Annotated in this window: 54 protein-coding genes and 3 tRNA genes (1 of these 57 running past the window's edge); 31 read left to right on the top strand and 26 right to left on the bottom strand. The window is 71.9% G+C overall.

Annotated elements, in window-relative coordinates:
• The first annotated feature begins 250 nt into the window (after nt 1-250).
• Entirely contained in the window at nt 251-895 is a 645-nt protein-coding gene (locus AB0D66_RS03290; RefSeq protein ID WP_362295888.1) for a LytR C-terminal domain-containing protein, read from the top strand.
• Nucleotides 896-950: 55 nt separating this feature from the next.
• Here AB0D66_RS03290 and upp read toward each other — a convergent pair whose 3' ends face one another.
• Complete coding sequence (gene upp, locus AB0D66_RS03285) at nt 951-1,586, bottom strand: uracil phosphoribosyltransferase (protein ID WP_069921170.1); 636 nt, start codon at nt 1,584-1,586, stop codon at nt 951-953.
• Between the two features lie 139 nt (nt 1,587-1,725).
• Here upp and AB0D66_RS03280 point away from each other — a divergent pair, with 139 nt between their 5' ends.
• The 10 genes from AB0D66_RS03280 to AB0D66_RS03235 all read left to right on the top strand — a co-directional run bounded on the left by AB0D66_RS03280 (nt 1,726) and on the right by AB0D66_RS03235 (nt 8,777).
• Nucleotides 1,726-2,679, top strand: coding sequence for a universal stress protein (locus tag AB0D66_RS03280; protein WP_362295828.1), 954 nt, complete (start codon nt 1,726-1,728; stop codon nt 2,677-2,679).
• A 93-nt stretch (nt 2,680-2,772) separates the two neighbouring features.
• Nucleotides 2,773-2,952, top strand: coding sequence for a hypothetical protein (locus AB0D66_RS03275; protein WP_362295825.1), 180 nt, complete (start codon nt 2,773-2,775; stop codon nt 2,950-2,952).
• 470 nt (nt 2,953-3,422) lie between these two features.
• Entirely contained in the window at nt 3,423-3,971 is a 549-nt protein-coding gene (locus AB0D66_RS03270; RefSeq protein WP_362295823.1) for a hypothetical protein, read from the top strand.
• A 77-nt stretch (nt 3,972-4,048) separates the two neighbouring features.
• Nucleotides 4,049-4,477, top strand: a complete 429-nt coding sequence (tadA, locus tag AB0D66_RS03265) for a tRNA adenosine(34) deaminase TadA (RefSeq protein ID WP_362295885.1) — start codon at nt 4,049-4,051, stop codon at nt 4,475-4,477.
• Nucleotides 4,478-4,534: 57 nt separating this feature from the next.
• Nucleotides 4,535-4,619, top strand: a tRNA-Ser gene (locus AB0D66_RS03260).
• 142 nt (nt 4,620-4,761) lie between these two features.
• Nucleotides 4,762-5,040 (top strand): hypothetical protein, encoded by a 279-nt coding sequence (locus AB0D66_RS03255; RefSeq protein WP_362295821.1) that lies wholly within the window; start codon nt 4,762-4,764, stop codon nt 5,038-5,040.
• 358 nt (nt 5,041-5,398) lie between these two features.
• Nucleotides 5,399-5,560, top strand: coding sequence for a hypothetical protein (locus AB0D66_RS03250; RefSeq protein ID WP_362295819.1), 162 nt, complete (start codon nt 5,399-5,401; stop codon nt 5,558-5,560).
• Between the two features lie 231 nt (nt 5,561-5,791).
• Nucleotides 5,792-6,850: an RNA polymerase sigma factor SigF gene (locus tag AB0D66_RS03245; RefSeq protein ID WP_362295817.1), complete on the top strand. Its 1,059-nt coding sequence runs from the start codon at nt 5,792-5,794 to the stop codon at nt 6,848-6,850.
• Between the two features lie 230 nt (nt 6,851-7,080).
• Complete coding sequence (locus AB0D66_RS03240; RefSeq protein WP_362295814.1) at nt 7,081-7,929, top strand: RNA polymerase sigma factor SigF; 849 nt, start codon at nt 7,081-7,083, stop codon at nt 7,927-7,929.
• A gap of 50 nt (nt 7,930-7,979) precedes the next feature.
• Nucleotides 7,980-8,777, top strand: coding sequence for a hypothetical protein (locus tag AB0D66_RS03235; RefSeq protein ID WP_362295811.1), 798 nt, complete (start codon nt 7,980-7,982; stop codon nt 8,775-8,777).
• A gap of 127 nt (nt 8,778-8,904) precedes the next feature.
• On the opposite strand, the gene AB0D66_RS03230 is transcribed toward AB0D66_RS03235, so the two are convergent.
• Nucleotides 8,905-9,138: a hypothetical protein gene (locus AB0D66_RS03230; RefSeq protein WP_362295808.1), complete on the bottom strand. Its 234-nt coding sequence runs from the start codon at nt 9,136-9,138 to the stop codon at nt 8,905-8,907.
• Between the two features lie 103 nt (nt 9,139-9,241).
• Between AB0D66_RS03230 and AB0D66_RS03225 the strand changes: the two genes are divergently transcribed.
• Nucleotides 9,242-9,697 carry a MarR family winged helix-turn-helix transcriptional regulator gene (locus AB0D66_RS03225; RefSeq protein ID WP_362295882.1) on the top strand — a complete coding sequence of 152 codons (456 nt, stop codon included), beginning with the start codon at nt 9,242-9,244 and terminating at the stop codon, nt 9,695-9,697.
• Nucleotides 9,698-9,824: 127 nt separating this feature from the next.
• Nucleotides 9,825-11,393 (top strand): MDR family MFS transporter, encoded by a 1,569-nt coding sequence (locus AB0D66_RS03220; RefSeq protein WP_362295878.1) that lies wholly within the window; start codon nt 9,825-9,827, stop codon nt 11,391-11,393.
• A 12-nt stretch (nt 11,394-11,405) separates the two neighbouring features.
• Here the strand turns inward: AB0D66_RS03220 and AB0D66_RS03215 are convergent, their stop codons facing one another.
• From AB0D66_RS03215 to AB0D66_RS03155, 13 genes are all read right to left on the bottom strand, one after another.
• Nucleotides 11,406-12,092 (bottom strand): TetR/AcrR family transcriptional regulator, encoded by a 687-nt coding sequence (locus AB0D66_RS03215; protein ID WP_362295805.1) that lies wholly within the window; start codon nt 12,090-12,092, stop codon nt 11,406-11,408.
• An 89-nt stretch (nt 12,093-12,181) separates the two neighbouring features.
• On the bottom strand, nt 12,182-14,350 hold the full coding sequence (locus AB0D66_RS03210; RefSeq protein ID WP_362295802.1) for a glycosyltransferase family 39 protein: 2,169 nt from the start codon (nt 14,348-14,350) through the stop codon (nt 12,182-12,184).
• Nucleotides 14,347-15,621: a bifunctional glycosyltransferase family 2/GtrA family protein gene (locus AB0D66_RS03205; RefSeq protein WP_362295798.1), complete on the bottom strand. Its 1,275-nt coding sequence runs from the start codon at nt 15,619-15,621 to the stop codon at nt 14,347-14,349. The genes AB0D66_RS03210 and AB0D66_RS03205 overlap by 4 nt, the downstream gene beginning before the upstream one ends.
• Before the next feature lie 25 nt (nt 15,622-15,646).
• Nucleotides 15,647-17,260 (bottom strand): HAMP domain-containing sensor histidine kinase, encoded by a 1,614-nt coding sequence (locus tag AB0D66_RS03200; RefSeq protein WP_362295876.1) that lies wholly within the window; start codon nt 17,258-17,260, stop codon nt 15,647-15,649.
• A gap of 77 nt (nt 17,261-17,337) precedes the next feature.
• Entirely contained in the window at nt 17,338-18,105 is a 768-nt protein-coding gene (locus AB0D66_RS03195; RefSeq protein WP_362295795.1) for a response regulator transcription factor, read from the bottom strand.
• 143 nt (nt 18,106-18,248) lie between these two features.
• Nucleotides 18,249-19,130: an amidohydrolase family protein gene (locus AB0D66_RS03190; RefSeq protein WP_362295792.1), complete on the bottom strand. Its 882-nt coding sequence runs from the start codon at nt 19,128-19,130 to the stop codon at nt 18,249-18,251.
• The gene (locus AB0D66_RS03185; RefSeq protein WP_362295789.1) at nt 19,114-19,452 is read right to left on the bottom strand and encodes an antibiotic biosynthesis monooxygenase; all 339 of its coding nucleotides are present in this window, start codon (nt 19,450-19,452) and stop codon (nt 19,114-19,116) included. The genes AB0D66_RS03190 and AB0D66_RS03185 overlap by 17 nt, the downstream gene beginning before the upstream one ends.
• A gap of 122 nt (nt 19,453-19,574) precedes the next feature.
• Nucleotides 19,575-20,483, bottom strand: coding sequence for a DUF2797 domain-containing protein (locus tag AB0D66_RS03180; RefSeq protein WP_362295786.1), 909 nt, complete (start codon nt 20,481-20,483; stop codon nt 19,575-19,577).
• Nucleotides 20,480-20,914 carry an Lrp/AsnC family transcriptional regulator gene (locus tag AB0D66_RS03175; protein ID WP_362295783.1) on the bottom strand — a complete coding sequence of 145 codons (435 nt, stop codon included), beginning with the start codon at nt 20,912-20,914 and terminating at the stop codon, nt 20,480-20,482. Before AB0D66_RS03175 ends, AB0D66_RS03180 begins: the two co-directional genes overlap by 4 nt.
• 144 nt (nt 20,915-21,058) lie before the next feature.
• On the bottom strand, nt 21,059-21,424 hold the full coding sequence (locus AB0D66_RS03170) for a PH domain-containing protein (protein ID WP_362295780.1): 366 nt from the start codon (nt 21,422-21,424) through the stop codon (nt 21,059-21,061).
• 486 nt (nt 21,425-21,910) lie between these two features.
• On the bottom strand, nt 21,911-22,831 hold the full coding sequence (locus tag AB0D66_RS03165; RefSeq protein WP_362295777.1) for a hypothetical protein: 921 nt from the start codon (nt 22,829-22,831) through the stop codon (nt 21,911-21,913).
• Between the two features lie 42 nt (nt 22,832-22,873).
• Entirely contained in the window at nt 22,874-23,446 is a 573-nt protein-coding gene (locus AB0D66_RS03160; protein ID WP_362295774.1) for a GNAT family N-acetyltransferase, read from the bottom strand.
• A complete protein-coding gene (locus AB0D66_RS03155; RefSeq protein ID WP_362295770.1) occupies nt 23,443-24,216 on the bottom strand; it encodes a GntR family transcriptional regulator in 774 nt (257 codons plus the stop codon). Before AB0D66_RS03155 ends, AB0D66_RS03160 begins: the two co-directional genes overlap by 4 nt.
• A gap of 627 nt (nt 24,217-24,843) precedes the next feature.
• Between AB0D66_RS03155 and AB0D66_RS03150 the strand changes: the two genes are divergently transcribed.
• From AB0D66_RS03150 to AB0D66_RS03090, 13 genes are all read left to right on the top strand, one after another.
• A complete protein-coding gene (locus AB0D66_RS03150) occupies nt 24,844-25,122 on the top strand; it encodes a DUF6284 family protein (protein WP_362295769.1) in 279 nt (92 codons plus the stop codon).
• Nucleotides 25,119-25,463: a hypothetical protein gene (locus AB0D66_RS03145; protein WP_362295767.1), complete on the top strand. Its 345-nt coding sequence runs from the start codon at nt 25,119-25,121 to the stop codon at nt 25,461-25,463. The genes AB0D66_RS03150 and AB0D66_RS03145 overlap by 4 nt, the downstream gene beginning before the upstream one ends.
• Entirely contained in the window at nt 25,460-26,458 is a 999-nt protein-coding gene (locus AB0D66_RS03140) for a DUF2637 domain-containing protein (RefSeq protein WP_362295765.1), read from the top strand. Before AB0D66_RS03145 ends, AB0D66_RS03140 begins: the two co-directional genes overlap by 4 nt.
• Entirely contained in the window at nt 26,455-26,811 is a 357-nt protein-coding gene (locus AB0D66_RS03135) for an RRQRL motif-containing zinc-binding protein (RefSeq protein ID WP_362295762.1), read from the top strand. Before AB0D66_RS03140 ends, AB0D66_RS03135 begins: the two co-directional genes overlap by 4 nt.
• 12 nt (nt 26,812-26,823) lie before the next feature.
• A complete protein-coding gene (locus AB0D66_RS03130; protein WP_362295759.1) occupies nt 26,824-27,348 on the top strand; it encodes a hypothetical protein in 525 nt (174 codons plus the stop codon).
• A complete protein-coding gene (traA, locus tag AB0D66_RS03125; RefSeq protein ID WP_362295756.1) occupies nt 27,348-27,977 on the top strand; it encodes a plasmid transfer protein TraA in 630 nt (209 codons plus the stop codon). Before AB0D66_RS03130 ends, traA begins: the two co-directional genes overlap by 1 nt.
• Before the next feature lie 28 nt (nt 27,978-28,005).
• Nucleotides 28,006-30,075: a plasmid transfer protein TraB gene (gene traB, locus AB0D66_RS03120; protein ID WP_362295753.1), complete on the top strand. Its 2,070-nt coding sequence runs from the start codon at nt 28,006-28,008 to the stop codon at nt 30,073-30,075.
• Between the two features lie 290 nt (nt 30,076-30,365).
• On the top strand, nt 30,366-30,740 hold the full coding sequence (locus tag AB0D66_RS03115; protein WP_362295873.1) for a hypothetical protein: 375 nt from the start codon (nt 30,366-30,368) through the stop codon (nt 30,738-30,740).
• A gap of 76 nt (nt 30,741-30,816) precedes the next feature.
• A complete protein-coding gene (locus tag AB0D66_RS03110) occupies nt 30,817-31,737 on the top strand; it encodes a bifunctional DNA primase/polymerase (protein ID WP_362295870.1) in 921 nt (306 codons plus the stop codon).
• On the top strand, nt 31,734-32,087 hold the full coding sequence (locus tag AB0D66_RS03105; protein ID WP_362295751.1) for a hypothetical protein: 354 nt from the start codon (nt 31,734-31,736) through the stop codon (nt 32,085-32,087). The genes AB0D66_RS03110 and AB0D66_RS03105 overlap by 4 nt, the downstream gene beginning before the upstream one ends.
• Complete coding sequence (locus tag AB0D66_RS03100) at nt 32,087-33,337, top strand: DUF3631 domain-containing protein (RefSeq protein WP_362295748.1); 1,251 nt, start codon at nt 32,087-32,089, stop codon at nt 33,335-33,337. Before AB0D66_RS03105 ends, AB0D66_RS03100 begins: the two co-directional genes overlap by 1 nt.
• A gap of 165 nt (nt 33,338-33,502) precedes the next feature.
• Nucleotides 33,503-33,700, top strand: a complete 198-nt coding sequence (locus AB0D66_RS03095; RefSeq protein ID WP_362295745.1) for a helix-turn-helix domain-containing protein — start codon at nt 33,503-33,505, stop codon at nt 33,698-33,700.
• Entirely contained in the window at nt 33,700-34,983 is a 1,284-nt protein-coding gene (locus AB0D66_RS03090; protein WP_362295742.1) for a tyrosine-type recombinase/integrase, read from the top strand. Before AB0D66_RS03095 ends, AB0D66_RS03090 begins: the two co-directional genes overlap by 1 nt.
• Before the next feature lie 80 nt (nt 34,984-35,063).
• Here AB0D66_RS03090 and AB0D66_RS03085 read toward each other — a convergent pair.
• Nucleotides 35,064-35,136, bottom strand: a tRNA-Arg gene (locus AB0D66_RS03085).
• A gap of 378 nt (nt 35,137-35,514) precedes the next feature.
• Nucleotides 35,515-35,605 (bottom strand) — tRNA-Ser (locus tag AB0D66_RS03080).
• 184 nt (nt 35,606-35,789) lie between these two features.
• On the opposite strand from AB0D66_RS03080, the gene AB0D66_RS03075 reads away from it, so the two are divergent.
• The 3 genes from AB0D66_RS03075 to AB0D66_RS03065 all read left to right on the top strand — a co-directional run bounded on the left by AB0D66_RS03075 (nt 35,790) and on the right by AB0D66_RS03065 (nt 40,214).
• A complete protein-coding gene (locus AB0D66_RS03075) occupies nt 35,790-36,221 on the top strand; it encodes an SSI family serine proteinase inhibitor (RefSeq protein WP_362295739.1) in 432 nt (143 codons plus the stop codon).
• 119 nt (nt 36,222-36,340) lie between these two features.
• A complete protein-coding gene (locus AB0D66_RS03070; RefSeq protein ID WP_362295736.1) occupies nt 36,341-39,625 on the top strand; it encodes a PAS domain-containing protein in 3,285 nt (1,094 codons plus the stop codon).
• A 13-nt stretch (nt 39,626-39,638) separates the two neighbouring features.
• Nucleotides 39,639-40,214: an antibiotic biosynthesis monooxygenase gene (locus AB0D66_RS03065; RefSeq protein ID WP_362295733.1), complete on the top strand. Its 576-nt coding sequence runs from the start codon at nt 39,639-39,641 to the stop codon at nt 40,212-40,214.
• 22 nt (nt 40,215-40,236) lie between these two features.
• Here the strand turns inward: AB0D66_RS03065 and AB0D66_RS03060 are convergent, their stop codons facing one another.
• From AB0D66_RS03060 to AB0D66_RS03020, 9 genes are all read right to left on the bottom strand, one after another.
• Complete coding sequence (locus tag AB0D66_RS03060; protein ID WP_362295730.1) at nt 40,237-41,886, bottom strand: long-chain fatty acid--CoA ligase; 1,650 nt, start codon at nt 41,884-41,886, stop codon at nt 40,237-40,239.
• 159 nt (nt 41,887-42,045) lie between these two features.
• On the bottom strand, nt 42,046-42,579 hold the full coding sequence (locus AB0D66_RS03055) for a SigE family RNA polymerase sigma factor (protein WP_362295728.1): 534 nt from the start codon (nt 42,577-42,579) through the stop codon (nt 42,046-42,048).
• Between the two features lie 133 nt (nt 42,580-42,712).
• Nucleotides 42,713-43,879 (bottom strand): lipid-transfer protein, encoded by a 1,167-nt coding sequence (locus AB0D66_RS03050; RefSeq protein ID WP_362295725.1) that lies wholly within the window; start codon nt 43,877-43,879, stop codon nt 42,713-42,715.
• A complete protein-coding gene (locus AB0D66_RS03045; protein WP_362295722.1) occupies nt 43,876-44,259 on the bottom strand; it encodes a MaoC family dehydratase in 384 nt (127 codons plus the stop codon). The genes AB0D66_RS03050 and AB0D66_RS03045 overlap by 4 nt, the downstream gene beginning before the upstream one ends.
• On the bottom strand, nt 44,256-45,287 hold the full coding sequence (locus AB0D66_RS03040; RefSeq protein WP_362295719.1) for an acyl-CoA dehydrogenase family protein: 1,032 nt from the start codon (nt 45,285-45,287) through the stop codon (nt 44,256-44,258). The genes AB0D66_RS03045 and AB0D66_RS03040 overlap by 4 nt, the downstream gene beginning before the upstream one ends.
• Nucleotides 45,287-46,225, bottom strand: coding sequence for a bifunctional MaoC family dehydratase N-terminal/OB-fold nucleic acid binding domain-containing protein (locus AB0D66_RS03035; RefSeq protein WP_362295717.1), 939 nt, complete (start codon nt 46,223-46,225; stop codon nt 45,287-45,289). Before AB0D66_RS03035 ends, AB0D66_RS03040 begins: the two co-directional genes overlap by 1 nt.
• Nucleotides 46,222-47,391, bottom strand: coding sequence for an acyl-CoA dehydrogenase family protein (locus AB0D66_RS03030; protein ID WP_362295714.1), 1,170 nt, complete (start codon nt 47,389-47,391; stop codon nt 46,222-46,224). Before AB0D66_RS03030 ends, AB0D66_RS03035 begins: the two co-directional genes overlap by 4 nt.
• Nucleotides 47,392-47,567: 176 nt before the next feature.
• Nucleotides 47,568-47,879, bottom strand: a complete 312-nt coding sequence (locus tag AB0D66_RS03025) for a hypothetical protein (protein ID WP_362295711.1) — start codon at nt 47,877-47,879, stop codon at nt 47,568-47,570.
• A gap of 587 nt (nt 47,880-48,466) precedes the next feature.
• Nucleotides 48,467-48,964, bottom strand: coding sequence for a DUF6344 domain-containing protein (locus AB0D66_RS03020; RefSeq protein ID WP_362295708.1), 498 nt, complete (start codon nt 48,962-48,964; stop codon nt 48,467-48,469).
• A gap of 429 nt (nt 48,965-49,393) precedes the next feature.
• On the opposite strand from AB0D66_RS03020, the gene AB0D66_RS03015 reads away from it, so the two are divergent.
• Entirely contained in the window at nt 49,394-50,266 is an 873-nt protein-coding gene (locus AB0D66_RS03015) for an AraC family transcriptional regulator (protein WP_362295706.1), read from the top strand.
• Between the two features lie 122 nt (nt 50,267-50,388).
• Nucleotides 50,389-50,492, top strand: partial view of a hypothetical protein gene (locus AB0D66_RS03010; protein WP_362295703.1) — the 5' portion only. Its footprint extends 19 nt past the window's final position; 104 of the gene's 123 nt are visible here — the first part of the coding sequence; the start codon lies at nt 50,389-50,391; the stop codon falls past the right edge of the window.

Genomic DNA, 50,492 nt, shown 5'->3' with positions numbered 1-50,492 from the left:
GCCCCGCCCGCATGGACCGCCCGGCGCGGCGCCGCGCCGGGCGGTCCATGCGGCCCGGGACCGCCCGGTGCGGGTCCGCCCGGCCCGTTCCCCCCGCGCCCACGGGCCGCGGGCCGCGGTGCCGGGTTTCGGCCTGCTTCGCGTGGATTGCGCCTTTCGGGTCACCATTGACCTATCAGCAGATCATTTAGTAGGCATCGCCACCGGGCGGCACTACGCTGCGCCCATGAGCATGCTCACTCCCCCCGGCATGGGCGGAAAGTACCGCGTCACGGGAGCCGCCTACCCCCGCATGAGCCGTAAGCGGAGCCCCCGTCGGATCGTCTTCGCCGTGCTCGGCTCGGTCCTCGCACTGGCCCTGCTCGGCTACGGGGCCTTGCAGCTCATCGACGTGTTCCAGGGCGACAGCCCGAAGCGGAACACGGCCGCGGGCGCCAAGGACTGTCCGACGAAGGCGGCCGACACCGCCGCCAAGCGCGGCCCCGAAGCCGCCGCGGCGGCCACCCCGAAACCCGCGGTCGTCCTGCCCAAGCCCGCCGACATCACCGTCAACGTCTACAACGCGACCCCGCGCGCGGGGCTCGCCAAGGCCGTCGGCGACGAACTGCGCAAACGCGGCTTCAACGTCGGCAACGTCGGCAACGCCCCCGCCGACTTCGACAAGAAGGTCCCCGGCACCGGGATACTGCTGGGCTCCCCCACCACCGACAAGGCCGCCTACAGCGTGCTGGGCACCCAGCTCGCCGGCACCACCCAGCAGACCGACGCCCGCGAGACCGCGGAGATCGACCTGATCCTGGGCGATGCCTTCAAGGACCTGAGCACGAAGGAGGACGCGGACAAGGCGCTGGCCCTGCTGGCCAACCCCGTGCCCGCGCCCGCCGCGAAGTGCTGACGCCCCGGCGCCGCGAGGCCCGGACGCGCTGACGCGCCGGGCCGGCGCCGGGTGGCTACTCCGCCGAGCCGTACATGCGGTCGCCCGCGTCGCCCAGGCCCGGAACGATGTAGCCGTGCTCGTTCAGCCGCTCGTCCACCGCGGCCGTCACCACGGTCACCGGCGTGCCCGCCAGCTCGCGCTCCATGATCTCGACGCCCTCGGGCGCGGCCAGCAGCACCACGGCCGTGACGTCGTCCGCGCCGCGCTTGATCAGTTCCCGGATCGCCGCGACGAGGGTGCCGCCGGTGGCCAGCATCGGGTCCACGACGTAGACCTGCCGCCCGGAGAGGTCCTCGGGCATGCGCGTCGCGTACGTGGAGGCCTCCAGGGTCTCCTCGTTGCGGACCATGCCCAGGAAGCCCACCTCGGCGGTCGGCAGGAGCCGCACCATGCCGTCGAGCATGCCGAGGCCGGCCCGCAGGATCGGCACGACCAGCGGGCGCGGGTGCGAGAGCTTCACGCCGGTGGTCGGGGCGACCGGGGTCTCGATGTCGGCCTGCTCGGTGCGCACGTCGCGGGTGGCCTCGTACGCGAGCAGGGTCACCAGCTCGTCGGCGAGCCGACGGAAGGTGGGGGAGTCGGTGCGCTTGTCGCGCAGGGTGGTGAGTTTGTGCGCCACCAAGGGGTGATCGACGACCTGCAAACGCACAACATCCTCCAAAACTCGGCCTGCGACCTGCAAAAACGGCCGCGAGACGCGACCTGCACCCAAAAGGCTACGCGCTGAGCGGGCCCCCGCGCGTCCGTCTGGGGATGCGACCCGCGCGGGAGCCCACCAGGCTGGACTGATGAGCCACGCACCGGTGATCGCCGCCGTCGACGGATCCGAGCACAGCCTCACGGCCCTGGAGTGGGCCAGGGCCGCGGCGCTGCGGCACGGTACGGGGCTCCTGATCGCCCATGTACTGCCCGACCACGCCCAGTTGTACGCGGGCCGCCGGGCCTCGCTGCACGACGCCTCACAGCCGGAGGAGTTCGCCGACCCGGTGAGCGACCGGATCCGGGCCCTGCTGGGCGGCGGCCCCGGCCTGCCGGAAGGGGTCACGTACGAGTCGCTGGAAGGCTCCGTCCCCGAGGCCCTGCGGGTGATCGGGGCCGAGGCCCTGATGCTCGTGATGGGCTCCCGCGGCCGCGGCGGCTTCGCCAGCCTGCTGCTCGGCTCGAACAGCCGCGCCGTCGCGACGACCGCGCCGTGCCCGGTGGTGGTGATCCCCCACGCCGAGCGGAAGGCGGCCGACGCCTCCGCGGAGGAGTCCGCCGGGAAGGTGGTGCTCGGCCTGCACGCCGCCGAGACCCCGGACGACGTACTGGCCTTCGCGTTCACGGAGGCGTCCGTGCGGGGGACCACCGTCCAGGTGGTGTCCGCGTACGCCATACCGCCCGCGCCGACCATGATGATCGACGCCCCGTTCGCGGTGATCCCGCCGGAGGGGCTCCCGGACGACGGGGACGCCGTACCGGCCGAGCGGGAGATGCTGCGGTCCCAGAGCGAGCGGCTGGCTCCCTTCCGCAGCCGCTACCCCGAGGTCCCGGTCGAGCAGGCGGCCGTGCCGGGGGACGCGGCGGGCCGGCTGGTCATCGCCTCGCGGTCGGCGGAGCTGGTCGTGGTGGGCCGCCACCATCCGCGGCGCAAGGCCATGGCACTGCTGATCGGCTCGGTGGCCAACGCGGTACTGCAGCACGCGCACGGCCCCGTGGCCGTGGTCCCGACGCTCCCCGCCGAGGCGTCCGACGCCGCCTGACCGTTCTGACCTGCGGTGGGGTGGCATCAAACGGCCCGACCGGGGGAAGGTGGGTGCAGGGGGGAACGACCGACCAGCCCGGGGTGGTGGCCGATGGCCGACACGCAGCCCAGTGACGAAGTGCCGGAGACCGCCGCGCAGCGCCGAGCACGCCGCGCGCAGTTCCTGCGCGACCTCATGGAAGCGCGGGCGCTGCGCGACCGCGTCCAGCCCCGGCGTGCCCGCGCCGCCCGCATGCGCCAGCAGATGCGCATGCGCACGTTCCGCTGGTGACCCCTTCCCTGCGCCGCCCCCCGCATCCCGCCGACCGGGGGCCGCGGCCGCCTGAAGCCGGCGATCCGCGGCACGGGCCGGTCCGGGGGTGGTGCCGGTGGCGGCGGTCACCGCGGCCGGCCGTCCCTCCGCCCGCCGGTACCGCCCACCCGTACCGCCTGTACCGCCCACCCGTCCCACCCGCCCGTACCGCCCGACACGGCCGGGGCGCGCCCGGCGCCGAGGGGCGCCGGCGCGGGGCCCGGCCGCGCCCCCGGACCCGTACGGCACCACCGCCCCACACCCCCCGCACGGGCCGCGCGGCGCACGGCACGGGACGACGCAAGCGCGGAAGACCTCTCGCAATGCCGCCGTTTCTGCCACGATGCCGATTGGGCGGGGCCGTACGGCGAGCACCACAGCCGTTCGACCCCATCCTCCGGCCGGGGGGACCTCCAACCGGCACGCCTAAGACCAGTGGGAGAGTCACGGTGTACTTCGCCGCACTGCTCGCGCGCACCGAAGACGGGTGGGAAGCGAGCGACATGGAACTCGACGACGTCGAGTCCCTCAGTGATCTGATCGATCTCGCCCGGTCCGCCGCTGTCGACGACGACACGGTGGTCGCCCTCATCGAGCAGGAGGACGCCTGGTTCGGCGTCGTCCGCGTGGACGGCGAGGAGGACCCGCGGTACTTCGTATCGAACGCCTCCGCGGCCGCCCGCAGCTCCTACGGCTCGATGCTGACCAAAGAGCTGCTGGGCAGCGACGAGGAGGACGACGAACTCGACGAGCTGGACCTGGACGGCACCGAGGACGGCGAGGAGGAGCCCCTCACCGCCTTCACCGACGAGACCGACGACGAGGACGAGCCGGGAGGGGCCGGCGCGGAGCCGGTGCCGGCCGGTCCGCTCGGCGACCCCCAGTTGCTGGACGACCTCGGCGTCACCCACAAACAACTGATGACCCTGGACGGGGACGCCCTCTCGGAGATCGCCGAGTCCCTCGGCGCCACCGAGGTCCTGGAGGCCGTTCGCTAGTGCTCCCTCCGCACCACACGCACGACACGCATGACGCGCACGACCCCGATCCCGTACGGGACCCGTGGCGGGACTCCATGCGCCTGGCGCTCCAGGAGGCCGCCCGGGCGGTGCCGGCCGGCGACGTGCCGGTCGGCGCCGTCGTGCTCGCGCCCGACGGCACGGTCATCGCCGCCGGGCACAACGAGCGCGAGGCGACCGGCGACCCCACGGCGCACGCCGAGGTGCTGGCACTGCGCCGGGCCGCGGCCGCTCTCGGGGAATGGCGGCTTCCGGGGTGCACCCTGGTGGTGACCCTGGAGCCGTGCGTGATGTGCGCGGGCGCGCTCGTCCAGTCGCGCGTCGCCCGGGTCGTCTACGGCGCGGACGACGAGAAGGCGGGCGCGGCCGGCTCGCTCTGGGACCTCGTGCGCGACCGCCGGCTCAACCACCGGCCCGAAGTGGTCCGCGGCGTCCTCGCCGAGGAGTGCGCGCAGCAGCTCACGGGCTTCTTCCGCGACCTGTGACCGGCACGGTGGATTCCGATTTCGGTGAATGAGGCTCCTTAGGCTAGGATCCATCTCGGTAGTGTGTCCGAGTGGCCGAAGGAGCTCGCCTCGAAAGCGAGTATGGGGCAACCCATCGGGGGTTCAAATCCCTCCACTACCGCTCCGTTCGAGAGCCCCGACCCGCAAGGGTCGGGGCTCTCGGCGTTCCGCCACACGGTTGTCGGGGGCCTCCGCCACCGGGTCCGCGCATCCCTACGGATGACGCCCGCGTGACCGCCCGCCCCCTCGGCCGTTGTCACGGCATGACCAAGACCCAGCGCATGCTCGCCGCCATCGCCCTCGCGGGGGCCGCCGCGGGACTCGCCGCGCCCGCCGCCTCCGCCGCGCCCGTGGCCCCCCTCACCCTCCCGGACCTCCCGTCGGCCGCCCCGGGCATGCAGCCCACCTCCGTCCAGGAGATCGGCGGGCAGGTCAGCGCGGGAGCCAACCAGCTCAACCGGCTGGCGCAGCTGCCGGACGACCTGGCACCCGTCATCGCCCCCGTACAGCCCCTGACCGACCTGGCCGGCGCCATCCAGTAGCCGGAAAACACGAAGAAGGCCCCGACCGGAGTCGGGACCTTCATCGCATGGGACGGGGGAAGTGGCATCGGGGGGACAAGCCACTTCCCCCGATGAGGACGGAACCTGCCAGTCCGGGCCGCAGTCAGGGGGGAAGCTTGCGGCTCGGACCCCGCAGTGAGGTCCTGTCCCTCACCCACCGGTTTCCTGCCAGAACCGGTGGGCTCACATCAATCCTGCGCCTCCCGCAACCGCGGACACACCGGCAAAGGGCCCGGAGTGTCGGGTCATTGGTCCTTAAAGGGCGGGTGAGTGTCCAAACCCGACCGGTTAGACTCACCCGACTTTGCAGGACCGGTTGGGGAGGCCGTCACCGCTCATGGACACCAAGAAGCTCATCACGGCTGCCCTCACCATCTTCGTGCTCTTCGTGATCATCACCCAGCCCAAGCGTGCGGCCGAGATGGTGGGAATAGGTTTCCAGGGCATATCGGATGCGGCTTCCGGTATCGGCGAGTTCATGACCGAACTGGTGCGCTGAGCCCGTACGCTGAAACGGCTTCCGGATTTCCCGGCCCCCCACTCCGACGGGTGGGGGGCTTTTTGCATCCCCACCACTGGGCGCAATGCCCCAGTATGCCCAACTTGCCCTCAACACGGAGATATACGGTGCTTGCACACAGTGCACATCTCTTGTGATGCTATGACCGCTTTTGACGGATGAGTTGACTGAAGGGGTGGCGTGACCGTGCCGGCCAGTACTGCGCCTCAGGTGCCACCCCAGCAGGACCCGCAGCAGGACTCCCCGGTACCGCCCCGGCAGGAGTCGCGCCAGGGGCCCCGCCAGGAGCCGCGCCACGCCCCCTCCGCCGAGGAGCCCTCGGCCCCGACCGCACCCCAGGCTCCGACCGCGCCCCCGGGCCGACCCGCGCCCCCGGCCCAGTCCGCACCGCCCACCGCGCCCCCGGCCCAGCCCGCATCGCCGACCGAACCCCCGGCCCAGCCCGCATCGCCGGCCGAACCCCCGGCCCAGCCCGCGGCCCCGACCGCGCCCCCGAGGCCGCCGAGCCGGGGCGCGGACACCCGGGCCCTGACCCAGGTCCTCTTCGGGCAGCTGAAGGGGCTCCAGCCGGGCACCAGCGAGCACAACCGGGTCCGAGGGGCCCTGATCGAGGCCAACCTCCCGCTCGTCCGCTACGCGGCCGCCCGCTTCCGCAGCCGCAACGAGCCGATGGAGGACGTGGTCCAGGTCGGCACCATCGGCCTGATCAACGCCATCGACCGGTTCGACCCGGACCGCGGCGTGCAGTTCCCCACCTTCGCGATGCCGACCGTCGTGGGCGAGATCAAGCGCTACTTCCGGGACAACGTGCGCACCGTCCACGTACCCCGCCGCCTCCACGAGCTGTGGGTGCAGGTGAACGCCGCCACCGAGGACCTGACCACCCTCCACGGCCGCACCCCGACCACCGCCGAGATCGCCGAACGGCTGCGCATCACCGAGGACGAGGTGCTCTCCTGCATCGAGGCCGGGCGGAGTTATCACGCAACTTCGCTCGAGGCCGCCCAGGAAGGCGACGGCATGCCCGGCCTCCTCGACAGGCTCGGATACGAGGACCCGGAGCTGGCCGGGGTCGAACACCGCGACCTCGTCCGACACCTGCTCGTACAGCTGCCCGAGCGTGAGCAAAGGATCCTGCTCCTGCGGTACTACAACAATCTGACGCAATCGCAGATCAGCGCGGAGCTCGGCGTCTCCCAGATGCACGTCTCACGGCTCCTCGCCCGGAGCTTCGCCCGACTGAGATCCGCAAACAGGATCGAGGCGTAACCGGAACGAGTGGAGATCATTCACGTGATTTCCGACAGAACGGGCTGATCGCCCTCTGACCTCGTCTGTCGCTGGAGATATATGTCGACTTGGCGCTACAGCGTGTTGCCGACATGTGACATTCTGCTTGAACCGCGTTTGCCGCAGCCCCGCCTCCGGTATTCAGGTGGAGGCTGCGTTCCTCCGACGGGCGCGCCGAACGCGACCGTCCGCGACCTCAAGGGGGTGGCATGTCCGTAGACCAGGGCAGCTCCAAGGTGCTCACGCTCGTCAAGAGCGCGGCCCCGGCAGCACCGCCAGCGTCTGACCGCTCGGAAGCCATCGACACCCGCACCCTCTCCCGCTCCCTCTTCCAGCGCCTCGCCGGGCTGGAAGCGGACAGCCCCGACCGGGCGTACGTACGCGACACCCTGATCGAGCTGAACCTGCCCCTGGTCCGGTACGCCGCCGCGCGTTTCCGCAGCCGCAACGAGCCGATGGAGGACATCGTCCAGGTCGGCACGATCGGCCTGATCAAGGCGATCGACCGGTTCGACTGCGAACGCGGCGTGGAGTTCCCGACGTTCGCGATGCCGACCGTCGTGGGCGAGATCAAACGATTCTTTAGGGACACCTCCTGGTCCGTCCGCGTCCCGCGCCGGCTCCAGGAGCTGCGCCTCGCGCTGACCAAGGCCAGCGACGAGCTCGCCCAGAAGCTGGACCGCTCGCCGACCGTCCCCGAGCTCGCCGCCGTCCTGGGCGTCTCGGAGGAGGACGTCGTCGACGGCCTCGCCGTGGGCAACGCCTACACCGCCTCCTCGCTCGACTCGCCCTCCCCCGAGGACGAGGGCGGCGAGGGCTCGCTCGCGGACCGCCTCGGCTACGAGGACACCGCGCTCGAGGGTGTCGAGTACCGCGAGTCGCTGAAGCCGCTGCTCGCCAAACTCCCGGCGCGCGAACGGCAGATCATCATGCTGCGGTTCTTCGCGAACATGACGCAGTCGCAGATCGGCGAGGAGGTCGGCATCTCCCAGATGCACGTCTCCCGGCTGCTCACCCGCACCCTCGCGCAGCTGCGCGCGGGCCTGATCGGCGAGTGATCCGGGCGCACGGGCTTCCCAATTGACGGAGCGTCAGGAAAACTGGCGCGATGCGAAAGGGATCTCGCGCGGCCATCCTCCTCGCCCTGTGCTGCACGGCCGCCGCCGGCCTCACCGGCTGCGGCGGCCCGGCGCGGGACGGCTACCTCGCCGTGGGCGCCGCCGCCCCGGGCCCCGAGCGGGGCGCGGGGGAGAACGTGGCGCCGCAGGGCGGGGTGGAGTTCCAGCCGCTCGGCGGCCCGTCGGCGGCGGGCGGATCCTCCGTGTCGTCGAGTACGCCGGCCGGTACGCCCGGGTCCCAGGTACCCGGCGGCTCCGCCCGGGGCGGGACCTCGGCCACCGGACCCGGCGGCTCCGCACAGCCCCCGGGCAGCCCACCCGGAGCCGGCCCGTCCACCAACGCACCCGGCACGCCCGCCGGCTCGGGAGGCTCCGGCAGCCCGGGCGGCTCGGGCAGCCCCGGCGGCCCCGGGACGCCGCCGAGCACGCCGTCGAGCCCGCCCGCGAAGCCGGGCACCACGCCCCCGGCGCCGCCGGCCACTCCGGCGAAGCTGACGCTGTCCGCCCCCGCCAGGGCGGCCGCGGGCGACCGCTGGTGCGAGCAGGTCACCGTCACCTTCACCAACACCGGTACTGCCGCGGCCCGTTCGGGCACGGTCAGCTTCGCGACGCACATCATCGGCGCCCTCGGCGTCGACTGGGCCACGATCACCACGACCCAGCCGCTGCCCGCGCCCATCGCGGGCGGGACCGCCAAGACGCAGCGCTACACGGTGTGCGTGGAGGCCTGGCGGGTGCCGCTGGGCATGCACGTGGAGACCCGCCAGGTCACGGCCGCCTGGAACTGAGCCCGGGCCGATCCGGGGCGCGGCCGGGCAGGGCGGGACCGCCGGCCGGGTCGGACTCGTGGTCGCCCCGGACCCCGTCGGATCCGGACCGCGCACCCCGCCACCGGTCAGCCCCGGGGCCCGCGGCTCAGCGCAGGACGAGCCAGGCGGCCGCGCCGATCACGACGACGAGCGCGACGGCCAGCGCCGTCCACACGCCCTTCTTGGAGCCGCCGGCCTGCTGCTGCTCCTCGCGGAGCTGGCGGCGGGTGGGCGCCTGCCGGGCCGGTGCGGCCTCCTCGACGAACGCCCGGAACATCTGGGTGCTGCCCGCGGGGTCGTAGTTGCCCTCGGGGCCCTGTGAGTTGTGGTTCGCAGCCATGGGGCAGGACCCTAGCCGGTTTTCCGATTCCTTTACCGCCCCACCCCCCGGATTCATTTGCCTGTAGCAACCATCTGCTCCTATGGTTGCTCTAAGCAACAACATGGGGGGCTGTCCGGTGACCGCGCAGACGACGGAGACGACGCAGGCCACCCGGTACGAGGAGCTGGCCCGCCAGCTCACCGGTATCGGAGCGGTCAAACGCGACCTCGCCCGCATCCTGCCCCCGGACTGCCCGCCCGGCGCCGCGGCCGTCCTCACCGTGCTCCACCGGCACGGCGAGATGCGGCTGAGCCGGCTGGCCGAGCTCATGGCCGTCGACATCTCGGTGACCAGCCGGCACGTGACGCACGTCGCCGAGCGCGGCTGGATCGAACGGGAGGCGGACCCGGGGGACGGCCGGTGCCGGATCCTGCGGCTCACGCCGGCCGGCCGCACGCTCCTCGCCGAGCTCGGCTCCCGCTACACGGCCGCGCTGGAAAGAGCCTTGGCCGCGTGGTCCCCCCAGGACGTCGACACGCTGAACACGCTGCTGGCCCGGCTCCGATCGAGCTTCTAGACAAAGGAACGACATGGTCCAGTCGGAGACGACGACCGACAACCCGCCCCCGTCCGCGACCACCTCCGCGACCACGTCCGCGACCACGTCCGTGACCACGTCCGCGACGCCGTCCGTGGCCCCGGCCATGACCCACGCACAGATCATGAAGGCCCTGTCCGGGCTGATGCTCGGCATGTTCGTGGCGATCCTGTCCTCGACGATCGTCTCCAACGCCCTGCCCCAGATCATCAGCGACCTCGGCGGCACGCAGTCCTCGTACACCTGGGTGGTCACCGCCGCCCTGCTGTCGATGACGGCGGCCACCCCGCTGTGGGGCAAGCTCTCCGACCTCTTCAGCAAGAAGCTGCTGGTCCAGATAGCCCTGGTGATCTACGTCCTCGGCTCCGTGGTCGCGGGCATGTCCCAGAACACCGGCACGCTGATCGCCTGCCGCGTGGTCCAGGGCATCGGCGTCGGCGGCCTGTCCGCCCTCGCCCAGATCGTCATGGCCGCGATGATCTCCCCGCGCGAGCGCGGCCGGTACAGCGGCTACCTCGGCGCGGTCTTCGCCGTCGCCACCGTGGGCGGCCCGCTGCTGGGCGGTGTCATCACCGACACCGAGTGGCTGGGCTGGCGCTGGTGCTTCTACGTCGGCGTGCCCTTCGCGATCATCGCGCTGATCGTCCTGCAGAAGACCCTGCGCCTCCCCGTGGTGCGCCGCGAGGTCAAGGTCGACTGGCTGGGCGCCTTCCTGATCAGCGGAGCCGTCTCGGCGCTGCTGATCTGGGTCACCCAGGCCGGCGACACCTACCCGTGGATCTCCTGGCAGACCTGGGCGATGACGGGCGGCGCGGTCGCGCTCGGCCTGCTCTTCGTCCTCGTCGAGTCCCGGGCGAGCGACCCGATCATCCCGCTGCGGCTGTTCCGCAACAAGACCATCACGCTCGCCTCGGCGGCCTCGCTGTTCGTGGGCATCGCGATGTTCTCGGGCACGGTGTTTTTCAGCCAGTTCTTCCAGCTGGCCCGCAACGAGTCCCCCACGATGTCCGGAGTCCTCACGATTCCGATGATCGGCGGGCTCTTCGTCTCCTCCACGGTTTCCGGTCAGGTGATCACCAAGACCGGTAAGTGGAAGGCCTGGCTCATCATGGGCGGCGTCCTGCTGACCGCCGGCCTGGGGATGCTGGGCACCCTGCGGTACGACACCCCGTACTGGCACATCGCGGTCTACATGGCGCTCACCGGACTCGGCCTCGGCATGATGATGCAGAACCTGGTCCTCGCCACCCAGAACCAGGTCGCCCCCGAGGATCTGGGCGCGGCCAGCTCGGTCGTCACCTTCTTCCGCTCGCTCGGCGGCGCCATGGGCGTCTCGGCGCTCGGCGCGCTGATGGCGCACCAGGTCACCGGGTACGTGAAGGACGGCCTGACCGCGCTCGGCCCGAAGGCCGCGGCGTTCGGCCACGGCGGCACGGGCGGCGGCGCCATCCCGGACCTCGACAAGCTGCCGGCCCCGATCCGCACGGTCATCGAGGCGGCGTACGGGCACGGCGTGGGCGACGTCTTCCTCTACGCGGCGCCCACCGCGCTGCTGGCGCTGCTGCTCTGCCTCTTCATCAAGGAGGTCGCGCTGAAGTCGAAGTCCGAGGCCCATGCCCCGGCGGCCGGCTCCGCCGAGCCCGCGGCCCCGGCGGAGGTGGCGGCGAAGGCCTGAGTGCCGGGCGGCCTACGCCGTGGCCGTGGACGTGGACGGGGACGTGGGCGCGGTCTTGCCTGAGGCCGTGGCCATGGCCTCGGCCTCGGCCGTCGCCTTGGCCTCGATGCCGGCGATCAGGACGTCGAGCGCGAGGCAGAAGTCGCCCTCCGGCGCCCGCCGGGCCGTGCCCCCGCAGCCGTGCAGGAACTGCGAGACGGCCAGGTGGGCGCCGGTTCGTGCGGGGTCCGCGAGGCCCGTGTCGTCCAGCAGCCGCTGCAGCGCGGCATCGAAGGCCCGGGCGTGCGGGCCGATGTTGGGATAGGCGGCGGTGAGCGGAGCCACCCAGGGGTGGTCCGCCAACAGCCCGCGGTAGGCCCGGGCCAGCGCCCGCAGCCGCCCGGGCCAGCCCCCGGGCCCGGGCGACAGGGCCAGCTCGCCCAAGGCGCGGTCCAGGGCGAGTTCGAGCAGGTCGTGCTTGGTGTCCACGTACCAGTACAGGGACATCGCGGTGACCCCGAGTCCGCCGGCGAGCCGCCGCATCGAGAACCGGGCCAGCCCCTCGGAGTCGAGCAGCCGCACGGTGGCGGTGGTGATCCGCTCCCGGTCGAGACCGGAGGGCGCCTCGCTGCGGCGTCTGGCGGGGGCGGCGGGCCTGGCGGTCAGCCACACACTGGACTCGACCGGGAGCGGATCACCGGAATCGGCCGCGGTCACCATGGAGGCACCCTCCTCACGCCAGGTGGATCAGCCCGGAATGCCCGGTCCGCCCTCTTGATGCTAGGGGGTGTGCCGCGAGGGGTGCTGGATCAGGACGTGGAAGCCGTCAGGTCGTAGAAGGTGGCTCCGCCGACCGTGGTGGCCTTGAACGTGGCCTTGACCCAGGCCTCGATGGCGGTGCCGGTGGCTCCGCCCGGCCCCCCGCCGCCCTGGCGCATGCCTCCGTCGGCCTCGCCGGTGGCGCCGCCGCCCGCGGTGCCGCCCGCGGTGCCGCCCTGGCCGATGAACCAGTGGATCTTCCCGTCCCGCACGTACTGCTGGAACTGCTCCAGGGTGGGCGAGGGGTCGCTGCCGTTGAAGCCGCCGATCGGCATCACCGGCACGCCGCCGGCCAGCTGGTAACTCGCCGCGTTCTGCGAGCCGATGGCGGCCGCCGCCCAGGTGTACCGGTCCGCGTCGGCGGTCAGGGCCGCCTTGGCCTCGGCGCCGACCCGGGTACCGCCGAGCAGGCCGCCCGGCCCGCCCTGGCCGCCGCCGCCCATCCGCTCGAGGCCGCGCCCGCCCTGGCCGCGCGCACCGCCGCCCTGCGGTGCCTGGCCCGCCTGGCCCGGCGGCATGCCGCCCTGGGGCGGGGTGTTGCCGTCCTGCGGGCCGCCTCTTTGTCCCGCACCGCCGCCTTGGGCCGTACCGCCCGGGATGCCCGGCGGCAGTTCGCCGGCCCCGCCCGCGCCGCCCCGCATCATGCCGCCCGGCCCGCCACGGCCGCCCGCGACCGCGGGCCCGGCCGTCACGATGGAACCGGTGTGGCCGGTGCTCACGGTGGTCAGGCAGTACGCGAGCGGTCCCGCCAGCACCGCGCCCAGCCCCAGCGCCGCCGTGGCCAGGAGCACCCGGCGCCCCGCCCGCGCGGCGAACGGCAGCGCGGCCGCGGCGAGCAGCCCGCCCACCAGCACCGCCCAGCGCAGCCACGGCAGATACCCGGTGGCGCGGCCGAGCAGCACGTACGACCACACGGCGGACAGCGCGAGCGTGCCGGACAGGGTGAGGAGCGCGGCGCGGGTGCCCCGCTCCTCCCACAGGACGGCGGCTCCCATACCGGTCAGCGCGGCCACGAACGGCGCCAGCGCCACGGTGTAGTACTCGTGGAAGATGCCCTGCATGTAGCTGAAGACGAGTGCGGTGATCAGCAGCGAACCGCCCCAGGCCAGGAACGCCGCCCGCGCCATGCCCTCCAGCGAGTCGGTGGCCCGGCGGGCCCGCCAGGTGATCACCAGTCCGGCCGCGAGCAGCACCAGGGCCGCGGGCAGCAGCCAGGAGATCTGACCGCCGATATTGGCCGAGAACAGCCGGTCGATGCCCGTCTCGCCCCAGCCGCCGCCTCCTCCGCCGCCGGCCCGCCCGCCGCCGCCGACGCTGCCCGTCTCGTTGCCGTTGATCCGGCCCAGCCCGTTGTAGCCGAGGGTCAGTTCCAGGAAGGAGTTGTTCTGCGAGCCGCCGATGTAGGGGCGGGAGGAGGCGGGCCACAGTTCCACGACGGCCACCCACCAGCCGCCCGCCACCACCATCGCGAGCCCCGCCAGCAGCAGCTGGCCCAGGCGCCGGCGCAGCGCGGTGGGCGCGCAGACGGCGTACAGCAGGGCGAGCGGCGGCAGGATGACGAAGGCCTGCAGGGTCTTGGTGAGGAAGGCGAACCCGACCGCGACCCCGGCCCCGACCAGCCACTTCGTGTGCCCCCCGTCGAGGGCGCGCAGGACGCAGTACACGGTGGCGGTGAGCAGCAGGGTCAGCAGCGCGTCGGGGTTGTTGAAGCGGAACATGAGCGCGGCGACGGGCGTGAGCGCGAACACGGCGCCGCTCAGCAGTGCGGCCGCCGGGCCGAACTGGCGCCGTACGGCGGCGTACAGCACCGCGGTCGTCGCCACGCCCATCAGCGCCTGCGGAACGAGGATCTGCCAGGATCCGAGCCCGAACAGCCGGACCGAGAGCATCATCGGCCACAGCGCGGCTGGGGGCTTGTCGACGGTGATGGAGTTCCCGGCGTCCGAGGAGCCGAAGAAGAAGGCCTTCCAGCTCTCGCTGCCCGCCTGCACGGCCGCCGAGTAGAAGGAGTTGGCGTATCCGGAGGAGCCCAGGTCCCACAGCAGCAGGAGGGCCGTGGAGATCAGGAGCGCGGCAAACGCGGGCCGTTCCCAGCGGGGCCGGCCGCTGTGGGCCCGGGCCTCCGCGGCCGGGAAGAGCGGGAGTGCTGCCGTGGTCATCGACTGTCCTTGGGCGTAGGGAACTCGGAGCCGCGCCGGTCGGGGAAGACCCAGGCGCGGAAGAGCAGGAACCGCAGCACGGTGGCGGCGAGGTTGGCGGTGATCAGTACGGCCAGCTCGGTGCTGTGCGCGGGGTGGGCCGCGGCCGCGCCGAGGGCGGCGAGGGAGCCGCTGGTCAGGGCCAGCCCGATGGCGAACACCACCAGGCCCTGGGCCTGGTGGCGCACGGCCCGGTCCCGGCCGCGCACCCCGAAGGTGAGCCGGCGGTTGGCGGCGGTGTTGGCGACGGCCGAGAGCAGCAGGGCGGCGCCGTTGGCGACCTGCGGGCCGGTTCCGGCGCGGAAGGCGGAGTACAGCAGCAGGTACAGCAGGGTGGACAGGGCGCCGACCGCGCAGAAGCCGAGCAGCTGGCGGGCCAGCCCGCCCTCGACCCCGGGCAGGGCGGTGCGGTCGCGCGGGTCGTCGCCGAAGGGGCGGGCGAGGCGGTCGAGCGGGAGCGTGCCGACGGCCAGGGCCCTGCCCACCCGCCAGACGCCCTTGAGGTCCTCGGCGGCGGTCCGGACGATGTGGACGGTGGAATCGGGGTCGTCGACCCAGTCCACCGGCACCTCGTGGATCCGCAGCCCGGCGCGCTCCGCGAGGACGAGCAGTTCGGTGTCGAAGAACCAGCCGGAGTCCTCCACCAGCGGCAGCAGCCGCTCGGCGACCTCCCGCCGGATGGCCTTGAAGCCGCACTGGGCGTCGCTGAAGCGGGCGGCGAGCGAGGAGCGCAGGAGGAGGTTGTAGGCCCGGGAGACGAACTCCCGCTTCGCTCCGCGCACCACCCGGGAGGACCGGGCGAGGCGGGTGCCGATGGCGAGGTCGGAGTGGCCGGAGATCAGCGGGGCGACCAGCGGCAGCAGGGCGTTCAGGTCGGTGGAGAGGTCCACGTCCATGTACGCGAGGACCGGCGCGTCGGAGCCGGACCAGACGGTGCGCAGGGCCCTGCCCCGGCCCTTCTCCTCCAGCCGGGTGCTGCGTACGCCGTCCAGTGTCGCGGCGAGCGCGCCGGCGACCTCGGGGGTGCGGTCGGTGCTCGCGTTGTCGGCGACGGTGATCCGGAAGGGGTAGGGGAAAGTACGCGTGAGGTGCTCGTGCAGCCTGCGCACGCACGGTCCGAGGTCTTTCTCCTCGTTGAAGACCGGGATCACCACGTCGAGGACGGGCTCGCCGGGCACGGGCGCGAGGGGCGCCCGGGCCGGAAGGGCCCCGGGAGAGGCGTCGGTTGGCATGCTCCGACCCTCGCGGGGTGGGCTGTCACCGCTGTGTGGTGAGCCTGTGCCCCGTCTGTGAGTCCGGGTCCGGGTCCGGGTCCGGGTCCGGGTCCGGGTCCGACTGCGGGCCCGGCTGGGGGCGGCGGCCCTGTTGCGCGGGCGGGCGGGCACCGGTGCCCGCACCGGTGCCCGCACCGGAGAACGGCAGCAGGACCTCGAAGCAGGTCCGCCCGGGTGCGCTCCGTACGCCGACCCGGCCGCCGTGTGCGGTCACCACGGCCTGGACGATGGCGAGCCCGAGGCCGGTGGAGCCGGCGGCCCGGGAGCGGGAGGCGTCGCCGCGGGCGAAGCGCTCGAAGACGTGGGGGAGCAGGGCGGGCGGGATACCGGGGCCGTCGTCCTCGATCCGCAGCCGGACTCCTGTCGTTTCTCCCCCAGCTACCGCTGGGGGCGCCCCCAGTGAGACTTCGGCGGTGACGGTGGTGCCGGGCGGGGTGTGCGTGCGGGCGTTGGCCAGGAGGTTGACCAGGACCTGCTGGATGCGGGCGGGGTCGCCGCGGACGGTCGCGGGCTCGTCGGGCAGGCGCAGCCGCCAGTGGTGTCCGGGGCCGGCGGCCCGGGCATCGCTGACGGCGTCGACGACGAGGGGGGCCAGGTCGGTGTCGGTGTCCCCGGCGGTGAGCGGGCGGCCCGCGTCGAGCCGGGCCAGCAGCAGCAGGTCCTCGACCAGTCCGGTCATCCGGGTGGCCTCGGACTCGATCCGGCCCAGCGCGTGCCGGGTGTGGGGGCCCGGCTCCTCCCGACCCCGGCGGGTCAGCTCGGCGTAACCGCGGATGGAGGCCAGCGGGGTGCGCAGTTCGTGGCTGGCGTCGGCGACGAACTGCCGGACCCGCGTCTCGCTCTCCTGACGGGCCGTGAGCGCGGCGGAGACGTGGCCCAGCATCCGGTTGAGGGCGGCACCGACCTGGCCCACCTCGGTGCGGGGGTCGGCCTCGGCGTCCGGGACCCGTTCGTGGAGGGCGGGTTCGCCCTTGTGCAGGGGGAGTTCGGAGACCCGGGTGGCGGTGGCGGCGACCCGGCGCAGGGGCCGCAGGGCGACCCCGACCAGGGCCTGCCCGGCGAGGGAGGCCGCGATCAGCCCGGCGAGGGTGACGCAGACCTCCACCGCGATCAGCGTGTTCACGGTGGAGTCGACCTCGCGCAGCGGGAAGCCGAGGACGACGCTTCCGTCGGGCGCGGACAGCACCCGGTACGCCCCCAGCCCCGGCAGGCTCAGGTTCACCGCCGTGGCCGTGCCCTGCCCGCCGGTACGGGCGGTCCGGGCGAGGGCCGCTGTCTGGGCCTCGGTGAGCGGGGCGGGGTTGCCGCGCTCGGGGTCCTCGAAGCGCACGCTGCGGTCGGCGCCGAACACCTTGCCGTCGGAGTCGACCCGGAACCCGACGGCGCCCAGCGGGGTGCCCGGGCCGAGGACCGACTTCCCCTCCCTGATCGCCTTCCCCGACCCGGGGGGCGGGGAGGCCATGGAGACGGAGGTGCGCAGCTGGTCGTCGAGCTTGTCGACCAGGTAGGAGCGCAGGGCGAGGGTGGTGACGGCTCCGATGGCGGCGCCCACGACCGCGATCAGGGCGACCGCCGAGACGACGAGCCGGGTCCGCAGCGACCAGGGCCGCCGGGCACGCGGCCGGCGGGCACGCGGCCGGCGGGCACGCGGCCGCCGCTTGGGGCGGAAGGCCACTATTCGGCGGGCTTGATGAGGTAGCCGGCGCCGCGCCGGGTGTGGATCAGCGGCGCCAGGCCCGGACCGCTCTCCAGCTTCCGCCGCAGGTAGGAGATGTACAGCTCGACCACGTTGGCCTGGCCGCCGAAGTCGTAGGACCACACCCGGTCCAGGATCTGCGCCTTGCTGAGCACCCGGCGCGGGTTGCGCATCAGGTAGCGCAGCAGCTCGAACTCGGTGGCGGTGAGGTGGATCTCCCGCCCGGCGCGGACCACCTCGTGGCTGTCCTCGTCGAGGCGCAGGTCGCCGACGACGAGCACCGATCCGCCGCGCGCGGCCTGCGCCGCGCCCGAACGCCGGACCAGGCCGCGCAGCCGGGCCACGACCTCCTCCAGGCTGAAGGGCTTGGTGACGTAGTCGTCGCCGCCCGCCGTCAGGCCCGCGATGCGGTCCTCCACGGAGTCCTTCGCGGTCAGGAAGAGCACCGGGACCTGGGGGAGCTCGCGGCGCAGCCGTCCCAGGACGGCGAGCCCGTCCATGTCGGGGAGCATGATGTCGAGGACCACGACGTCGGGCCGGAACTCCCGCGCCGCTCGTACCGCCCCGGCCCCGTCACCGGCGCTGCGGACCTCGCAGCCCTCGTAGCGCAGGGCCATGGACAGCAGCTCGGAGAGCGAGGCCTCGTCGTCGACGACGAGGACCCGGCAGGGCCCGCCGTCGGGCCGCACCAGGGCTGCGGGGTTGCTGGTGGACGTGGACGCGTGGAAGGTGGTCGTCGCAGTCATGCATCCACGCTGTCCGGCGCCTCTGAGAGCGTTCTTGTGCCTCCCTGTGAATTTCCTGAGAAACGCCAGCAGCCCGTCTGATCCATCGCGCCGGCCCCGGGCGCCGGGCTCAGCCGTCGAGCCGGAACAGCCGGGCGGCGGGCTCAGCCGTCGAGCCGGAACAGCCGGGCGCCGTTGTCGTGGCAGACGGCCCGCAGCCAGTCGTCGCCCAGCCCGAGCCGTTCGAGGGCGGCGAGCTGGTGCTCGTAGGGGTAGGGGATGTTCGGGAAGTCGGTGCCGAGCAGGATCCGGTCGCCGAGGTCGGCGAGCCGTCCGCGGTCCCCGGGCGGGAAGCCGCTGATCCGTTCGGAGAAGTCGGTGAAGGCCATGGTGGTGTCGAGGCGCACCTCGGCGTACCGGTCGGCGAGGTCCAGGAAGTCGCTGTACTCGGGCATCCCCATGTGGGCCACGATCAGCGGCAGCCGCGGGTGGCGGGCCAGCAGCCGGGCGATCGGCTCGGGCCCGGTGTACTTGGCCGGGACGGGCCCGGACCCGCAGTGGATCACGGTCGGTACGCCGGCCTCCGCGAGCAGCCCCCAGACGGCGTCGAGCCGGTCGTCGTTCGGGTCGTAGGCGCCGACCTGGAGATGGGACTTGAAGACCCGGGCCCCCGCGTCGAGGGCCTGGCGGACGTAGCCGGCCGCGTCCTCCTCCGGGAAGAAGGTCGCCGTGTGCAGGCAGTCGGGGGTCCGGGCGGCGAAGCCGGCGGCCCAGGCATTGAGCCACGCCGCCATCGCCGGCTTGTGCGGGTAGAGCATGGCGGTGAAGGCCCGGACACCGAACTCGCGCAGGAGGGCGACCCGTTGCTCCTCCTCGTGCCGGTAGGTGATGGGCCACTCGACCCCGGTCAGCGGACCGACCGCGTCGAAGTAGTCCCACACCTTGTCCAGGACCCGCTCGGGCATGAAGTGCGTGTGTACGTCGACCAGTCCGGGCAGCCCGAGCCGCTCCCGGAAGGCGCGGACCACGTCAGCCGTTGCGGGCAAAGCCGTGGCTCCGTTCGACGGTCGCGACGTGCAGGGTGTAGCTCTCGTACCAGTCCGCGCGGCCCTGCTTCATGGCGGCCTGGTGCTCCAGGTCCTCCCGCCACACCCGGAGCGACGCGTGGTCGCGGAAGTAGGCGACGGTGATCCCGAGGCCTCCCGGCGTCCGTGCGGACTCGTAGCCGAGGAAGCCCGGGTTCTGCGCGACGATCTCGTTCATCCGGGCGAGGACCTGCGGATAGCCGCTGTCGTCGTCGGTGCGCACATTGCTGAAAACGGCCATCAGGTAAGGGGGTTCGAAGGCCGGTACCGGCTGGATGCTCATGCCCACCACCCTGTGCGGCGCGCCCGGGCCTGTCCACAGGAATCGGCCCCGGCGGACCAAAGGGATCCAAGTTTTGACCATGCCCGGCCGGCCCGCTGGATGGCAGCGGGCCGGCAGGTGCCTTAGAACAGCCCGTCCTGCTCGGCCGCCGGACGCTCCGAGCCCGACAAAACCTCCGCCACCGGCACCGGCACCGGCACCGGCACCGAGGCCCCGTCGTCCCCGCCCGCCGGGACGGCGAGCTCCCACCCGGCCAGCAGACGGGTGTCCACGACCAGCCCGTCGGCGAAGTGCAGATCGGGACCGGCCGCACCCACGAGCTCCCCCACCACCGCCCCGCCGGGCACCATCTCGGTGATCACCCGGGCGGGTTCGGACAGCCCCGCCAACCCGAACGCCCCCGCGTGGTCGGCGACTTCACACCCCACCCGTTCCAGCGAGTCCGGCCAGCCGGGCAGGGCTGCCGCCCGGGCGTGCAGCTCGGCGACCTCCCGGGCCCGCTCCGGCGCGGCCGGCAGCCGTGCCCGTACGGCGCGCTTGCGGGCGTAGGCGATCCGGTCGGGCACCCCGAGCGCCGCCCGCAGCAGCTCCTCGGTGCGCCGGGCGGCCATCAGCGGCCCGCGCCCCAGCCAGGCCCACGCCACGGCACCCTGCTCCAACAGCCGGGCCCGCCCCCGCTCCTCGGCGGTGATCCCGACCTTGACCATCCCGGGCCCGAACCACGCCAGGTAGACGCGATAGGTGCGCGGGTCGGCGGCGTTGGTGTCGGCTGCCACCGAGAACGACCGGTCGAGCCGCGCGCATTCGGGACACTGCGCGTTCCCCGCCCGGCCGGGCACGGTGGCGGCCGTGGGGCAAAGCGTCCGCTTCCCGGCCCGCCACACCCCGAGGCACTGCCGCTCTCCCCGGGCGGTGAAGGCCAGCCGCTGCCCGTAGGTGAGCGGACTCGCCCGCTCGCCCCGCCCCTGTCCGTACCACCCGATGGCAGGCCGGCCGTCCTTCCACCGGATCCCGGTGCACCACCAGCTCACAGCGGCAGCGGCCGCTCGAAGAACGTCTCCAGGGCGACGGTGGCGTGCGTACCGCTGACCCCGTCGATCGCGTAGAGCCGCCGCAGGACGTCCTGCAGCTGCCCGGTCGAGGCCGTGCGCACCTTGACCAGGACCGACGCGCTGCCCGCGATGATGTGCGCCTCCTGGATCTCGGGGATCGCCGCGAACGCGGCGGCGGACTCTCCCATCCAGGCGTTGGAGTCGACCATCACGTAGGCCAGCACCCCGCTGCCGACGGCCTCCGGGTCCACCTCGACAGTGGTCCGCCGGATGACCCCGCGCTCACGCAGTTTCCGGACCCGCTCGTGGGTCGCCCCCGCCGAGAGCCCCACGGCCGCGCCGAGCGCGGCGTACGACTGGCCGGCGTCCTCCTGCAGGCGCAGGACGAGCGCCCGGTCGATGTCGTCCACGCGATCTTCCTCCCGTGGGCCCGTCGGCCCTTGCGAAGACGGTACCGGCTCCTGCAATCCCGCCACCGAACCGAACAGAATTCGGCAGCCCACCCTCAGGAGGAAGCATCTAAGGCACAGCCGACCCGCCCCGGCGGACCACTGCTACCGGGCGACGAACTGCGTAAGGATCGCCTGAACCTCGTAGATGTCGACACCCTTGGTGAAGGTCTTCTCGATGGGCGCCGCGGTCCCGGATATCCAGATCTTGAGCTCGGCGTCGAGATCGAAGTGGCCGGCGGTCTCCACGGAGAAGTGCGTGATGCTCCGGTAGGGCACCGAGTGGTACTCGACCTTCTTCCCGGTGAGCCCCTGCTTGTCGATGAGCACCAGCCGCCGGTCGGTGAACAGGATCGTGTCCCGGATCAGCAGATAGGCGGCATGCACCTGCTCACCCTGCCCCAGCAGCCGCGCATAGTCCCGCTGCGCCGACGCCGAGTCGATGCTGTGCGCGTTTCCGAACAGTCCCATGAGAGCCCCCGCGTTCCGGTTACCGCTTCGAACGATCTTCAAGAACCGTACGCAACCCGCCCCGTAACCCGCGTCCCCCTCCAGAGCCATCCCACCCCTGACCCCCTACGGGGTACCCCCTCCCCACCAAGGAGGAGACGCCACCCCGCCCCGGCTCCGCCAGGACATACGACAGAGGCCCCCAGGATTTCTCCTGGGGGCCTCTGTCTCACTGTGCACTCGGCAGGATTCGAACCTGCAACCTTCTGATCCGTAGGCGCGTGCAACCCAATGTGCTCTCCGTCGCACCACACGGAACCCCAATGGTGAACCCGCCTCTGCCCCAGCAGCTCGTCCGTGGACGTCCGCTGGTGTACGTGCCTGTTGATGTCAGCAACTGATGTCAGGCAGCCCTGACTATTCCCCGCAGTCGGGGGCCCGCCCTGCAAGTTCAGTCGTCCAGACAGCCGTACGACGAGTTGGGGCGCACTTCGCTACACCGCACCGTCAGCCGAACATTGCTGAACCGGCCTCGAATGCTTGCTGGACACTCTGATCAGCGGTCGCGGTGACCAGAGCGGGTGGCACCAACCGGCCGATCGACCGCCATATCCTGCCTCCTCGCTGATGGTCTGCTCCCTCCCGTTCCAGAGCATCCACCTCCTCGGCGAAATCCTGGGCATCCTGCTCGGAAAGATCAAGGCGCGGTGCGACCTCCCGGAGCTGGGCAACAAGTACGGCAAGGGCGTCTGTATCCACCCCTTGGTTCACCGTCTGGGTATTGCCGCCACCGGTAGCCATGTTGCTACCCGGTGCGTTGCCTTGGACGACGTTGCTGGCTATGTAGTTACTGACGTTGTTGGTACCGGCCGGCCGATCGTTGTTCATGAACGTCCTTAGGGTCATGTGAGAGTGGGAGAAGTCGATGCCCTTGACAGTCGGCGCAACGTCAGTGAAGTTCGGAGCACGCTCCACTTTGAGGAGGCCCTTGACCTCCAGGTAGTCGACTGCTGCATCCACCTCGTTGCAGGTGACCTCGGTGCCACAGAACCACCGTTTCTCGTCCGTGGCGAAGAGTTGGAGACGCACCCGACCGCCGACAGGGGCATTCTCGTAGGCCCAGCGCACCAAGGTGTTGTGTAGATACACCTCACGCTCGGCGCGCGACCTCGAGTCTCTGCGCAACCGATGGGCTTCTTCCAGTCCGTTCGCGGTCAGCTGGATCAGATCAAAGGAGCCGTCGGCTTGGTTGACAGCGCGCGTGACCATACGACGCGCGCTCAGCAGGGAAGCGACAGCCTGCGCGTCGGCTGGGTCCAGATTGGCGGCCAGCATGACCTGCTCCGTGCTCAAGAACGCCTGCAGGTCACCCCCCGACTCGTCGAGCGCACACTGCAGAAACTGATCGGCGTACCGCGCGGTCGTCATGGCCAGATCGTAGGGCCGGGCAGGCAGGTGCACCCTGCGGTCTCACCCGCTCACGCGGATCAATGTCGGCGCAGGGGTTCTGTCCGTAAGGTCATGGCCCGTGTCGAGCCGTGTTGGACGTTGAGCAAGCCACCCCGATACGCGCGGACCGCCGTTCACTGCCCCGCCTTCCGTGACAGTACGGACATGCTCGAAGCCATGGCGCAGGTAGTAGCGCTGTAGCCCCGCGTTCGTCGTCCATGCGTCAAGGCGGAGCCAGGAAGCGCCGGAACGATACGCCCGGTCGCCAGCCCAATCGAGCAGCCGGCCGCCAAGGTCGAGTCCCGCGTGAGTCCTTGCGACCGTCAGCTTGTTCACGAACATCGACGGCTCGGCGAGTTCCCCGCCCAACCACAGCCCATCCTCAGCATCAGGCGTCAGCGTGATCGTCGCGGCGGTGACGTCCCCGTCGCGGACCATGAAGACCGCCCCGGCCTCGATGGTGGCCAAAAGCCGGTCCGCCGGGTACGGGCGGCGCCACTGGTCGGAGCCAAGCTCACTCAGCCAGGCTGCTGCCTCCTCACGGAAGGCGAGCAGCTTGGCCACGTCGTCGGCGGTCGCGCTCTCGATGATCACTTCGGCTCATTCTCGGATCGGGCGGACAGGTCACCGATCTCGTAGTTCATTCGGTTGAGGTCGCCCCGGAAGGTGGTGATCGTGCACCGGATGGGCCGCTCGCCCGAGTAGCCCGTACGGGTCCAGAGCAGCACGGGAATACCAGCCCCTACGTCCAGGAGGCGGGCTTCATCGGGCGTCGGCATCCGAGTGGCGATCTCGTCGAAGTACCCGATCTGCTCGATGCCCGCAGCCGCGAGATAGCGCGTCGTCCCCTCCGCGATGTCGCCCGGTTCGGCGAGTCGTGGCGCCTCCTTGGCGAGCCAATCGGGGTAGTACGTCGCCTGCGTCGACCACGGCACGTCATCCACAAAGCGATGACAGAAGCGGAGAACCGTGGTTGAGCTGCCATCCACCTTCAGGCGCTCAGCGACGTACTGGCTGGCCGGCGTCATCTCCACCCGGAACGTCTGACTCGGTCGCCGTCCGGCGTTGGTGACGTCCGTGTTGTAGGCGTCGCCATTCTGCTCGAAGGTCAGGTTCTCGAAGCGCGACGCATTCAGCTCGAACACCTCGTGCTTGCGAACCTCGTACCCAAGCCCCTGACTGGACGAGATGAGTCCCTCGCTAACCAGTTGATTCAGCCCCGACCGCACGGTGTTCCGCGACGCGTCGAAGCGGACCGAGAGTTCGCTCTCAGAAGGCAGGCGAGATCCCGGCGGGTAGACGCCGCTGTCGATCTCCCGACGGAGCGCGTCGGCGACCTGCCGGTACTTCGGCTGCTTGTTCATCTGCCCATCATGACGCACTCGCTCAACTTGTTGGTACATGTGGGGCCCCAATCCCTTGACGACTCACTGTCCGTGGGTGCAACATCACTGCATCAGCTTGTACCAACAAGTTGAGCAAGCGGTGCAGCAGGGTCAAGTATGGCCTGAGCTGCGCTGATGCACGCCAAGGGGCCCGGGATAGAGCGGGCCGAGGGTCCCGGAACCCTGGTCAACCGGAGGGCGAGACCGAAAGGTCACTCGTCTCGCATGCCTAGAACGGGAGCTCGTGTTCCCGAAGGCGAGACACCTTTTCGCACGTCCGACCCCCTGTTGGAGGTTGATGTGTACCGACGAAGAATCCGGGCGCTACCCGTGCTGGACCGGCGCGGCTGGCTGCCCTTCGCGTCTTCACCTGAGCCGCCGCGATGCGCACCGGGATAGCCGGTGATCTGCGGCTCAGGTTCATCCGCGCAGCGGAAATGCTGCGGCCGGTTGCCTCCTCCGTCCGTCCGGCGTCCTTGCGGCGTCGTACGGACGGGGTTGAGGGGAGCCGGATTGGTTCCACCCCCGAATGCAGTGCAGCCCCCGGCGTTGGAGCGCCGGGGGCTGCTGTTCGGGTCCCGTTCCTCTCTCGAAGGAGCAAGACCCATGAAGTCCATCGCTGCACTTCAGAACCTCGTTACCCCGTGGTCCGACGGCCTGGAGCCGTCGGACGCGGAGCTGGACACGATCGAGTGGGAGATGCCGCTGATCCTGGCGGACGTCGACCTGCTCGACGCGGAGATCGCCGTTCTCGACCGGACGCCGTCCGAGCTGGACGAGCGGCGGATCCGCCGGGCCCGCCGCAAGAAGCTGGCCGCCCGCCGGACCCTGCTGAACCAGGCCGCCACCACGGCCGCGGCGAGCATGCCGGGCGGTGTCGCATGACCACACCGACGATGCCCCTCTCGGCCATGGCCGCGCCACTGATGGCGCTGCGCATTTTCGAGGACCGCTACCGGCACCTGCCCGCGCCGTGTGTGTCGATCTCAACGGTCTACCCCAACGTGCTGGAGCTGTCCTTCCACGACGACCTTGACGGGTTCGAGACGTGGTGCGTGGCTCTTGGGATCCGGTCCGGGAACGTGTCTCACGGCGTTCAGGGCGGTGGCCTCACCCGCGTCCTGAAGGCCGAGACCAGCTACTCCGGCGGAGTCGTAAAGCTGATCGGCTACGCCAAGATCCCCGCCGCCGACGAGGCGCGTTCACGGGCGGAGGGCGGATCGTGAACCGTGTTCAGATCCGTTCATCCGAGCGTGCCCTGTCCGTCGGGACGTGGCTGATCGTCGGCGGGGCAATGCTCTACTCCGTCCTCACCGTCACCCCGCTCATGGCCGCCCACACCCCGACCGAGTGGCGGTGGACGGCCCCGATCCTGCCTCTCGTCGTGGACGCGGCGGTGGTGATCGTGGTCCGCCTGGACTCCGTCCTGGCCCGTCTCGGCGGGCACGGCGGGGCCTGGCCGGTGGCCCTGAGGTGGATGACCGGCACCATGACCCTCGCCCTGAACATCGGGGTATCCGCGCTGGCCGGAGACCTGGTCGGGGTCGCCGTGCACTCCGTCGCCCCGCTCCTCCTGATCGTCACCGCGGAAGCGGGACTCGCCTACCGGCGGGCCCTGACGGCCGCCGTCCTGGCCGTGGAGACCCGCAAGCGGGCCGAGCAGGACGCCCGGGAACGGGCGGCGGCGGAGCGGGAGGAGAACCGGCTCCGCGCGGCTCGTGAACAGCGCGAGCACGAGGCAGCCGTCGCCCGTGAACAGCGTGAACACGCGGAGCGTCTGGCCCGCGAGGAAGACGCCCGGCAGGACCGCATCCGGCGCGAAGAACGGGAGCGGGCAGAGGCGGCGGAGCGGGCGGAGCGGGAGGCCCGTGAACGCCGTGAACAGATGCGTGAACAGCAGCAAGCCGAGCGTGAACGTCTTGAGCGCCAGGCCGAGCAGCAGCGCGAGCTGGAGGCCCAGGAACGCGCCGAGCGTGAACGCCGTGAACGAGTCCGTGAACAGGAGCGGATGGAGCGTGAACGCGCCACCCTCCTCTCCGCGGGCCCGCCGCCGGAGAAGCTGCCGGAGGAGCAGGCCCGCGCCACGGTGCAGGCCGCGTTCGCGGCCGGGGTGCCGGTGAGGGTCGCCGCGGAGCTTTCCGGCTGGTCCGTTGGCTGGGCCTCCGCCCGCTACCAGGAGCACCGCGACGCCATCACCTCCGCCCCGGCCCTCGACCGATGAGCACGCTGCCCGTCTACCGGTGGCGTCTCGCCCCGGAGGGGCTGGCCACCCGCCGTCAGCTCCGTGCCGCCGGGCTCCGGCCCGGCGGACAGGACGTCGTCGCCCAGTTGGAGCGGCCCCGTCGGCGGCGGGGCCCGCTGGTCGCCTACCTCTACCTCGTTGAGCGGGCCAAGCCCGTCCGGCCGATGACGGCTCGCCGGGCCGCCGCCCTCGCCAAGGCCAACGCGGCTCGCCGCACCTGCCCTGTATGCCGCCGGGACGCCGGATACGTCATCCCGGTCTCGCTCGGTATGTGCGTGGCCTGCCACGACTTCCCTGAACAGCGCGCCGCCCGAACCCTCTCTGCTGCCTGAAGGAGTTCTGCTGTGTCTCGCCGTACCCGCACGCACACCGCGAAGGGCGCCGCGCCCCGCACCGTTCACATCCCCCGCCAGCGCGGGCACCGTCAGGGGCCGCAGGTCATCGTGGTTGTCTCCGACGAGCCGACGCTGACTCGACGGGCCGCTTCGGCGTCCGGCCGTTGGCTGTGGAAGCACCGCCGGACCTGGGCCCCGACCGCCCTTTCCGTCCTGCTGCTGGCCGTCACGGGCATCGTCCACCTGATCACCCCATGGGCCGCACTTGTCGCGGCCCCGGCCGCCGCCGTGCCCCTGGCGATCCAGGGCTGGAAGGCCAAAGGCCGACCGGCCGGCACGCCTGCCGAGCGCGCCCGCCGCACGTCTCTGGCGGTCCTCGCGCTGGCCGCGCTGACCTGGTTCGCCCTGGCCCTGTGGTTCGGCCCCGCCGAGCCGCTCCTGATGGGCCTGTGGTCGCTGATCACCCTCGACGCCCAGGTCACATGGCTGTTCGCCCGCCTGCGCTCCACCCTCACCGCTAAGGGGAACAGCTGATGTCCAACAACACCTGGATGCCCAACAACGGCACCCCCGGCCCCCGCCGCGGCTCGAACGGCGCCGGTCAGCCCAACAGCAGCCAGCAGGGCGGAGGCTGGCAGCAGGGCCCCGCCGGTCCCGCCTCCGGGACCGGCCAGACGGGCAACAGCCGGTCGCGGACGTCGAACCGCACGCGGGAGTACCACTTCCACATCAACGACTCCGGTCCCCGCGCCGGTAGCAGCGGCCAGCAGGGGTACGGGCCGCAGGGCAACGGCCGGGGCCGGGGGGCGGGCGGACGGATGCACTCGCCGCTGGGTGACCCAGAGTTCTTCTCCAACGTGGACATCCGCAACTACTGCGAGTCCGGCCGCGGGCTGTTCCTGCAGATGTCGTTTGAGTTGGCCAACGCCGCGGAGATGCTCAACGCCGTGCTGAAGGAGATCCCCGACCCCGACGGGCGCCCGTTCGGCTCCCGGGCGCGGGCCCGCCGGGTGTCGCGGCGGATGAAGAAGGCAGCCGAGGACGCCCTCGGGACCGCGAAGAACCTCGCCGCCACCTATGCAGCGTTCCAGCGGGAGTTCGACCCGCAGCTCGCCCCGCACGCCCGCCCGCGCCAGGGCCGCCGCTTCGACTTCAACGGCTAACCGAACCTGATCGCAGGGAGGTCAGAACATGCCCCGAACCACCTCACCCGACGACACCGGGCAGCAGTACGACGCCCATGGCGAGGGCGGCGGGATCGGCGAGTACCTGCTGCACCGCGCCAAGCCTCACCTGCCTCCGTGGCTCGCCGGAGCCGGGACGGGCCTGGCCTCCCTGCCCGCCCACTACTTCTGGTCCGGCGAACCCGGCGTCACCGCCGGCCTCACCCTCGCCTCCGTCGCTCTGACCGGCCTGACCTGGTGGGCCGGACGTTCCACCACCCAGCAGCGCCGTCTGCACTCCGCTGTCACGGTTGCCGCGGCCTCGACGTGGTTCACCGCCGCGGCCATTGCCGGACCCGGGGCGGGGCCGCTGGGGGAGCTGTACTTCATCGGCGCTCCCGCGCTGGCCTTGTCGTGGAACATCCGGCAGATCCTCCGTAAGAACGTGGAAGGCCCCGCCGCCGGAGCGGACGGAGGATTCCTGGAAAAGGTCGGCCTGGCCAAGACCCAGGTTCTACGCACGGAGGTCGGCCCGAACAAGGCCTCATTCGATCTCCAGCTCCCGCGCGGCGAGCTGACCCCGGACGACGTGTCGAAGAACCTGACCCGCATCGCGGGTGCTCTCGACGTGCCGAAGACAGCGATCCGGATCCAGGAGAACCCGGAGTCCGCATCGCGGGTGATGCTCACCGTGGTCCCGCTGGACCTGCTGAAGAACACCGTCCCCTGCCCGGGCCCCAGCGCCCCCGGCGAGTCGATCAGCTACCCCGTGGTCGTGGGGATCTACGAGGACGGGACCCCGGCGGTCATGTGGTTCCCCGGGGACCCGGACGAGGCCCGCAACGCGATGATGCTGCTGCTCATGGGCATGACCGGGTCGGGGAAGTCCGAGGGTGGCCTGACGGCCCTGGCGGAGATCCTGTCCCGGCGGGACGTGATCGTGTGGGCGTCGGACCCGGCGAAGAAGGAGCAGACCCTCGGCCCGCTCCTGCCCGCGATCGACTGGGCCGCCCTCGACATGCCCTCCACCAAAGCCATGATCAAAGCCCTCACGGCCGTCATCCCGGCCCGGACGGCGTGGCTGGCGAAGTACGGCTACAAGCAGTGGATCCCCGCCTGCGCCGAAACCCAGGCCGATGGCACCCCGGGCATGCCCTACCTCGTGGCCTGGTTCGAGGAAGCCGCGAAGACGATCCGTGAGATCGACGACGACGTGTTCACTGGCCTCGCCCAGGAAGCCCGCTCCGCCGGCGTCTCCCTTGTCCTGTCGATGCAGCGGGCCTCCGGCAACCAGGTTTCCACCGACACCCGCGCCTCCCTCGGATCCTCCTGGTGCCACGGCGTCCGCACCGAGCAGGACGCCCGCTTCGCCCTCGACGACGACGTCCTCGACGCCGGGGCGGCCCCGCACGTGTGGAAGGACAAGAAGCCCGGCTACGCCTACCTCGTCGCCAACGGCGTCCCCGACGACAACTGGGCCACCCCGATGCGGGACTACCTCTCCAGCGTCGACTACCTCAACTGGGTCGTCGTCACCTTCGCCGACATCCGCGCCGCGATCGACCCGGTCACCGCCGGCGCGGCTGCCCGCTCCGCGGACCGGGCGTTCACCGGCCGCACCCGCTACCCGATTCCCGGCACCACCGACCAGCCGGAGACCACCATGCCCAACGACTACGGCTCGGACGAGGACGACGAGGACGGCTACTACCCCGAACAGGACGAGTACGACCAGCGCCCGTCGAACGGGGCCGACGAGGAGGACGACGACGCGGAGGGAGAGTTCATCGACGCGGAGCAGGAACTCCCCGAAGTCGAGCAGGTCGTCCAGCTCGCCGCCCGGCCGCCCGCCGACGAACCGCGTCCGAAGATCAGTACTGCCGAGGCTCGAGCGGCGATGGAGGAAGTCCTCGAAGAGTTCGAGGACGAGGGCCGGGACGTGGTCGGCCCGGCGGACTTCATGGAGTACTGCGACCGCTACGGACGCGGCCGTTCCTGGGTCTCCGGACAGGTCGCCCAGTTCGTCCTCGCGGGCCGTCTCGCCGAGACCAGTGAGGTCGGCCGCTACCGGATCGTGCCGTACGAGGTAGCGGCCTGACGCGTCAGACGCGTCTGACACCCCTGACAGGCGAACAGCCCCAATCCACAGGTCATACGTGCGCGCGAGGGGTGTCAGACGGGTGTCTGACGCGTCAGACACACCCGCCAGACACCCGGCCTGACACCCCAGACACCCCGCCCCGGCAGGGCCCGAGCCACCCCGGCTCGGGCCCTGCCAGTCTTCCCCCGGAGCCCGCCATGACCTACGAACCCGCCCACCTGACCACCCCGGCACCGCTCCGGTACGGGGACACGGTCCTCTACCCGCCGGCCGTCCCCGAACCGCGGATGCTGCCCGCCGAGATACCGCCCGGCGTCCAGTACGTCACCCTCCCCAACGGCACCCGCACCCTCGCCTACACCCCCCAGCCGGACACCCCGCCCGCGCGGCCTGTCCCCGCGTGGGCCAAGACCACCGCGCTCCTCGCCCCGACCGTCGGTGGAGGTATCGCGGCCGCTTCCGCCGGACTGGCCTACGCCGCACCGGGACTGATCGCCCTGACCGAAGCCCTCTGGGCCGCCGTCGCCCTCATCGCCGCCGGAGCAGTCGTCGCCGTGGCCCGACCCCGTCGCAGCGCCGCTCGCCCGACCACGCACATCACCCAGCACGTCACCGCAACCGGGCTCTTCGGCCGGGCCAACGGCACCATCAACCACCGCTGAACGCCGAGGGCGGCCCCCTCACGCCAATGACCGGGACCGCCCTCTTCCAGAACCCAACAGAACTGGAGTGACCAGCATGACCCAACACCCCCCGTCCGCGCTGCTCTCCGCAGCCTTAAGCCTCGCTGCCCGTGGCTGGCCCGTGTTCCCGCTCCGCCCCGGATCCAAAGTGCCCGCCCTGCACGGCGAGACCCGATGCCCCCGCACCGGCCCCTGCGCGGACGGCCACGCCAAGCCCGAGCAGCGCGCGGCCACCGACCCCGACCGCATCCGCACCGCTTGGGCCACCACCCCCTACAACGTCGGCCTGGCCGCCGGCCCCGCGGGCCTGGTCGTCATCGACCTGGACCCGCCCAAGCCGACAGACCCGCCCGGCACCCATAGCGGCGCCCAGATCCTCGACGCCCTCTGCCGGACGCTCGGGCAGAGCATCCCAGCCACGTACACGGTGGCCACCCCGTCCGGCGGGGTCCACCTGTACTTCAAGGCCCCGGCCGGGGTCACGATGCGCAGCACCCAAGACATCCTGGGCAGGCACATCGACACCCGGGCCTGGGGTGGGTACGTCGTCGCCCCCGGCAGCAGCACCCCCGTCGGCGCCTACGCCGTCACCGACGACCGGCCGGTGGCCCCGCTTCCTGGCTGGCTTCAGGTGAAGCTCACCGAGCCGCCCAGGATCATCACCCGGGCGTTCGTCTCCTGCGTCCCGCGCCACGGTGGCGGGCGTCGGGCCGCCTACGTCGATGCGGCCCTACGCAACGAGGAGAAGGCCGTCGCTGCCGCGCCCGAGGGGCTCCGGAACAAGGCGCTCGTCAGGGCAGCCCGCGCTCTGGGGCGGCTGATCGCGTCCCGCGACCTCGACCGTACGGAGGTCGAAGAGGCTCTTAGCCGGGGGGCGGAAGCGGCCGGACTCAAGCCGTACGAGTACCGTTCCGCGATCACCAGCGCCCTCAACTGGTCCATCAGCAACAACCCCGTCAGCCGGCGGACGGCATGAGCACCCGCGCACGCCCCCCGGCTAAAAGCCCTGCCCCCGCACCCACCAGGATCAGCCCCGCCGAACCGGCCGCGCTTCGGGACGGCAGTGGCGCGCCGAAGGTCGTCGCCGAAGGCGTCCCTTCTGCTGTTCGCCCTAACCCGCGCTGGGACGACGGGCGCCGCCCCGTCGCGTGGCTCCACATCGTTGCCCCCGGCCGCGGCGTCACCCCGTCCGTCCGGTCGTGGTGCCGGTGCGGCCGGGACCTCTTCGTTGCCGGGCAGGCCCGCGCACTCGCCCTGATCGACGACCACGTCCAGCACCGCACCCTCTGCCCCCTACTCGTATCCCAGGAAGGGAAGGCCGCCTGATGAGCGACCAAAGGCCCCAGGCCGCACCCATCGACGGCGCCGCCCTGCTCGACGAGGTGGAAGCCTTCCATCGCCGTTTCAACGTCTTCCCCAGGGAGGCGGCCTACGTCGCGGTCGCGCTGTGGGACGCACACGCCCACCTGATCGACGCGTTCGACGGGACCGCCCGCATTGCCTTCCTGTCCCCCGAGCCGGGGTCGGGGAAGTCCCGGGCACTGGAGATCATCGAGACCCTGACCCCACGGGCCGCGACCACGGTCAACGCGTCCCCCAACGCACTCTTCCGCCTGGTCGACGCCCCCGAAGGGCCCCCAACCCTCCTCTTCGACGAGATCGACACCGTCTTCGGACCCAAGGCCGGGGACAACGAGCAGGTGCGCGGGTTCCTCAACTCCGGCTACCGCCGCGGCGGCAACTCCCTGCGCTGCGTCGGGGACGGCACCAATCAGACCGCCGGGTGGTTCTCCTCGTTCTGCGCAGTCGCCATGGCCGGCCTCGGCTCCCTGCCCGACACGATCCTGACCCGCTCCGTCATCATCCGCATGCGCAAGCGCGCCCCGAACGAGACCTGCGAGCCCTACCGCCGCCGAGTGCACGAAAAGCAGGGCCACGCGCTACGTGACCGGCTCGCCAAGTGGGCCGACACCGTCCGCGACCATGTCTCCGAAGCCTGGCCCGAGATGCCCGACGGCGTCACCGACCGGCCCGCCGACGTCTGGGAGCCGCTCCTCGCCGTCGCCGACGCCGCCGGAGGCAACTGGCCCGAGCGGGCCCGCGCCGCCTGCGTGGAACTGATCAACGCCGCCCACGACAACGAGGAAGCGTCTCTCGGTATCCGGCTGCTGACCGACCTGCGGGACAAGGTGTTCTGCGGAGCCGACCGCATGCCCACCGCCGTGATCCTCGAATGCCTCCTCGCCCTGGACGACTCCCCGTGGGCCGACCTCGACGACAAGCCGATCACCTCCCGGACCCTGGCCAAGATGCTCGGCCAGTACGTCACCCCGGCCAACAGGCCCATCAAGCCCCGCACCTTCCGGATGCCCTCCGGAACGCCCAAGGGCTACTTCGCCGACGACCTCTCCGACGCGTGGACCCGCTACTGCCCCCTCCCCCCGCTCAGGTCCGCAACATCCAAAACATCCGCAACACCGCAGGTCACAGGGGGTGAATCCGTTGCGGATACCCCGACCGACATCCGCAACGTGGCACCGGAAAACGCCACACTCCCGCTCCACATCGCGGGCTGACCAGCAGCAGCCACGTGGGCGCCGCCGCACCGGCTGTGGCGGCGCCCATCCGCAACAAATCCGCGACCCGCAACAAATCCAGGCCTCTGAGCAGGCATGTTGCGGCGTTGCGGCTGTTGCGGATCCACAGCGAGCTAAGGGCCACTCACGATCCCTGGAGGCCGCGTGTCCACCGTCCTGCCGCCCACCCATGAAGTCGTCACAGTTCCTGAGGTCATGCACGCCCTGCGACTCAGCCGCAGCAAGGTCTACGACCTGATCCGCTCGGGTGCGCTGCCCAGCTACACCGAGGGGCGCGCCCGCCGCGTTCCGCTTGAGTCACTCCACACGTACCTGCGCAACAAGCTTGAGGAGGCTGCCTGATGGCCAAGAGGCGCGCCAACGGGGAAGGCACCATCACAAAGCGCAAGGACGGCCGCTACCAAGCGGCTGCCTACGTCTACCGGCCGGACGGGACTCGGGTCCGGAAGTTCGTCTACGGCAAGACCCGCGAGGAGGTGAGCGACAAGCTCATCGAGCTGCAGGACAAGACGCGCCAGGGCATCCCGGCCGCGACGTCGTCGATGGCCTTCGGGGAGTACCTGACGTACTGGCTCGCCGCCATCGCTCCGAACCGGCTCAAGCCCGCGACGCTCAGCAGCTACGAGGGGCTGTCTCGCCTCTACATCCGTCCCGCGCTCGGCACGAAGCGGCTCAACCGGCTGTCGCCCACCGACGTCCGCCGGTTCCTCGCCGACTTCAAGGCAGGGTGCCTCTGCTGCATGCGGGGTGCCGATGCCGCGCGCGCCAAGGAGGACCGAACCTGCTGCGCGGTGGGCCGATGCTGTGCCCGCCGGCCGTCGGCTCGAACGGTCCAGTACGTGCACGCCGTGCTCCGCTCGGCACTCCAGCAGGCAGTCCGTGAAGAACTCGTGGCGCGCAACGTCGCCCGGATCGTGGAGACACCCACCGTGAAGCGAGACGAAGTGCACCCCCTGGACGGGGCAGAAGTGCGGATGCTCCTGAAGACCGCCCGGCCTCACCGCCTGTACGCGCTGTGGCTCCTGCTGATCTCGACCGGGCTGCGGCGCGGGGAAGTCCTGGGACTCACCTGGTCGGATGTCGACCTGGTCGGCGGACAGCTCAGGGTCCGGCGCAACCTCCAGCGAATCCGGCGAGAGCTGATCTTCGGCACACCGAAGACGGCGCGCTCCATCCGTACCGTGTCCCTCCCCAAGCGGTGCGTGGACGCGCTGCGCGCACACCAGAAGCAGCAGGAGACGGCTCGGAAGGTTGCTGGCGAGAAGTGGCAGCCGCTCGCCCACCAGCCGAGCGGGCTGATCTTCACGACGGCGACCGGCCGCGCCACCGACCCGCGCAGCTTGAACCGGATGCTCACGATCTTGTGTGGCAACGCCAAAGTCCGCCGGGTTCGCGTGCACGACCTGCGCCACACCTGCGCCTCACTGCTGCTCGCACAGGGTGTGGACGCTCGCACGATCATGGAGACGCTCGGGCACAGCACGATCACCATGACGCTAGACACCTACGCGCACGTCATGCAGACGACGCTGCGGGCCGCCGCCGACCGGATGGACGACGCACTCGGCGTTGACGAATCCGGCGAGGAGGAGGGTGACACTCGGGAGGAGTCTCCGGCTGCCTGATCGGTCCGGCTTCACATGTTGATGTCACCCGCTGATGTCAAAGGCCCCCTGGAGAATCTCCAGGGGGCCTTTGATCTGCGTGCACTCGGCAGGATTCGAACCTGCAACCTTCTGATCCGTAGTCAGATGCTCTATCCGTTAAGCTACGAGTGCTTGTCCGCCGGGGTTTTGCGCCCCGTTGGCCTTGCGAGAACAACAATACATGGACCTCGCCGGGACGCGAAATCCATTAGTCGAACCATGGCTGACCTGCGGAAACGCCCTGGAAGAAGATCATCCGGTTGGGAGCGGGAAGCCCCTGCGGAACCCGTGCGCGGCCACCCCGGCGCCGTTCGGGGCCGTTCGGAGGTCGCACACACGTCGGAGACGGGGCGGGCGGCCCGAAGCGGGTGCGGTGGAGGTCGCGGGTGCGCCGGCGGTAGGGATCGCGAGTGCCCCGGCGGTGCAGGTCGCAGACGTCCCGCAGCAGAGGTCGCGGGTGTCCGAACGCACCGAAGCCCCGGTCCGCAGGGACCGGGGCTTCGTGAAGTGCGGAGGCGGAGGGATTTGAACCCTCGATGGGGTGTAAGCCCCAAACCGCATTAGCAGTGCGGCGCCATAGACCGGACTAGGCGACGCCTCCAGCACACCCTCGCGTACGAAGGTGCGTGCAGATGATGACACAGGCGCAGGGCCCCTCACCAATCCGCTCCCACGGTACTAGGAGGGGCGGGCGAAGGGCAAAGCCTTAAACCCGGTCCGCACGCAACATCGGCGGACCCGCGTCGTTGGTCAGGCGTACGACGTACGGACGACCTGGAGTGCCCATGCTGCGTCTCGCCGCCCTCGCCGTCACCTCCGCCCTGGCCACCGCGGCCCTCGGGCCGCTGCCACCGCTGCCCGAGCCCCTGGGCGGGCTGCTCGGGGCACCCGACCGGTTGACGATCACCATGGCCAACACCGGCAATCCGCGGATGGACCGCCGGTACCAACTCGAATGCGATCCCGTGGGCGGCAACCACCCCTCGGCGGAGCAGGCCTGCGCGAGGCTCGACCGGCTCGCCCGGGAGGGCAAGGACCCCTTCGCGCCCGTCTCCGACCGGCAGATCTGCCGCATGCAGTACGGGGGCCCGGCCACCGCCGACATCACCGGGAACTGGCGGGGGCGCACCGTGGACGCGCACTTCCGCCGGACCAACGGCTGCGAGATCAGCCGCTGGGAGGAGTTGGAACCTCTGCTTCCGCCCGGGCGTTCCTGACCTGGGAGGATGCGCGTCACGGGTGGTCTCCGCCACACATCGGCCACCTCGCCGCGGGACTGTGGCCTTAGACTCCTCCCGTGACATGCCAGTAGTCGTGGTCAGGGAGGAAGCTCGTCGTGAGCAGCAGGCCATCCCGAGGCGCTGCTCGCCTCGCAGCAATACTCGACGCACTTCCGGACGCGCTGTTGCTCGTCAACGCCAACGGCACTGTGGTCAACGCCAATTCGATCGCCCTCGAGGTCATGGAGAGCCCGGGCACCGGGCTCGTCGGCCGCGGCGTGCTCGACCTCCTGCCCGAATTCGACTCCAAGCTGATCCCCGGCTCCATGCGCCGGCCCGGCGAGGACGAAGGCGGCCGGGCCCAGCCCAAGCGGATGATCGCGCGCCGGACCGACGGCAGCGAGTTCCCCGTCGAGGTCACCAGCGCGCATCTCGACGGGCGCGACGCCTACCGCGAGCCGCAGCCCGGCTACACCGGTGACGAACTGCTGATGCTCGTCGTACGGGACCTCTCGCAGACCGTGGACACCGAGGCCGAGCTGGCCCGCTCCCAGCGGCAGACCGAGATGATCCTGCGCGCCGCCGCCGAAGGCGTCGTCGGCACCGACACCGACGGCCGGGTGGTGCTGGTCAATCCGGCCGCCGCCCAGATCCTCGGCTACCGCGCCACCGACCTCGGCAACCGCGAACTGCACGGCCTGGTCCTGCACTCGCGCGCCGACGGCTCGCCGTTCCCCTTCGAGGAGTCCCCGCTCGCCGACACCCTGCGCAGCGGGCGGAAGCACCGCGTGCGCGGCCAGGTCCTGTGGAACAAGGCCGGGCAGCCGGTCGCCGTGGACCTCACCACCTCGCCCGTGCGGGACGGGGAGCAGCTCGTCGGCGCCGTCATGACCTTCACCGACCGGCGGCCCTACGACGCCCTCGCCGCGCGCCACGCGCAGCTGCTGGCCGTACTCGGCGAGTCCCTGCGCGGGCCGCTGGACGAGCTGCGCGGGGAGCTGGCGACGCTGGCCGCCGACGACGCCGGGCAGCTGTGGCCCGAGGCCAACCAGCTGCTGCACCACCTGGCCGCCGGGTACTCCCGGATGACCACGCTGGTGGACAACGTGCTCGGCTTCCAGCGCCTGGACGCCGGCAGCGACCGGCTCAAGAAGAAGAAGGTCCTGATCAACGGCGTGGTCACGGCGGGCGTCGACGGCGCCGTCGAGCTGATCGGCCCGGGCCGCGCACAGTTCGCCGTCCACGCGCCGACCATCGAGGCCGAGGTCGACGCGGAGCGGATCGCCACCGCTCTCGCACACCTGGTCGCGGACGTCGCCGGGGTGGACGCCACCGGCAAGACCCGCCAGGGCAGCGGGTACAGCGACTCGACGATCGTGGTGGCCGCCGCGCAGCGCGGTGATGTCGTACGGATCGAGGTGCGCGGGCCGTACGAGGGCGGCAACCCCGTCCACGAGCCCATCGTGCGGGGGATCGTGGCCGCGCACGGGGGCGTGCTGCAGACGGTGGAGGTGCCGGGCGCGCCGGGCGGTGCGTACGTGCTGGAGCTGCCGCTGGGCACCGGCGCGGGGACGGTCACCCTGCCCGAGCCGGCGGAGGAGCCCCCGGCCGACGCGGCTCCCGCGGGCCGGGTGTCCGGAGGACGGCGGGCGCGTCGCGGGGTGGACGCGTTCCTGGAGGACGAGGCGGCCGCACCCGATGCCGGGAAGGCCGCCGAGGGCGGCGCCGCGCTGGCGCTGCCGTCCGGGCGGCGCCGGGCCGCAGAGGCCGGTGCGGGAGCCGAGACGGGGCCGGAGCTCGCGCAGTCCCCGGTGAACCCGGCGGGGCTGGGCACCGGACGGCGCAGGGGCCGCGCCGGCGACGGCAGCGGCGAAGGCGGTCCGGGGCAGCCCGTGCCCCCGCAGGGCACCGCCATGCCCGCGCTGCCGCCCGTGCCCGCCGTTCCCCCGGTGCCGCTGATGGAGCATCCCGCAGGGCGGCGGCGGGCGCTGGGTGCGGCCGGTCCGGCCCAGCCCGTCGGCCCCGTGCCGGCCAACGGGCTCGGGCCCGCGCCCGCTCAGGCTCCCGCGCGGCCCATCGCCCCCGAGGGCGGTTTCGCGCTGCCCGCCGGTCCGACTCCCGCCGCCCCGGCTCCGCAGGATCCCGTGCCGGCCGGTCCGGCCCCCGCCCCGGCCGAGGCCGATGCCGAGGCGCCCGGCGGACGGCGCGGGCGGCGGGTGCTGGGCGCGCCCGTGACCGAGGACGAAGCCGAGGCCGCGCCGTCGGCGGCGGCCGAGGGGGAGCCCGTACCTCCGACCGGGCGGCGGCGGGCGCTGACGAACGCGCCGGCGTGGCCGGTTCCGGCGGCCAGGACCGCTCCGGAGGACGGCGAGACGGGCTCCGGCCAGGTATCGGTCCCCGGGGCCCGGCAGCCGCAGGACGGTCCGGCGGAGGGCCAGGCCGCGCAGCCGATCAGTGTGCGCGCCCTCGGCACCCTCGGACAGGGCATCTCCGTGGACCCCGCCGGTTCGGGCTCCGGCCGCCGCCGCCGGCTCTCCGAGCCCGCCCCGCAGGGCCGGGCCTTCGCGATAGGAGCCCCCGAGGCGGGCGCCGACGAGGGGCCCGAGCCGCTGGACGGTCCCGGCGGCGCCGTCGAGGTCGTCAACCGTCCCGTGCCGCGGCCGGTGGACGACGAGCTGCCGCCGGAGCCGCTGGACAACCCGCGCCGGCTGCTGGTGTGGCCCGCACCCGACGTACAGACGCAGCAGGCGCTCAGCGACCGCGGCTACCGCCCGGTGATCGTGCACTCCCGCGAGGAGGTGGACGCGCAGATCGCCGCGTTCCCCGCCGCGCTGTTCGTGGATCCGCTGACCGGGCCGATCACCCGGACCGCCCTGCAGTCCCTGCGCCAGGCCGCGGTGGCGGCCGAGGTGCCGGTGCTGGTCACCGCCGGGCTGGGGCACGCCACGCGCGAGGCGGCGTACGGCGCGGATCCCGCCGTCCTGCTGAAGGCGCTCGCTCCGCGCGACAGCGAGCAGCACCCCTCCCGGGTCCTGCTGATCGAGGAGCACGAGGAGATCGCGACCGCCCTGACCGCCGCGCTGGAGCGGCGCGGCCTCCAGGTGGCGCGGGCGGGCGCGGACACGGACGCCGTGGAGCTGGCGACGCGGATACGGCCCAACCTGGTCGTCATGGACCTGATGCAGGTGCGCCGCCGTCGGGCCGGGATCGTGGACTGGCTGCGCGCCAACGGGCAGCTGAACCACACCCCGTTGGTCGTCTACACGACGGCCGGCATCGAGCCGTCCGAGCTGCCGCGGCTGGCGTCCGGCGAGAGCGTGCTCTTCCTGGCCGAACGGGCCACGACGGCGGACGTACAGGGCCGCATCGTGGACCTGCTGGCCAAGATCGGCACCAACTAGTCATCCTGGCCCGATGGCCACGACCCACACCACCGAGCACACCGTCCCCGCCGACAACGGGGAGGTGAACCTGCTGATCGCACGGCAGGTGGAGCCGGGGCACGAGGAGACCTTCGAGGCCTGGGCGCACGGGATCCTGGAGACGGCCGCGGGCTTCCCGGACCACCTCGGGTACGGGCTCTTCCGCCCGGCGGAGGACGGCGGGCCGTGGTTCCTGGTCCACCGCTTCCGCAATCAGGCGGCGTTCCAGCGCTGGCAGGACTCCCCGGAGCGGGCGGAGTGGTTCTCGAACTGCCTCGGACACCACCACACGGAGATAGCCCGCCGCGAACTGCACGGCATGGAGACGTGGTTCGCCAAGCCGGGTACGACCCGGCCCGCGCCGCCGCGGTGGAAGATGGCGGTCAGCTCCGGGCTGGCCATCTTCCCGATCTCGCTGGTCGGCAACGCGGTGCTCGGGCCGTACCTGGTGGATCTGCACTTCGTGGTGCGCACGGCCGCCTTCGCCGTCGTGTTCAGCACCCTGATGACCTACGTGGCGATGCCCGCCGTCAGCAGGCTGCTGCGGCCTTGGCTCACCAGGGGCTGAAGCACCCGGGGGCCGGGAGCGGTCAGTCCACCTTCGTGACGGACAGCGCGCCCTCCGCGTACTGCTTGCGGATCACCTTCTTGTCGAACTTGCCGACGCTGGTCTTCGGGACCGCCTCGATGAACGACCAGCGCTCCGGCAGCTGCCACTTGGCGATGGACTGGCCGAGGAACGCGCGCAGGCCCTCGTAGTCGACGCTCGCGCCCTCCTTGAGCACGACGGTGGCCAGCGGGCGCTCGCCCCACTTGTCGTCGGGGACGGCCACGACCGCGGCCTCCGCGACCTCGGGGTGGGCCATCAGCGCGTTCTCCAGCTCGACGCTGGAGATCCATTCGCCGCCGGACTTGATGACGTCCTTGGCGCGGTCGGTCAGGGTCAGGTAGCCGTCGGCGCTGATGACACCGACGTCGCCGGTCTTGAGCCAGCCGTCCGCGCTGAACTTGTCCTCGGGGCGGAAGGGTTCACCGGCCGCCCCGCCGTAGTAGGCGCCCGCGATCCAGGTGCCGCGCACCTCCAGCTCGCCCGCCGACTCCCCGTCCCAGGGCAGGATGTCGCCGCCGGGGCCGACCAGCCGGGCCTCGACGCCCGCCGGGAAGCGGCCCTGGGTGATCCGGTAGGGCCACTCCTCCTCGGCGCTGAGCCCGGCCGGCGGGTGCGCCATCGTGCCCAGCGGGGAGGTCTCGGTCATGCCCCAGGCGTGGCAGAGGCGGACGCCGAGCTTGTCGTAGGCCTCCATCAGGGAGGGCGGGCAGGCCGCGCCGCCGATGGTGACCTGCTTCATCGAGCTCAGGTCGCGGGGGTTCGCGGTGACCTCGGCGAGGAGCCCCTGCCAGATCGTGGGGACGGCCGCGGCGTGCGTCGGCTTCTCCCGCTCGATCATCTCGGCGAGCGGGGCGGGCTGGAGGAACCGGTCCGGCATCAGCATGTTGATGCCGGTCATGAAGGTGGCGTGCGGCAGCCCCCACGCGTTGACGTGGAACTGCGGAACCACGACCAGGGTGGTGTCCTTCTCGGTCAGGCCCATCGACTCGGCCATGTTGACCTGCATGGAGTGCAGGTAGATCGACCGGTGTGAGTAGACGACGCCCTTCGGGTCCCCCGTGGTGCCGGAGGTGTAGCACATGGCCGCCGCCTGGCGTTCGTCCAGCTCGGGCCAGTCGTACGTGTCGGGGCGGCCCGCGAGCAGCTCCTCGTACTCGTGCACGCGTACGTCCAGGCCCGCGAGCGCGGAGCGGTCGCCGACGCCCGAGACCACGACGTGCTCGATGGTCGGCAGGTGCGGCAGCAGCGGTACCAGCAGGGGCAGCAGGGTGCCGTTGACCAGCACGACCCGGTCGGCGGCGTGGTTGACGATGAAGACCAGCTGCTCGGGAGGGAGCCGCAGGTTGAGGGTGTGCAGGACCGCGCCCATGGACGGGATCGCGAAGTACGCCTCGATGTGTTCCGAGTTGTTCCACATGAGGGTCGCGATCCGGTCGTCCTGCTGCACCCCGAGTTCGTCGCGCAGGGCGTTCGCGAGGCGGGTGGCGCGGGTACCGATCTCGGCGAAGCTCCGGCGGTGCGGCTCGGCCTCCCCGGTCCAGGTCGTGACCTGGGACTTCCCGTGGATCGTCATCCCGTGCTGGAGTATGCGGGTGACGAGGAGTGGTACGTCCTGCATGGTGCTCAGCAAAGCGTCCTCCCGGTGAGCGCTGCGGCGCCGCGGCGGCTACGGATGCTGCCGATTCTGCGCACATACCGGTCGGCATGTCACTACCCGGGAGTAGAAGCCGCGCTCTGTTTCACGTGAAACATCGACGCGTTTCCGGTTTCACGTGAAACATCGTCCGGCTCACCTGACCGGCGTGAGCTCCGGGTCCTCGCGGAGCTTGCCCAGCGCACGGGAGACGGCGCTCTTGACCGTGCCGACCGAGACCCCCAGCAGTTCGGCGGTCTGCACCTCGCTGAGGTCCTCGTAGTAGCGCAGGACGACCATGGCCCGCTGCCGGTCGGGCAGCCGGGTCACCGCGCGCCACATCGCGTCGCGCAGGGCCTGCGCCTCCGCGGGGTCGGCGGCCGGCGCCTCCTCGGTCTCCGGGAGCTCGGCGCAGGCGAACTCGTCGACCTTGCGCTTGCGCCACTGGGAGGTCCGGGTGTTGACGAGGGCCCGCCGGACGTACCCGTCGAGGGCGCGGTGGTCCTCGATGCGGTCCCAGGCCATGTACGTCTTCGTCAGGGCCGTCTGGAGCAGGTCCTCGGCGTCACAGGGGTTCGCGGTGAGGGAGCGCGCGGTGCGCATCAGGACCGTGCCGCGGGTCCGGACGTACGCCGAGAACGACGGGTACGGCGTCGGCTGCGAGGCGAGCGTGCACACAGGCGTGGTCATGGCTCCACGCTAGGAGCGCCCGCCCGCCCTGGGATCGGCCGCAAGTGCCGAAGGGGGATCCGCCTCAGGTTGTAGGAGTAGGGCGAACCCCACCCCCTGAAGGTGGAGGAGGCGGGCCCCGCGCGGGCCGGTCTCAGCCGTCGGCGCCGAGGATGAGCCCGGAGGTCGGCACGCCGGTACCGGCCGTGACGAGTACGTGCGCCGCCCCCGCGACCTGGTTGACCGAGCTGCCGCGCAGCTGGCGCACGGCCTCGGCGATCCCGTTCATGCCGTGCAGGTAGGCCTCCCCCAGCTGGCCGCCGTGGGTGTTGAGCGGCAGCGCGTCGGCGGCCACGAAATCGCCGGCCTCACCCGGCTCGCAGAAGCCGAACTCCTCCAGCTGCATGAGCACGAACGGGGTGAAGTGGTCGTAGAGGATGCCGACGTCGATGTCCGAGGGGCGCAGCCCGCTCGTGCGCCAGAGCTGGCGGGCGACCACGTCCATCTCGGGCAGCCCGGTGAGGTCGTCGCGGTAGAAGGAGGTCATGCCCTCCTGGCGGCGGCCGGCGCCCTGCGCGGCCGCGGTGATCACCGCGGGCGGGTGCCGCAGGTCGCGTGCCCGTTCGGCCGTGGTGACGACGAGGGCCTGGCCGCCGTCGGTCTCCTGGCAGCAGTCCAGCAGTCGCAGCGGCTCCACGATCCAGCGCGAGGCGGCATGGTCGGCGAGGGTGATGGGCTTGCCGTGGAAGTACGCGGCGGGGTTGTTCGCGGCGTGCCGCCGGTCGGTGACCGCGACGTGCCCGAAGGCTTCGGGGGTGAGGTTGTAGGCGTGCAGGTAGCGCTGGGCCGTCATGGCCACCCACGAGGCCGGGGTCAGCAGTCCCCAGGGGAGCGACCAGCCGAGCGCCGCCCCCTCGGCCGAGGGCTCGCGCTGCTGGACTCCGGAGCCGAAACGCCGGCCCGAGCGCTCGTTGAAGGCGCGGTAGCAGACCACGACCTCCGCGACCCCGGTGGCGACGGCGAGGGCGGCCTGCTGGACGGTGGCGCAGGCCGCGCCGCCGCCGTAGTGGATACGGGAGAAGAAGGACAGGTCGCCGATGCCGGCCGCCTGGGCGACGGTGATCTCGGGGCTGGTGTCCATCGTGAAGGTGACCATGCCGTCGACGTCGGCGGGGGTGAGGCCGGCATCGTCGAGCGCGGCGTGCACCGCCTCCACCGCGAGCTTGAGCTCGCTGCGGCCGGAGTCCTTGGAGAACTCGGTGGCTCCGATACCGGCGATGGCGGCACGGCCGCCGAGTTCGTCACGCATGCGCACGCTCATGCCGGCACCTCCGCGGTGACCGTTCCCGTCACGTGGTGGCCGATGCCGTTGGCGCCGACCACGCGGATCTCGACCGTGGTCCCGGCCACGGCGGTGACCGTGCCGGTGAGGGTCATCGTGTCGCCCGGATGGTTGGGGGCGCCCAGCCGGATCGCCACCTTGCGCAGCACGGCGTGCGGGCCGAGGTGGTCGGTGACGTAGCGGCCGACCAGGCCGTTCGTCGTCAGGATGTTCATGAAGATGTCCGGTGAGCCCTTCCCGCGCGCCAGCGCCGCGTCGTGGTGCACGTCCTGGTAGTCGCGGGAGGCGATCGCACCCGCCACGATCAGCGTGCGGGTCACCGGGATCTCCAGCGGCGGCAGTGCGTCGCCGACCTTCATGCGCGTTCCCCCTCGGCTATCGAAGCTCCCAGTTCGGCCAGCAGCTCGCTGCCGCAGCCCAGATACGCGTCCAGCTGGCGCCCCCACAGGAAGTGCCGGTGGACCGGATGGTCCAGGTCGGCGCCCATGCCGCCGTGCAGGTGCTGGCCCGCGTGCACGACGCGCTTGCCCGCCTCCGAGGCCCACCAGGCCGCGGCCAGCACGTGTTCGTGCGCCGGGAGCCCCTCGTCGATGCGCCAGGCCGCCTCATAGGCGGTGACCCGGATCGCCTCGGTGTCCATGTACGCGTCGGCCGCGCGCAGCATGACCCCCTGGTTGGTGGAGAGCGGCCTGCCGAACTGCTCACGGGTCGAGGTGTACTCCACCGCGCGGGCGAGCGAGCCCGCGCAGACGCCCGCCTGGAGCCCGGCGAAGGCGGTACGGGCGGCGGCGAGGACCGCGTCGTAGGCTCCTGCGCCGCCGATGCGTTCCGCGCCGGCTCCGGCCAGGGTCAGCGATCCCGCCGACCAGGGCGCGGTGGTCTCCACCGGGGAGGTCCGTACGCCCGGCGCGTCCGTCCGCACGAGCCACAGCGCCCGGTCGGCGTCCGGGACCAGGACGTGCGTGGCCTCGCGCAGCCAGGGCACGGCGGGGGCGGTGCCGGTGAGCCGGCCGCCTTGCGAAGTGATCCGTCCGCGGGCCGGGAAGGCGCCGGTGGCCACCGCTTCGCCGCTCTCCAGGGCGGGCAGCAGTCGGGCGCGCTGCTCGGCGGTGCCGTGCGCGGCCAGCGGGACCATCCCGTACACGCAGGTGGCGGCGTAGGGGACCTGGGCGGTGGTGCGGCCCTGTTCCTCCAGCAGCAGGACCAGTCCCAGCAGGCCGACGTCCGGGACGGCGGCGATCAGACCGGAGGCGGTCAGGGCCTTCCACAGTTCGGTATCGCTGCCGGTGCCGGCGGCGGCGAGGCGCTCGTGGGTGGCGAGGTCGCCGAAGATGCCGGCGGCCAGGCCGGCCGCGGCGGCCTGCTCCTCGGTGGGGTGGAAGTCCATCAGCCCTCACTCACGCGGAAGACGGGGAGTTCGAGAGCGTCGTCGACGCGCAGGAACTCCAGCTGGACGGGCAGCCCGATGCGCACCTTGTCGTAGGGGACACCGGTGATGTTGCTGACCATCCGGACCCCTTCGGCGAGTTCGACGAGCGCCACGGCGTACGGGGGGTCGAAGGCGGGGAACGGCGGATGGTGCATGACGACGTAGCTGAACACCGTGCCGGCGCCGGAGGCCTCGACGGTCTCCCAGTCGGGGGAGGAGCAGGCGTTGCAGCCGGGCAGCCAGGGGAAACGGAGGGTGGCGCAGGCGGTGCAGCGCTGGATGAGCAGCTTGTGGTCGCGGACCCCGGCCCAGAATCCCTCGTTGTCGCGGTTGACCACCGGGCGGGGGCGCTGGGCCCTGGGCTTCTGCTCGCGCCGTTGCGGCCGGCCGGCCGGCGCGTACTTGAGGATCCGGAAGCGATGGGTGCCGGCGAGCTCCCCGCCCGCGCGGACGTCCATCCGCGTGGTCACGAAGTGGCCGGTGCCCAGCTTGGTCGTCTTGCGCGGCGACACGGACTCGATGACGGCGTCGAAGGTGACCGCGTCGCCGGGCCGCAGCGGGCGGAGGTACTCCTGCTCGCAGTCGGTGGCGACGACGGAGGTGTATCCGGCGGAGTCGAGGAGCGCGAAGAGCTCGTCGTAGGCGGAGGAGCGGTCCGTGTGGCCGGACAGGCCGCCCATCGTCCAGGCCTGGAGCATGGTGGGCGGGGCCACGGCGTCCGGGCCGGTGTAGGCGGGATGGGCATCGCCCATCGCCTCGCACCAGTGGCGGATCATCGGCTGGTTGACCAGGTCCTTGCCCCGGCCCGCGGTGGCGGCGGGCTGCCCTTCGAAGGCCGTGAGGAGGGTGTGGAACCGGCCTGCCTCCTCGGCTGCGCCGGCAGCGTCCGCCGTCATCGCTTCCTTCCCTTCATGCCGAGCCGCATCATGGCGACGATCTCCCGCTGGACCTCGCTGACCCCGCCGCCGAAGGTGTTGATCTGGGCGGCCCGGTTCATCCGCTCCAGCTCACCGCCCGCGAAGGCCGCTGGCCCCCGGATGAGGGCCTCCTCGCCCACCACCTCCTGGCACATCCGGTACACCTCGACCGCGGACTCGGTCCCGAGGAACTTCACACCGCTGGCGTCGCCGGGGGCCAGGCTGCCGCCTCCCACGTCCTGGACGAGGCGCCAGTTGAGGAGGCGTACGGCGGCCAGCCGGGCGTGGGCCTCGGCGAGCCGGGACCGCACCCAGGGGAGGTCGGCCGGGCGCTCGCCGGTGACCGGGTCCGGGGTGCGGGCGTGGGCGAGGGCCGCCTCGTAGAAGTCCTCGGCCTGCATGCCGATGGCGGCCAGGGCCACGCGCTCGTGGTTGAGCTGGTTGGTGATCAGGCCCCAGCCCCCGTGCTCGGGGCCGACGAGGTTGCCGGCGGGTACGCGCACTGCGTCGTAGTACGTCGCCGTGGTCGTCAGCCCGCCGACGGTGTCGATGGGAGTCCATGAGAAGCCGGGGGCGGCGGTGGGGACCAGGATGATCGAGATGCCCTTGTGCTTGGGGGCTTCGGGGTCGGTGCGGCAGGCGAGCCAGATCCAGTCCGCGTTCTGGGCGTTGGAGGTGAAGATCTTCTGCCCGTCGACGACCCAGTCGCCGCCGCCCCCGTCCTCACCGCCGTCGCGGACGGCGCGGGTGCGCAGGGCGGCCAGGTCGGTGCCCGCCTCGGGTTCGGAGTAGCCGATGGCGAAGACGATCTCACCCTGGAGGATCCGGGGCAGGAAGTAGTCCTTCTGCGCCTGGGTCCCGTACTTCATCAGGGTGGGGCCGACCGTGTTGAGCGTGACCATGGAGACGGGGGCTCCGGCCCGGTAGGCCTCGTCGAAGAAGACGAACTGCTCGTCGGGACCGCGCCCTTGGCCTCCGTACTCGACGGGCCAGCCGAGGCCGAGCAGGCCGTCGGCGCCGATGCGGCGCAGCAGTTCGCGCTGGCGGGGCGGGTCCTCGGGGAGTCCGTCCGGCAGCAGATCCTGGAAGTACTCCCGCAGTTCGGCGCGCAGCCGCAACTGACCTTCGGTCGGGGCGAGGTGCACGGCGCTGGCCTCCCGGCATCACATCATCGAGTAAACCTGACTGTCCGTCAGATTCACCTGTGATGTCAAGGTCGGGGAGGGGCCGGGCGGGCACGCGCGAGGGCGCCCGCGCTACCGGACCCCAGCCGGTCCGGTCGCACGGGCGCCCTCATCGGTCGAAGCGGCTCACGCCGCGGCTACCACCAGGGATGGAAGTCGATGGCGACGTTCGTGTTGGACTGGTCGATCGCCGTGAAGGCCGAGCCGTTGACCTGCGCGGTGTTGTTCTGGTTGGAGGCGCCGGAACCGGTCGCCACCTGCTGCGACGTGGACGAGTTGCCGTTGTTGTCGCCGCCCACGCCGCTGCCGATGATGCTGGCGACGCTCGCATTCGATCCGTCGTTCGCGAAGGAGCCGTTGTCGGCCGAGGCCACCCCGCCGAACAGGGCGACGGCGAGGGGGAGCGCGGCGACAGCGGCGACGACGCGGGCGGTACGGATGCTTGCCATGTCTGAATCCTCCAGAAAACCGAAGTGGGGCTTACTCCAAGGCAGTTGGCCGACCGCCTCGGTCGTTCTGCGTGCTGACGACGTCGCGAGATCAGAATTGCCCACCGAATCCCCGGCGAACCACCCCGGAGTCAGCTATTCCCCCGCAAGTATGACCAACATCGGATAAACCCCATTCGCGCCCCCTGCGCCCCAGATCAGCACCCCGGAACCCCCTGAAACCCCTGCCCCACAAGGGATGAAGCGTTCCACCAGAACGCCGTGTCCCGGACATGCCGAAAAGGGCCGCGCTGTCCGGGAACCCCACCGTCTCCCGGGCCTGCGGCCCTGCAATGCCAAGCTCTGCGCCCCCTGCACGCCCCCGGCGTCCGCCGGGGCATTCCCTCGGTGCCCCGCTCCGGGGCACCACACGGCGCGATCCTCGGTCACATGTGACCGGGCTCCAGCGCCGGTTCGTACGGCTCTTCCCGGAGGCGGCGCGTACGCCGTCGAATCCGGGTCCTGCGACTGCTGCGGTACGGCTGTGAACTGCGGTTTACACGTCACGCGTACGGGCCTTTGCCCAGGCCCCGTGCCTCCAGCTGCGCCTACGCTGCGAGCGCGAGCACTTCCCGGGCGGCTCCGGCGGAGGCTCCGGCCGGGGCTCCGGCGTGGACACCGGCCTGGGCACTGGTCTGGGGAATGGTCTGGGCACCGGCGGGGGTACCGGCGTGGACGCCGGCCCGGAGACCGGCCTGGGCACCCGCCTGCGCACCGGCCTGGGTCAACGATCGGGCGGCGGCTTCCGGTCCGGCTCCCATGGCAGCCGCGGTGGTCGAGCGGCGGACGGACGGGGTCTTGCCGTGCGCCTCGGCGCGGATCCGCTGCTTGATGGTCGGCGGCAGCGATCCGCCCCGCATCATCGCCTTCCAGGTCCGCCGGGGGGCGAGCACCGGGCGGCGCACCGCGGCGGCGGGGCCGGCGGGGGCCGGTGCGGAGGCGGCGGCCGGAGCGGCCTTCCCGGCGAGGCCGAGGGAGGTGAGGAGCGCCACGAGGGCGGCCAGGACCGAGGTCCAGATCGAGGAGAGGGTGCTGCGCTGAGCCATGACGGGTGCCTCATTTCGAGATGTTCCGACGGACGGATCTGAATACATTCGTCATGATGTGCCCGCAACCGCACCACCCCCATAACCCGCGCCGATCTTCCGACAAACACCACTCGGAAGGCGCAGTCCCCCGGGTCGTCTCCGGCGGCGCAGAGCCCCTGACGCCGCTTCGAAAACCCTCCTGACCTGCATCTTCCTCCCACGTCAGGACCCTGATCCGGCCGCGGCACGCACCCGGCGCCGCGGCAAGTCGAAAGGCGCGTCGCGCGTCGATGACCCGGCGGGGGCTTCGTGGGACCGGTCAGGGACCGTTCCGCTGCGGTGGCGGAATGTGGACAACCGGGGCCGCACCCCACGACGGCCCGTGCGCTCTCGGACCACAATGGGCCCCGAGCCGTGGGCGCTCGTCGCCGCGGGAGGGAGAGGGATATGGCGGTGGTCGGAAGCGCGGGCATGACCGGTCTGGGCGTCGAGATGACCCCGCTGCGCGGTCGGTGGCGGGTGACCCGGCCGTGGCCTCCCCAGTTACGCCCCTTCGTGCACAGCTATGCCGGCTACTGGGAGGCGGCGGCCTCGCCGTACCGGGTGCGGCTGGTTCCCACCGGTCGGGCCGTCGTCGTCATCAACCTGGGCGAGCCGTTCGCCCAGGTCCGCCGGGTGGCGGAGGCGAGTCCCCACAGCCAGGTGACCGGCTCGCTGGTCGCGGGCCTGGAGGACGGGCCACGGGTGTGCGACCACCCCGGCGGCCAGGAGGCCATCCGGCTCGAGTTGACCCCGCTGGGCGCCTTCCGGCTGTTCGCCGTGCCGATGAGCGAGCTGACCAACAGGGTGGTCGAGCTCGGCGACGTGCTCGGACCCCATGCCGGGCTGCTGGTGGAGCAGCTGGCGGCCACCAGGGACTGGGGAGCACGGTTCGACCTGCTGGACTTCGCGCTGTCGGCCCGGCTCGAGCGCGGCCCGGATCCCGCGCCCGAGGTGCGCCATGCGTGGCGGCTGCTGTCCCTCGCCGGCGGGGCGGTCCCGGTCGGCCGGATCGCGGCCGAAGTGGGATGGAGCCAGGGACACCTGATCCGCCGGTTCACCGAACAGGTCGGGCTGACTCCCAAGATGTCCGCCCGCGTGCTGCGCTTCCACCGGGCCATGCGGCTGCTCACCAGGGAGGGGGCGAACCCCACCGAGGTGACGGCGGTCTGCGGCTTCTACGACCAGGCCCACCTCAACCGCGAGTTCCGCGCCCTGGCCGGCACCACGCCCGGCCGGATGGCCGCCGCCCGCCTGGCGGAGGGCGCCCTCCCGCTGTGAGCGGCGAGGTCAAATTTGTCCAAGCCAGACCCGCCCGCGCCTCGCTAGTGTCCCGGTCATGGCGATCAGGTACCCGGGCACCCGGAGCGCCTCGTGGTGAGCCTGGTCCGGAGGGGGAGTCGATGGAAGACCTGCTGCGCATCCTCGTGTCGGGGGCGATCACAGGCGGCCTGATCGGTCTGGCGGGAGCCCTGGGCGCTCGCAGGCGCAGGCGCCGGGAGAGCGG

The sequence above is a fragment of the Streptomyces sp. NPDC048270 genome (genome assembly GCF_040652335.1).
Classification (GTDB): Bacteria; Actinomycetota; Actinomycetes; order Streptomycetales; family Streptomycetaceae; genus Streptomyces.
This window is presented reverse-complemented; position numbering and strand designations above follow the sequence as displayed.

Excerpts from the sequence above, each read along its gene's own strand:
- AB0D66_RS03235 (WP_362295811.1), top strand. The coding sequence starts at position 7,980 with ATGCGAAAGGGATCTCGCGCGGCCATCCTCCTCGCCCTGTGCTGCACG.
- AB0D66_RS03170 (WP_362295780.1), bottom strand. The coding sequence starts at position 21,424 with ATGGGACTGTTCGGAAACGCGCACAGCATCGACTCGGCGTCGGCGCAG.
- AB0D66_RS03215 (WP_362295805.1), bottom strand. The coding sequence starts at position 12,092 with ATGGTGACCGCGGCCGATTCCGGTGATCCGCTCCCGGTCGAGTCCAGT.
- traB (WP_362295753.1), top strand. The coding sequence starts at position 28,006 with ATGCCCCGAACCACCTCACCCGACGACACCGGGCAGCAGTACGACGCC.
- AB0D66_RS03275 (WP_362295825.1), top strand. The coding sequence starts at position 2,773 with ATGGCCGACACGCAGCCCAGTGACGAAGTGCCGGAGACCGCCGCGCAG.
- AB0D66_RS03090 (WP_362295742.1), top strand. The coding sequence starts at position 33,700 with ATGGCCAAGAGGCGCGCCAACGGGGAAGGCACCATCACAAAGCGCAAG.
- AB0D66_RS03035 (WP_362295717.1), bottom strand. The coding sequence starts at position 46,225 with ATGACGGCGGACGCTGCCGGCGCAGCCGAGGAGGCAGGCCGGTTCCAC.
- AB0D66_RS03290 (WP_362295888.1), top strand. The coding sequence starts at position 251 with ATGGGCGGAAAGTACCGCGTCACGGGAGCCGCCTACCCCCGCATGAGC.
- AB0D66_RS03050 (WP_362295725.1), bottom strand. The coding sequence starts at position 43,879 with ATGAGCGTGCGCATGCGTGACGAACTCGGCGGCCGTGCCGCCATCGCC.
- AB0D66_RS03065 (WP_362295733.1), top strand. The coding sequence starts at position 39,639 with ATGGCCACGACCCACACCACCGAGCACACCGTCCCCGCCGACAACGGG.
- AB0D66_RS03105 (WP_362295751.1), top strand. The coding sequence starts at position 31,734 with ATGAGCACCCGCGCACGCCCCCCGGCTAAAAGCCCTGCCCCCGCACCC.
- tadA (WP_362295885.1), top strand. The coding sequence starts at position 4,049 with ATGCGCCTGGCGCTCCAGGAGGCCGCCCGGGCGGTGCCGGCCGGCGAC.
- AB0D66_RS03040 (WP_362295719.1), bottom strand. The coding sequence starts at position 45,287 with ATGGACTTCCACCCCACCGAGGAGCAGGCCGCCGCGGCCGGCCTGGCC.
- AB0D66_RS03185 (WP_362295789.1), bottom strand. The coding sequence starts at position 19,452 with ATGAGCATCCAGCCGGTACCGGCCTTCGAACCCCCTTACCTGATGGCC.
- AB0D66_RS03025 (WP_362295711.1), bottom strand. The coding sequence starts at position 47,879 with ATGGCAAGCATCCGTACCGCCCGCGTCGTCGCCGCTGTCGCCGCGCTC.
- AB0D66_RS03020 (WP_362295708.1), bottom strand. The coding sequence starts at position 48,964 with ATGGCTCAGCGCAGCACCCTCTCCTCGATCTGGACCTCGGTCCTGGCC.
- AB0D66_RS03195 (WP_362295795.1), bottom strand. The coding sequence starts at position 18,105 with ATGACTGCGACGACCACCTTCCACGCGTCCACGTCCACCAGCAACCCC.
- AB0D66_RS03250 (WP_362295819.1), top strand. The coding sequence starts at position 5,399 with ATGGACACCAAGAAGCTCATCACGGCTGCCCTCACCATCTTCGTGCTC.
- AB0D66_RS03225 (WP_362295882.1), top strand. The coding sequence starts at position 9,242 with ATGGGGGGCTGTCCGGTGACCGCGCAGACGACGGAGACGACGCAGGCC.
- AB0D66_RS03075 (WP_362295739.1), top strand. The coding sequence starts at position 35,790 with ATGCTGCGTCTCGCCGCCCTCGCCGTCACCTCCGCCCTGGCCACCGCG.
- AB0D66_RS03255 (WP_362295821.1), top strand. The coding sequence starts at position 4,762 with ATGACCAAGACCCAGCGCATGCTCGCCGCCATCGCCCTCGCGGGGGCC.
- AB0D66_RS03150 (WP_362295769.1), top strand. The coding sequence starts at position 24,844 with ATGAAGTCCATCGCTGCACTTCAGAACCTCGTTACCCCGTGGTCCGAC.
- AB0D66_RS03280 (WP_362295828.1), top strand. The coding sequence starts at position 1,726 with ATGAGCCACGCACCGGTGATCGCCGCCGTCGACGGATCCGAGCACAGC.
- AB0D66_RS03100 (WP_362295748.1), top strand. The coding sequence starts at position 32,087 with ATGAGCGACCAAAGGCCCCAGGCCGCACCCATCGACGGCGCCGCCCTG.
- AB0D66_RS03045 (WP_362295722.1), bottom strand. The coding sequence starts at position 44,259 with ATGAAGGTCGGCGACGCACTGCCGCCGCTGGAGATCCCGGTGACCCGC.
- AB0D66_RS03115 (WP_362295873.1), top strand. The coding sequence starts at position 30,366 with ATGCTGCCCGCCGAGATACCGCCCGGCGTCCAGTACGTCACCCTCCCC.
- AB0D66_RS03205 (WP_362295798.1), bottom strand. The coding sequence starts at position 15,621 with ATGCCAACCGACGCCTCTCCCGGGGCCCTTCCGGCCCGGGCGCCCCTC.
- AB0D66_RS03135 (WP_362295762.1), top strand. The coding sequence starts at position 26,455 with ATGAGCACGCTGCCCGTCTACCGGTGGCGTCTCGCCCCGGAGGGGCTG.
- AB0D66_RS03210 (WP_362295802.1), bottom strand. The coding sequence starts at position 14,350 with ATGACCACGGCAGCACTCCCGCTCTTCCCGGCCGCGGAGGCCCGGGCC.
- AB0D66_RS03145 (WP_362295767.1), top strand. The coding sequence starts at position 25,119 with ATGACCACACCGACGATGCCCCTCTCGGCCATGGCCGCGCCACTGATG.
- AB0D66_RS03240 (WP_362295814.1), top strand. The coding sequence starts at position 7,081 with ATGTCCGTAGACCAGGGCAGCTCCAAGGTGCTCACGCTCGTCAAGAGC.
- AB0D66_RS03110 (WP_362295870.1), top strand. The coding sequence starts at position 30,817 with ATGACCCAACACCCCCCGTCCGCGCTGCTCTCCGCAGCCTTAAGCCTC.
- traA (WP_362295756.1), top strand. The coding sequence starts at position 27,348 with ATGTCCAACAACACCTGGATGCCCAACAACGGCACCCCCGGCCCCCGC.
- AB0D66_RS03165 (WP_362295777.1), bottom strand. The coding sequence starts at position 22,831 with ATGACGACCGCGCGGTACGCCGATCAGTTTCTGCAGTGTGCGCTCGAC.
- AB0D66_RS03230 (WP_362295808.1), bottom strand. The coding sequence starts at position 9,138 with ATGGCTGCGAACCACAACTCACAGGGCCCCGAGGGCAACTACGACCCC.
- AB0D66_RS03055 (WP_362295728.1), bottom strand. The coding sequence starts at position 42,579 with ATGACCACGCCTGTGTGCACGCTCGCCTCGCAGCCGACGCCGTACCCG.
- AB0D66_RS03015 (WP_362295706.1), top strand. The coding sequence starts at position 49,394 with ATGGCGGTGGTCGGAAGCGCGGGCATGACCGGTCTGGGCGTCGAGATG.
- AB0D66_RS03220 (WP_362295878.1), top strand. The coding sequence starts at position 9,825 with ATGACCCACGCACAGATCATGAAGGCCCTGTCCGGGCTGATGCTCGGC.
- AB0D66_RS03155 (WP_362295770.1), bottom strand. The coding sequence starts at position 24,216 with ATGAACAAGCAGCCGAAGTACCGGCAGGTCGCCGACGCGCTCCGTCGG.